Origin of the sequence: Nocardia nova NBRC 15556 (assembly GCF_001613005.1) — a bacterium.
GTDB lineage: Bacteria > Actinomycetota > Actinomycetes > Mycobacteriales > Mycobacteriaceae > Nocardia > Nocardia nova.
The window spans coordinates 1-43,865 of the sequence record NZ_BDBN01000082.1 but is presented as its reverse complement, the minus strand read 5'-3'; the positions used below and the strand labels follow the sequence as shown (position 1 = coordinate 43,865).

At 68.2% G+C, this 43,865-nt stretch carries 39 protein-coding genes and 2 pseudogenes; 27 read left to right on the top strand and 14 right to left on the bottom strand.

The annotated features are described in order from the left end of the window. Together NN2_RS28020 and NN2_RS37875 are read right to left on the bottom strand one after the other, a co-directional pair. The coding region (locus NN2_RS28020) for a hypothetical protein (protein ID WP_156511491.1) at positions 1-409 on the bottom strand (409 nt) is incomplete at its 3' end. 123 nt (positions 410-532) lie between these two features. Then, positions 533-1,033 carry a hypothetical protein gene (locus NN2_RS37875; RefSeq protein WP_169812455.1) on the bottom strand — a complete coding sequence of 167 codons (501 nt, stop codon included), beginning with the start codon at positions 1,031-1,033 and terminating at the stop codon, positions 533-535. Here NN2_RS37875 and NN2_RS28010 point away from each other — a divergent pair. The 5 genes from NN2_RS28010 to NN2_RS27990 all read left to right on the top strand — a co-directional run bounded on the left by NN2_RS28010 (position 1,004) and on the right by NN2_RS27990 (position 7,403). Further along, positions 1,004-1,888 (top strand): hypothetical protein, encoded by an 885-nt coding sequence (locus NN2_RS28010; RefSeq protein ID WP_169812454.1) that lies wholly within the window; start codon positions 1,004-1,006, stop codon positions 1,886-1,888. The two genes, NN2_RS37875 and NN2_RS28010, sit on opposite strands and share 30 nt — an antisense overlap. Positions 1,889-1,939: 51 nt before the next feature. After that, on the top strand, positions 1,940-3,808 hold the full coding sequence (locus tag NN2_RS28005; protein WP_063017348.1) for a dynamin family protein: 1,869 nt from the start codon (positions 1,940-1,942) through the stop codon (positions 3,806-3,808). 88 nt (positions 3,809-3,896) lie between these two features. Continuing rightward, entirely contained in the window at positions 3,897-5,492 is a 1,596-nt protein-coding gene (locus NN2_RS28000; RefSeq protein WP_245658896.1) for a dynamin family protein, read from the top strand. A gap of 121 nt (positions 5,493-5,613) precedes the next feature. Beyond that, positions 5,614-6,501: a haloalkane dehalogenase gene (locus tag NN2_RS27995; RefSeq protein WP_063017347.1), complete on the top strand. Its 888-nt coding sequence runs from the start codon at positions 5,614-5,616 to the stop codon at positions 6,499-6,501. Between the two features lie 44 nt (positions 6,502-6,545). Next, positions 6,546-7,403, top strand: a complete 858-nt coding sequence (locus NN2_RS27990) for an RNA polymerase sigma factor (protein ID WP_063017364.1) — start codon at positions 6,546-6,548, stop codon at positions 7,401-7,403. 4 nt (positions 7,404-7,407) lie between these two features. Here the strand turns inward: NN2_RS27990 and NN2_RS27985 are convergent, their stop codons facing one another. Continuing rightward, positions 7,408-8,568, bottom strand: coding sequence for a zinc-binding dehydrogenase (locus NN2_RS27985; protein ID WP_063017362.1), 1,161 nt, complete (start codon positions 8,566-8,568; stop codon positions 7,408-7,410). Positions 8,569-8,599: 31 nt separating this feature from the next. After that, the gene (locus NN2_RS27980) at positions 8,600-8,836 is read right to left on the bottom strand and encodes a hypothetical protein (protein ID WP_146098834.1); all 237 of its coding nucleotides are present in this window, start codon (positions 8,834-8,836) and stop codon (positions 8,600-8,602) included. Between the two features lie 149 nt (positions 8,837-8,985). On the opposite strand from NN2_RS27980, the gene NN2_RS27975 reads away from it, so the two are divergent. The 8 genes from NN2_RS27975 to NN2_RS27940 all read left to right on the top strand — a co-directional run bounded on the left by NN2_RS27975 (position 8,986) and on the right by NN2_RS27940 (position 17,620). Continuing rightward, a complete protein-coding gene (locus tag NN2_RS27975; RefSeq protein ID WP_169812453.1) occupies positions 8,986-10,059 on the top strand; it encodes a DUF1707 SHOCT-like domain-containing protein in 1,074 nt (357 codons plus the stop codon). A gap of 9 nt (positions 10,060-10,068) precedes the next feature. Continuing rightward, positions 10,069-10,890 (top strand): DUF1707 domain-containing protein, encoded by an 822-nt coding sequence (locus NN2_RS27970; RefSeq protein ID WP_063910898.1) that lies wholly within the window; start codon positions 10,069-10,071, stop codon positions 10,888-10,890. Between the two features lie 99 nt (positions 10,891-10,989). Further along, positions 10,990-11,640 (top strand): HhH-GDP family DNA glycosylase, encoded by a 651-nt coding sequence (locus NN2_RS27965; RefSeq protein ID WP_063017360.1) that lies wholly within the window; start codon positions 10,990-10,992, stop codon positions 11,638-11,640. 338 nt (positions 11,641-11,978) lie between these two features. Next, on the top strand, positions 11,979-13,820 hold the full coding sequence (gene dnaK, locus NN2_RS27960; protein ID WP_036506545.1) for a molecular chaperone DnaK: 1,842 nt from the start codon (positions 11,979-11,981) through the stop codon (positions 13,818-13,820). Continuing rightward, a complete protein-coding gene (grpE, locus tag NN2_RS27955) occupies positions 13,817-14,461 on the top strand; it encodes a nucleotide exchange factor GrpE (RefSeq protein ID WP_063017338.1) in 645 nt (214 codons plus the stop codon). The genes dnaK and grpE overlap by 4 nt, the downstream gene beginning before the upstream one ends. 39 nt (positions 14,462-14,500) lie before the next feature. After that, on the top strand, positions 14,501-15,673 hold the full coding sequence (gene dnaJ, locus NN2_RS27950) for a molecular chaperone DnaJ (protein ID WP_063017336.1): 1,173 nt from the start codon (positions 14,501-14,503) through the stop codon (positions 15,671-15,673). Further along, positions 15,673-16,068, top strand: a complete 396-nt coding sequence (locus NN2_RS27945) for a heat shock protein transcriptional repressor HspR (RefSeq protein WP_063017334.1) — start codon at positions 15,673-15,675, stop codon at positions 16,066-16,068. The genes dnaJ and NN2_RS27945 overlap by 1 nt, the downstream gene beginning before the upstream one ends. Positions 16,069-16,450: 382 nt before the next feature. After that, a complete protein-coding gene (locus NN2_RS27940; RefSeq protein WP_063017332.1) occupies positions 16,451-17,620 on the top strand; it encodes a globin domain-containing protein in 1,170 nt (389 codons plus the stop codon). A gap of 10 nt (positions 17,621-17,630) precedes the next feature. Here the strand turns inward: NN2_RS27940 and NN2_RS27935 are convergent, their stop codons facing one another. Further along, a complete protein-coding gene (locus NN2_RS27935) occupies positions 17,631-18,416 on the bottom strand; it encodes an FAD-binding oxidoreductase (RefSeq protein ID WP_081879635.1) in 786 nt (261 codons plus the stop codon). 125 nt (positions 18,417-18,541) lie between these two features. After that, on the bottom strand, positions 18,542-19,699 hold the full coding sequence (locus tag NN2_RS27930) for an FAD-binding oxidoreductase (RefSeq protein ID WP_030516672.1): 1,158 nt from the start codon (positions 19,697-19,699) through the stop codon (positions 18,542-18,544). A 273-nt stretch (positions 19,700-19,972) separates the two neighbouring features. Here NN2_RS27930 and clpB point away from each other — a divergent pair, with 273 nt between their 5' ends. Continuing rightward, positions 19,973-22,540: an ATP-dependent chaperone ClpB gene (clpB, locus tag NN2_RS27925; RefSeq protein ID WP_063017358.1), complete on the top strand. Its 2,568-nt coding sequence runs from the start codon at positions 19,973-19,975 to the stop codon at positions 22,538-22,540. Positions 22,541-22,714: 174 nt separating this feature from the next. Then, positions 22,715-23,599, top strand: a complete 885-nt coding sequence (locus NN2_RS27920) for a DUF5666 domain-containing protein (RefSeq protein ID WP_063017330.1) — start codon at positions 22,715-22,717, stop codon at positions 23,597-23,599. A 32-nt stretch (positions 23,600-23,631) separates the two neighbouring features. Here NN2_RS27920 and NN2_RS36635 read toward each other — a convergent pair whose 3' ends face one another. Further along, a complete protein-coding gene (locus tag NN2_RS36635) occupies positions 23,632-24,459 on the bottom strand; it encodes an AraC family transcriptional regulator (RefSeq protein WP_169812452.1) in 828 nt (275 codons plus the stop codon). Between the two features lie 75 nt (positions 24,460-24,534). Between NN2_RS36635 and NN2_RS27905 the strand changes: the two genes are divergently transcribed. The 6 genes from NN2_RS27905 (at position 24,535) to NN2_RS27880 (ending at position 30,257) form a co-directional block, all read left to right on the top strand. After that, complete coding sequence (locus tag NN2_RS27905; protein WP_063017324.1) at positions 24,535-25,356, top strand: alpha/beta fold hydrolase; 822 nt, start codon at positions 24,535-24,537, stop codon at positions 25,354-25,356. A 125-nt stretch (positions 25,357-25,481) separates the two neighbouring features. Then, positions 25,482-26,828 carry a TtfA family protein gene (locus tag NN2_RS38765; protein WP_245658895.1) on the top strand — a complete coding sequence of 449 codons (1,347 nt, stop codon included), beginning with the start codon at positions 25,482-25,484 and terminating at the stop codon, positions 26,826-26,828. Positions 26,829-26,897: 69 nt separating this feature from the next. Next, positions 26,898-27,719: an SDR family NAD(P)-dependent oxidoreductase gene (locus NN2_RS27895; protein WP_063017322.1), complete on the top strand. Its 822-nt coding sequence runs from the start codon at positions 26,898-26,900 to the stop codon at positions 27,717-27,719. Positions 27,720-27,725: 6 nt separating this feature from the next. Then, on the top strand, positions 27,726-28,271 hold the full coding sequence (pyrE, locus tag NN2_RS27890; protein ID WP_030516665.1) for an orotate phosphoribosyltransferase: 546 nt from the start codon (positions 27,726-27,728) through the stop codon (positions 28,269-28,271). A 69-nt stretch (positions 28,272-28,340) separates the two neighbouring features. Further along, a complete protein-coding gene (locus NN2_RS27885; RefSeq protein WP_063017320.1) occupies positions 28,341-29,399 on the top strand; it encodes a beta-ketoacyl-ACP synthase III in 1,059 nt (352 codons plus the stop codon). A 57-nt stretch (positions 29,400-29,456) separates the two neighbouring features. Beyond that, positions 29,457-30,257 carry a lysoplasmalogenase family protein gene (locus NN2_RS27880; RefSeq protein ID WP_082857324.1) on the top strand — a complete coding sequence of 267 codons (801 nt, stop codon included), beginning with the start codon at positions 29,457-29,459 and terminating at the stop codon, positions 30,255-30,257. 35 nt (positions 30,258-30,292) lie between these two features. Here NN2_RS27880 and NN2_RS27875 read toward each other — a convergent pair whose 3' ends face one another. The 4 genes from NN2_RS27875 to NN2_RS27860 all read right to left on the bottom strand — a co-directional run bounded on the left by NN2_RS27875 (position 30,293) and on the right by NN2_RS27860 (position 33,666). Next, positions 30,293-30,739, bottom strand: coding sequence for a hypothetical protein (locus NN2_RS27875; RefSeq protein ID WP_063017316.1), 447 nt, complete (start codon positions 30,737-30,739; stop codon positions 30,293-30,295). 170 nt (positions 30,740-30,909) lie between these two features. After that, on the bottom strand, positions 30,910-31,470 hold the full coding sequence (locus NN2_RS27870; RefSeq protein WP_063017314.1) for a Uma2 family endonuclease: 561 nt from the start codon (positions 31,468-31,470) through the stop codon (positions 30,910-30,912). A 118-nt stretch (positions 31,471-31,588) separates the two neighbouring features. Beyond that, on the bottom strand, positions 31,589-32,266 hold the full coding sequence (locus tag NN2_RS27865; RefSeq protein ID WP_174555025.1) for a LuxR C-terminal-related transcriptional regulator: 678 nt from the start codon (positions 32,264-32,266) through the stop codon (positions 31,589-31,591). Continuing rightward, on the bottom strand, positions 32,263-33,666 hold the full coding sequence (locus NN2_RS27860; RefSeq protein WP_245658894.1) for a sensor histidine kinase: 1,404 nt from the start codon (positions 33,664-33,666) through the stop codon (positions 32,263-32,265). Before NN2_RS27860 ends, NN2_RS27865 begins: the two co-directional genes overlap by 4 nt. 107 nt (positions 33,667-33,773) lie before the next feature. On the opposite strand from NN2_RS27860, the gene NN2_RS27855 reads away from it, so the two are divergent. Then, complete coding sequence (locus NN2_RS27855; protein WP_063017312.1) at positions 33,774-34,478, top strand: TrmH family RNA methyltransferase; 705 nt, start codon at positions 33,774-33,776, stop codon at positions 34,476-34,478. On the opposite strand, the gene NN2_RS27850 is transcribed toward NN2_RS27855, so the two are convergent. Beyond that, positions 34,479-36,707, bottom strand: coding sequence for an ATP-binding cassette domain-containing protein (locus tag NN2_RS27850; protein WP_063017310.1), 2,229 nt, complete (start codon positions 36,705-36,707; stop codon positions 34,479-34,481). Between the two features lie 60 nt (positions 36,708-36,767). On the opposite strand from NN2_RS27850, the gene NN2_RS27845 reads away from it, so the two are divergent. Beyond that, positions 36,768-37,757 (top strand): helix-turn-helix transcriptional regulator, encoded by a 990-nt coding sequence (locus tag NN2_RS27845; RefSeq protein ID WP_063017308.1) that lies wholly within the window; start codon positions 36,768-36,770, stop codon positions 37,755-37,757. Positions 37,758-37,857: 100 nt separating this feature from the next. Beyond that, positions 37,858-39,054, top strand: coding sequence for a glycoside hydrolase family 76 protein (locus NN2_RS27840; protein ID WP_082857323.1), 1,197 nt, complete (start codon positions 37,858-37,860; stop codon positions 39,052-39,054). Between the two features lie 250 nt (positions 39,055-39,304). On the opposite strand, the pseudogene NN2_RS27835 reads toward NN2_RS27840, so the two are convergent. Next, positions 39,305-39,976 (bottom strand): annotated as a pseudogene (locus NN2_RS27835) (DedA family protein); the annotation flags it as partial. Continuing rightward, positions 39,973-40,626, bottom strand: a complete 654-nt coding sequence (locus NN2_RS27830) for a DedA family protein (RefSeq protein ID WP_051756587.1) — start codon at positions 40,624-40,626, stop codon at positions 39,973-39,975. The pseudogene NN2_RS27835 and the gene NN2_RS27830, both read right to left, overlap by 4 nt. Before the next feature lie 309 nt (positions 40,627-40,935). Here NN2_RS27830 and fbaA point away from each other — a divergent pair, with 309 nt between their 5' ends. The 3 genes and pseudogenes from fbaA to NN2_RS27815 form a co-directional block, all read left to right on the top strand. After that, positions 40,936-41,973, top strand: a complete 1,038-nt coding sequence (fbaA, locus tag NN2_RS27825; RefSeq protein ID WP_030516652.1) for a class II fructose-bisphosphate aldolase — start codon at positions 40,936-40,938, stop codon at positions 41,971-41,973. Positions 41,974-42,148: 175 nt separating this feature from the next. After that, entirely contained in the window at positions 42,149-43,306 is a 1,158-nt protein-coding gene (locus tag NN2_RS27820; RefSeq protein ID WP_245658893.1) for a BTAD domain-containing putative transcriptional regulator, read from the top strand. Positions 43,307-43,437: 131 nt separating this feature from the next. Then, a pseudogene (locus NN2_RS27815) lies at positions 43,438-43,865 on the top strand (DUF4185 domain-containing protein); the annotation flags it as partial.

Genomic DNA, 43,865 nt, shown 5'->3' with positions numbered 1-43,865 from the left:
GCTGGGTGGCGCGTTGGGCGGCGCGGCGAATGCCGGTGCAGGACTGGGAGGCGCGCTGGGCGGTGTTGCCGATGCGGGTGCCGGCCTTGGTGGTGCGCTGAATGCGGCGGGTGACTTGGGGGCGGGGTTGTCCGGTGCGGCGGGTGCTGCGACCGGGGTGGGGTCCGAGTTGGGTGGTGCTTTGGGTGGTACGGCCGACGCGGGCGCTGGTCTCGGTGGTGCGCTGGGTGGTGTGGCGGACGCCGGTGCCGGACTGGGCGATGCCTTGGGTGGTGCCGCCAATGCTGGTGCGGGGCTGGAAGGTTCGTTCGGGAATTCGGTCCATACGGGTGGCGATCTGGGTGGTGCGCTCGGCGGCGCGACGCAGGTCGGAGCCGACCTCGGTGGTGCTCTCGGGGGTGCGGCCCACGCGGGTGCCGGACTCGGTGGAGAACTCGCGGGCGGCGCTGGGCTCGGTGGCGCACTCGCGGGCGGCGCTGGGCTCGGTGGCGCACTCGGGGGAGCGGCGAATGCGGCTGCGGGCCTTGGGGGTTCACTCAGCGGGGCGGCCGATGCCGGTGCCGGGATCGGGGGCGATCTGTCGGATGCGACACAGGCGGCCGGAGATTTGGGCGGGGCGCTGAGCGGTGCTGCGCAGGGTGGTATCGGTGGTGCACTGAACGGTGCCGCGAATGCCGGAGCAGGACTGGGCGGCGCTGCGAATGCCGGTGCGGGGCTCGGTGGTGCCTTGGGTGGTGCGGCGAATGCCGGTGCCGGACTGGGCGGTGCCCTGAACGGTGCGGCGAACGCCGGTGCCGGACTGGGCGGTGCCCTGAACGGTGCGGCGAACGCCGGTGCCGGTCTCGGTGGTGCCCTGGGCGGCGCCGCGAATGCCGGTCTCGGTGGGGCGCTCGGCGGTGCTGCGAATGCCGCCGCGGGACTCGGGGGTGCCGCCGGTATCGGAGCGGGGCTCGGCGGGGCGGTGGCTTCGGGGGCGCAGGGTGCGACCGGGTTGGAGACCGGGTTGTCCGGTGGTCTCGGCAGCGGTGTGCACACCGGGGCGGATCTGTCCGGGGCCGCGGTCTCGGGTGCGCATGCGGCCGGGGATCTGTCGTCCTCGCTGTCGGGTGCGGCGACGTCCGGTGTGAACAGCGCGACCGGCCTCGGAACCTCCCTGTCCGGATCAGCGGATGCGGGCGTCCACGGTGCCGGCGACTTGGCGACCTCGCTCTCGGGAGCGGGCGCCAGTGCCGTGCACAGTGCCGGCGACCTGGGCACGTCGTTGTCCGGCGCCGGTGCCGGGGCTGTGCACAGTGCGGGCGACTTGGGCACGTCGTTGTCCGGCGCGGGCGCGGGGGCTGTGCACAGTGCGGGCGACCTGGGGACATCGCTGTCCGGGACCGCCGCGTCGGGTGTGCACAGTGCCGGTGACCTCGGAACCTCGTTGTCGGGGACCGCGGAGTCCGGTCTCCACGGTGCGGGCGATCTGTCGACCTCGCTGTCGGGCGCGGCGGATTCGGGGTTGCACGCGGGCGCCGATGCGAGCTCGGGTCTGACGGGTTCGGTCGACTCGGGGCTGCACGCGGGCACGGATGCATCCTCGGCACTCTCGGGTACGGCCGCCGGCACCTGGTCCGGTGTCGATGTGTCGCACGCGTTCGGCAGTGGTGTCGGCACCGATATCTCCGGCGTCGGCGCCTCGGGTATCGGCGGCGGCGTGGACAGCGCCCTCGGTGCGCACAGCGGCATCGACAGCACTCTGGCGGCGGGCGGTAACAGCTCGCTGTCGGGCGGGCTCGACACCGGCGGTCACACGGATTCGAGCCTGTTCGGTGACACCTCCGGCCACGCCTCGACCGTCACCGATACGCACGCCTCCGGCGACATCACCGGCGGACTGCTGCACTGAGGGTAGCGAAGAATCGGTTCGGTCAACGAAACAGGTTGGGGTGCAACGAAAATGAGCAGTGTGGTCGTGGCGGACACCGCCCCGGAGGTGCCTGCCTCACCGCTGTCGCGGATTCTCGCCGAAACCATCACCGCCGCGCGCACCGCCGATCGCGACGATCTGGTCGGCCGGCTGGAGGTGCTGGCCGACCGGATCCGCGACCCCCGCCGCCGCATCGTGGTGGTGGGCCTGGGCAACCAGGGCAAGAGTCAATTCGTCAACGCGCTGCTGAATCTCGACATCAGCCCGGTCGGAGACGATGCGACCACCGGGGTGCCGATCGTGCTCTCGCACGGCCCGCAGGCCCGGGCCGAGACCGTCGTCACCACGCCGTCCGGTGACGAGCGGGACAACCGGCGGATTCCGCTGCCGCTCGGCGATATTCACACCGTCACGCCGCAGTCTCCGCACGGCCGCGTGGCGCGGGTGGAGATCGAGTTGCCGAATCCGCTGCTGGCCGACGGGATCGTCGTCATCGACACCCCGCCGGTCGGCGGCCACGCAACCGCCACGGCCGCAGCGGTTCTCGCCCTGGCCCCGGCCGCCGATGCGGTGCTGCTGCTCTCGGATGCCTCCACCGAGCTGACCGAACCGGAGGTCGACTTCCTGCGGCAGGTGCGCGAACTGTGCCCGGCCGTGGCGCTGATCCTCAGCAAGATCGATCTGTATCCGCATTGGCGGCAGGTATTGCAGGCCGACCAGGCGCATCTGGAGCGCAATCGCCTGGCGCTGCCGATCATCCCGGTTTCGGCGCTGCTGCGCAGCCACGCCATGCGGCTGCAGGATCAGCAACTGGGCCGGGAATCCGGTTTCGGTGTCCTGTTCGACTTCCTGCGGGAGCAGGTGGTCGCTCGGGACAAGGCGGCGGCGCAACGCGCGGTGGCTCTCGACATCTCCTCTGCCGCAGAACATCTCGCACTGGCGCTGAGCAGTGAACTGGTCGCCCTGCGCGACCCCGAACGCGGTGCGGCCGCCATCCGCGAACTGCGCACCGCGAAGGCGCAGGCCGAGGAGCTGCATCGCCGGACCGCGACCTGGCAGCAGACGCTGGGCGACGGCGTCACCGATCTGGCCGGCGATATCGACCACGACCTGCGAGATCGGTTGCGCGCCATCGGCAGGACCGCCGAGGAGTGGATCGACGAGAACGATCCCGGCCGGCTGTGGGATCAATTGGAACAGTGGCTGATGCAAACGACCGACACCGCCATCGGCGACAATCTGCTGTGGACGCATCATCGCGCCATCCACTTGGCCGAGCGGGTGGCCGAGCACTTCCTCGAATTCGGTGCGGTGGATCTGCCTGCGGTGCGGTCGGGTTCGGAATTGGAGGAATCGCGGGTGGCGTCGGTGACGCTCGCCGATCTCGAGCCGGATCTCGGCATCGGCCACAAGTTGCTCGTCGGTATGCGCGGTTCCTACGGCGGCATGGTGATGATCGGCCTGGCCAGTACGGTCGCGGGCCTGGCGCTGATCAATCCGGTGTCGCTGGGCGCGGGTGTGCTGCTGGGCGGCAAGGCGTTTCGCGACGACAAACGAGAACGGCTGGCGCGCAAGCGCGGCGAGGCGAAGATGGCGGTGCGCCGCTACCTCGACGATGTGAGTTTCGAGGCGGGCAAGGAGTCGCGCGACCGGCTGCATCGCATCCATCGCATTCTGCGCGATCACTTCACCGGCATCGCCGACCGCAGTCTGCGTTCGATCAACGATTCGCTGCAGGCCGCGCAGGATGCCGCCGGGGTGGCCAACGCCCAGCGCACGCAGCGGGGCGCGGAACTCGAGCGGCAATTGCGAGTGGTGGCCGAGCTGCGACGTCATGCCGATGCGATGCTGCCGCCGGCGGGCCCGTCCGGACGTCATGCGCGCGGGGCACAGTCCTGACCCAAGGCACCGGGACTCCGAGCCTGCGGCCCCGGGATTCTCAGCCCACGGCACCGGGATTCACAGCCTGCTCGGGTACGGTCGACGCGTGAGTTACCAGGTCAGCGACCAGACGCCGGGCATCGTGGGGGAGGCGCGCCGGTTGGTTTCGGCGGCCCGCCACGCCTATGCGCCGCGGTCGCGCCCCGCCGCGATGCTCGGTGACTGTGCGCGCCGCCTCGACCAACCGCTGCGGGTGGCGCTGGCCGGGCAGCTCAAAGCCGGTAAATCGACGCTGCTCAATGCGCTGGTCGGACAGGACATCGCACCGACCGATGCCACCGAGTGCACGCGGATGGTGACCTGGTACCGCCACGGCCCGGCCCCGCGCGTGAGCGCCCTGGCCGCCGACGGCGCGAGCGCCGATGTGGTGGTGCGGCGCACTCCCGGCGCCGACGGCCTGCCCGGGGCGCACGGTCTGAGTTTCGACCTGTCGGCGCTGCGCTGGAACGCCGCCGGTGAGCACGAGGTCGACCATCTGGATGTGCAGTGGCCGGCCGCCACCCTGGCTCGCACCACCATCATCGACACTCCGGGCACGTCGTCGCTGTCGCGGGAGGTGTCGCTGCGCACCTCACGGCTGCTCACGCCCGACGAGAATGCGGCGGTGACCGTTCCCGAGGCCGACGCGGTCGTCTATCTGCTGCGCCGGCTGGACGCCTCCGATATCGGGTTCCTGGAACGCATCGGCGCCGGAGGTGCTGCCCGGCAGGGTGTTTCGGGTCCGCTCGGCGTGATCGGGGTGGTCTCCCGGGCCGACGAGATCGGCGCCGGCCGCATCGATGCCCTGCATTCGGCCCGCGAGGTCTCGGCCCGCTTCGCCACCGAACTGGAGCGAACCGGATTGTGCCAGGCGGTCATTCCGGTCGCCGGCCTGCTCGCCTTCGCCGGCGCGACGCTGCGGCAGCGCGAATTCGATGCCTTCGAGGCGCTGGCGCGGATCTCCGTGGAGGATCTGAGCATCGCGCTACTGTCCGCGGACCGATTCGCGCATCCGGAGTTGCCCCTGCCGGTGCCGGCGGAACTGCGGGCCCATCTCGCAGCCCGGTTCGGCCTGTTCGGCATTCGCATGGCGGTGACGCTGATCCGGCTGGGCGTGCGCGACTCCGCCACGCTGGCACGCGAACTCGGCGAGCGCAGCGGCGTGGAGGAACTGCGCACGGTGCTCGACGTGCAGTTCGCCCAGCGAGCCGATCAACTGAAGGCGCATTCGGCGTTGACCGCCGTGGCGCGGATCGTGGCCGCCCATCCGGGAACGCGCGCCGACGACCTGCTCCCCCATATCAACAGCCTGTTGGCGGATGTGCACGGATTCGCCGAGCTGCGGCTGCTCGGGCGGTTGCGCACCGATGAATTGCCCCTGCCCGCAGACGATGTCACCGAGTTGTACCGGCTGGTCGGCGGATCCGGTGTGGCACCGCATCTGCGCCTGGGATTGCCCCCGGACGCTCCGGGCGGCGAAGTGCAGGCACATGCGGTGGCGGCGGTGCGGAAGTGGCGTGGTCGGGCGCGCCACCCGCTGGCCGACCGATTCACCACCGAAGCCTGCCTGACGGCGGCGCGGAGCGCGGAGGGAATCGTCGACCAGTTGCGGGAACCGGAAACCACCCCGATGAGCCGCGTGCGTCCGCCTCGCGCCGGCTGATCCCTCGGCGCTGTGATGTGTCTCGCATCACAGCGGGGGCCGGTCACAACCTCGTCCTGCCCGTGTCGAAACCGGATGTAAGGGCCGAAAACTCGGCCGGGCACCGATCCGAGGACACATCATGCCGACCGTCGTGACTCTCGATTCCTTCGTCAACTACCGCGAGAGCGGCACCGGACCGGTTCCGGTGGTCTTCCTGCACGGCAACCCGACCTCGTCGTATCTGTGGCGCAACGTGATTCCGCACGTCGATCCGCTGACCCGGGTGCTCGCGCCGGATCTGATCGGCATGGGGGATTCGGGCAAGCCCGATATCGCCTACCGATTCGCCGATCACGCCCGCTACCTCGACGCCTGGTTCGACGCCCTGGAGCTGGACGAGGTGGTGCTCGTGGGGCACGACTGGGGCGGCGCGCTGGGTATGGACTGGGCCGCGCGCCACGCCGACCGGGTGCGCGGCGTCGCGGTGGTGGAGACATTCCTGCGACCGCTGCGCTGGTCCGAGATGCCCGAGCAGGGGGCGGAGCTGTTCCGTCGGTTCCGGTCACCGGAGGGGGAGCAGATGATTCTGCGCGACAACATGTTCATCGAATTCAATCTCCCGTTCGGCGCGCGCAGCCTGACTCCGGCCGATCTGGACGTGTACCGGGCGCCGTACCCGACGCCGGAGTCGCGGCGGCCGATGTTGGTGTGGCCGCGCGAGATCCCGTTCGACGGAGAGCCCGCCGATGTCGCCGCCGTCATGGACGACTACGGCCGCTGGATGGCTTCCACACCGGATATCCCCAAGCTGGTGATGGCTGTGGATGCCGGCGTCGGCCTCGGATCGTCGGACGCGGTGGATTGGGCGCGGCGGACCTTCGCGGCGGTCGAGGTCGTCGGGATCGGTCCGGCCGGACATCACGCCCCCGAGGACCGTCCCGACGCCATCGGCGCGGCCGTGGCGACCTGGCTGCGCGACTCGCGGCTCACCGAACCCCGCACCGCGGTCCGGACAACGCCGCGGTGACCTGCGCCGTTGCGGTGCCGCTCGCGGCACCGCACGATAGGTCGATGAGCGTTGACGGGCCCGACGAGCGGGCGGCCGAGACCGCACTGGTCGATCGCGCCGTGGCCGGCGACCGGACCGCCATCGCCGACGTGGTGCGGCTGTTGCAGGATCCGTTGTACCGCTTGGCGTTACGGATGACGGGAAATCCGCCCGATGCCGAGGACGCGGTGCAGGAAATCCTGCTGCGTGCTGTCGGAAATCTCGCGAGTTGGCGCGGCGAGGCGAAACTGACGACCTGGGCCTATCGCATCGGCGTCAACTATCTGCTGAACCAGCGCCGGCGCAGCCCGCAGGAATCGGCGCAGCTGGACCTGGACGGCTTCGCCGCCAATCTGCTCGAGGGGCTGGCCGAACAGGAGTACCGGGGGCCCGAGGCGACGGTGCTCACCCGCGAGGTGCGGCTCGTCTGCAGCCAGGCGATGCTGCAATGCCTCGCCCGTGACGAGCGGGTCGCGTTCGTGCTCGCCGATGTCTTCGAACTGAGCTCGGCCGAGGCCGCGTGGATTCTCGGCATCGGCGCCCCGGCCTATCGGAAACGGCTGGAACGGGCGAGGACTCGGCTCGGCAACTTCCTGAACGCCACCTGCGGTGTGGCGAATCCGGCAGCGCCGTGCCGCTGCGCGCGCCGCGTGCGGACCGCCGTCGACCAGGGCCGGGTGCGGCCCGGCGCACGCGGCCTGGGCGGTCATCCGGTGGCGCCCGGTGGCCGCAGCGCGGCCGATGCCGAGAAGCAGATGATCGGCCTGCACGATGCCGCGTCGATACTGCGTGCCCACCCGGACTACGCACTGCCGCCGGCGCGGCTGGACGCGATCGCGAAACTGCTCGATTCCGGACGCTTCCCGCTGCTCGACCGCTGAGCGATCACACGTCGGACGACGAACTCGACGGGTCCACAAGGATTTTCGCGTGATGTTCGGGACTGCCCAGGGCGGTGAAGGCGTTGTCGACACCCGCCAGCCCCACGGTTCCGGTGATCAGCGGAGCCGGGTCGACCTTACCGCCGGCGATCATGTGCAGGGTGTCGCGGAACTCGCCCGGATCGTAGCCGAAGGCGAAGCGCAGTTCGATCTCCTTGTTGATCGCCATCGCGGGCCGGAAACGGTCGGTCTCCATACAGACCCCGACCACCACGATGCGGGTCAGAGGCGGTGCGTCGGTGAGCAATTGGTCGATGATCCCCGGCACGCCCACACATTCGAACACCACCGGCCCGGCCGGCGCCGCGTCCAGGCTGTGCGCGAGGCGGAACAGATACCACCAGGGCAGTTTCGGGATGCTGCGCAGTCGCGTCATGGTGTCGAAACCGAGATTGAGGATATCGGTGACGCCGGAGATGCGACCCTTCGCGGGGTTGGCCGTCCACGGTGATTCCAGATTCGGATCCACCACCACGTTGGCGCCACACCGGCGCGCCAGTTCACGGCGACGCGGTGAGAAGTCGCTGGCGACAATGTTCTTCACGCCGGCGGCGCGCAGCATGCTGATGACCGCCAGGCCGATCGGCCCGCACCCCACCACGAACGCGGGCTGGTTGCGGCCCACCCGACTTTTGCGCACCGCATGCCAGGCGACGGCCATCGGTTCGGTCAGCGCCGCATGGTCGGTGGCCAGCCCGTTCGGCACCGGGAACGTCATGGATTCCTGCACCACGACCTGTTCGGCGTAGCCGCCGGGCGCCTGCTCCGACAGTCCGGTCAGTTCGGGATCGCGGCCGTTGCGCACGATCGGCAATGCCACCACGCGGGTGCCCGGCTGCCAGCGTTTGCGGCAGTCGGACCCGTATTCGACTATCTCCCCGACGAATTCGTGACCGAGCACCACACGCTGATGGGAGCGCATGAAATTCCGGTAACCGGTGGCGGCCGCGAGCTCGGCCAGTTCGTCACAGTGCAGACGGGCGTGCAGATCGGAGCCGCAGATCCCGCATCGCGACACCGCGATCACCAACTGGCCGGGCCCGGGTTTCGGCGCCGGGATATCCGCGACTTCCAGCTTGCCTTCCGAACACACCACGGCCTTCATATCCGCACGGTACCGCGCGGGATGGGCCGAATCAGCGGGATTGCGGAGGAACACCCGCGGACAAACTGTCCAAAGATCCCAGCAGGTCGACCAGCAGGAATTTCACCAGCGGCGAGGTGCAGCCCTGTTCGGTGCAGCCCACATCCGAGGACCCCAGCATCGGGCCGTCGGTGAAGCCCGGCTGCGCGGCGGCCGCGTTCCCGGCGGCGAACAATCCGCCCGTCGTGAGTGCGGCGGCCACACCGGCGGCGGCGAGACTGCGTTTCATCGATTCCTCCATAGTCGATCGGTCCCCGACCACATCGACGCGACTGTATGGGCGGCCGCCATTTGCCGGAAAGACCCCAGAGGTCGGGGGTCGCCCGAATCCCGCACCGACACGCCGTGATGCGGATGCCGAGTCGCTACCATCCAGGGGTGAGCTCTTCTGGGTCCGGAATGCCGGGTATGCCCGCACCCGGCAGCATGCGGGCCCGCGATATGGACCGAGTTCAAGCGCGCACCCTGCTCGATGCCGCATTCGACGAGGGCCAACTCGGCGCCGACGAATATCACGACCGGTCCGACCGTGCGGCCACCGCGAAGACCGTCGGCGAACTGCGGAATCTGGTCGACGACCTGCAACCGCCCGCCGGTGGTGCGCAATGGACACAGCCGCCGGGCCCGCCCCGGCGAGCGGGCCGCTATCCGGCTTATATCCGTGCCCGCGACGCCGACCGTGCCGAAACCTGCCGTGCCCTCGACACCGCACTGGCCGACGGTCAGCTCTCGGCGGAGGAACATCAGACCCTCACCGATCTGACCACGGCCGCCGAAACCCTGGGCGATCTGGCCGAACTGACCGCGGACCTGCAGCGCCCGGCCGAGGCGCCGATCGATCCGCGGGCGGGAGTACAGAGCGGGACGGCGTGGTTCGCGGGCGCCGCGGCGGTGGTCGTGCTGGCCGCCGCGGTCGGCGGGTATCTGCTGACGCATCGAGCCGCCCCCGAGCCCGCTCCGATCGCGGCCGCGGCGCCGCAGGTGATACGGCCCGTGGTGATCGAGACACCCGACCTCACCACGGTGGCCGGCTTCGAGAAGTTCCGCAGCGACTATCAGGCGAAATTCGGCGACACCACCGTCGACGACCTGACCCTGTTCCCCGATTTCGCGTCGGTCGACCGCACCTCGGCGCGGCAGCCGAATCGGGTGGCCGACTACTCCTATCGGGGCGGTTTCATGGCCTCGACCGCCGTCACCACCCGCTCGGCCGACAAGCCGATATTCGACCTCGCCGCGGTGAACACGTCCGCGCTGGGCGATCTGATCGCGCGGGCGGTACCGCTGCTGAAGGTCCCCGGCGGCGCGGTGAGTCATATCGGCATGGGTATCGACACCATCACCAAGGTGCCCACGATCAGCATCTACGTCGGGAATTCGTTCAACGAGAACGCATACCTGGAAGCCACGCCCGCGGGCGATCCGATTCGCGTCTACCCGTTCCACACATAGGTGCAGCCGATGGGAACCTTCGCCACATCCCGCCGACCTGCCGCGCCGGCCGGGGCCGCGAACAGCGGTCTGCGCGTGCGTGATTCGGATCGCGTCGACGCCTGCGCACTGCTGGACGCCGCCCGCGACGACGGTCAGCTCTCCGACTCCGAGCACGGGCGGCGCACCGCCGCGGCGATGCGGGCGCGCACCTTCGCCGACGTCGAGAAGGTCATCGGCGATCTGCAGATTCCGGCCAATATGGCCGACGCCCCCGTCGTGCGCCCGGCGCGACGACGGCGTGCCCGACGGTGGGTACTGGCGGGCGGTGCGGTGGCGGCTGCGGCCCTGATCGGCATGTTCTGCGGCTGGGTGAGCAGCGACGACGGTCCGCTCGCCGACCACACCCCGCCGGATATGACGACCGCCGCCGGTATCGAGGCGTTTCTGTCCGATTACCGTCAGCACTACGGCGATCTGCTCGCCGACGACGTGACGCTGATGCCGGAGAACGCCTCGATCGAGCGGCCCCGCACGGGGGATCGGTCGATTTCCGAAAGAGCTTCCTACAAGGGAGAATTCGATACCTGGACGACCAGCAGCCGGGATCCGAAACTCGAGCCGATCGACCTCGCCACGATCGATGTGCCGAAATTGGCGGCCCTGCTGGCCGGAGCTCCGCGAACCGTCGGGTCGCCGCAGACGAAGGTCAGCCATCTGATCATCGGTCGCGACAGCTCCGCGCCGGATCACCCGCCGACGGTCACCATCTTCACCGAAGGCGCCCGCAGCGGGCATCTGGTGGTCGCGCCGTCCGGTGAACCGCTGGTGGTCTACAAATCCCAGCCGTGAGGCAGGAGACGTCGGCCGTCCTCGCCGGCGGGTTTGACCTGCGCGTCTCGGGTTAGCCGGATAGTGAATCGCCGGGTCGACGAAAGTGGGGTGTCGCAGATGAGCGCGAACGAGGATCGGATCGCCCGGGAACTGCTCGACCGAGCGGGGACCACCTATGCGGCCGAGGCGGGAATCACTCTCGCCGACAAACCCGCTCCGCTGTTCCAGCTCCTGGTGCTGGCCCAGCTCATGAGCGCCCGGATCACCGCCGATATCGCGGTCGCCGCCGCGCGTGAACTGAGATCGAGCGGCTACCGCACCCCGCAGCGCGTCGCCGCGGCCGACTGGCAGGACCTCGTCGACGCGCTGGGGCGCGGCCACTACCGCCGCTACGACGAATCCACCGCCACCCGGCTCGGTGAGAACGCCACCATCCTGCTCGACCGCTACCACGGTGATCTGCGGAAACTGGCCGCCGAAGCGGATCGGGACCCGGACCGGCTGGCCGAATCGCTGCAGCAGTTCAAGGGCATCGGCCCGACCGGCGCCGAAATCTTCCTGCGCGAAGTTCAGGATGTCTGGACCTGGGTGCGCCCGCATTTCGACGACCGGGCCCGCAAGGGTGCCGATCTGCTGCATCTGTCGACCGATCCGAAGCGCCTCGACCGCCTCGGCCCTTCCGGCCACGACGCGGAATTGGCCGCCGCCCTGGTTCGGGTGAGTCTCGACAAGGATCTCGCCGACCGGGTACTCGCGGCCGCCGGCTGAGCATCGGATGGTCGAAATGCCTGGTCATCCGCGTATCGAGGGACCAGGCCCGGTAAGCGTCGCGTGCTCTCCGGTGGGCTGGGAAATTTTTTCGTCCGGCCGGGAATGAACCGTCCGCCCCGCTCGTTGAGCTGATCGACGCAAGGTTGAGTGAAAGCGACTCAAGTCTCTGGTTGACTCCGACGGGATCGGGGGGCAGGATTGAGCCGACCACGCTCAGTGTTGCTGAGGACCGTGCTCCGTGCGGTGTCAGGGGCGAGGTCCGGCCGGCACGAACAGTGCCACGCGCAGGGTCGCCCCTGCACCACACACAGTTACATCACCTAGGAGGAACCACTATGGCTCGTGCGGTCGGTATCGACCTCGGGACCACGAACTCGGTCATCGCTGTTCTCGAAGGCGGTGAGCCGGTCGTCGTCGCCAACTCGGAAGGTTCGCGCACCACCCCGTCGGTCGTCGCGTTCGCCAAGAACGGAGAGGTTCTCGTCGGGCAGCCGGCGAAGAACCAGGCGGTGACCAACGTCGATCGCACCATCAAGTCCGTCAAGCGCCACATGGGCGAGGACTGGACCGTGGAGATCGACGACAAGAAGTACACGGCGCAGGAGATCAGCGCCCGTACCCTCATGAAGCTCAAGCGCGACGCCGAGTCCTACCTGGGCGAGGAGATCACCGACGCGGTGATCACCGTGCCCGCCTACTTCGAGGACGCGCAGCGCCAGGCCACCAAGGAGGCCGGCCAGATCGCGGGGCTGAACGTCCTGCGCATCGTCAACGAGCCGACCGCCGCCGCGCTGGCCTACGGCCTGGACAAGGGCGACAAAGAGCAGACCATCCTGGTCTTCGACCTCGGTGGCGGCACCTTCGACGTCTCGCTGCTGGAAATCGGCGAGGGCGTCGTCGAGGTTCGCGCCACCTCCGGCGACAACCACCTCGGTGGCGACGACTGGGACAACCGGATCGTCACCTGGCTGGTCGACAAGTTCAAGGCCAGCTCGGGCATCGACCTGACCAAGGACAAGATGGCCCTGCAGCGTCTGCGTGAGGCCGCGGAGAAGGCCAAGATCGAACTGAGCTCCTCGCAGAGCACCTCGATCAACCTGCCCTACATCACCGTGGACGCGGAGAAGAACCCGCTGTTCCTCGACGAGCAGCTGACCCGCGCCGAGTTCCAGAAGATCACCTCCGATCTGCTGGACCGCACCCGCGCGCCGTTCCAGTCGGTGATCAAGGACGCCGGTATCTCGGTCAAGGACATCGACCACGTCGTGCTCGTCGGTGGCTCCACCCGTATGCCCGCGGTCTCCGAGCTGGTCAAGGAACTGACCGGCGGCAAGGAGCCCAACAAGGGCGTGAACCCGGACGAGGTCGTCGCCGTCGGCGCCGCCCTGCAGGCCGGTGTGCTCAAGGGTGAGGTCAAGGACGTCCTGCTGCTCGACGTCACCCCGCTGTCGCTGGGTATCGAGACCAAGGGTGGCGTGATGACCAAGCTCATCGAGCGCAACACCACCATCCCGACCAAGCGGTCGGAGACCTTCACCACGGCCGACGACAACCAGCCGTCGGTGCAGATCCAGGTCTTCCAGGGTGAGCGCGAAATCGCCTCGCACAACAAGCTGCTCGGCTCCTTCGAGCTGACCGGCATCCCGCCGGCCCCGCGCGGCGTGCCGCAGATCGAGGTCACCTTCGACATCGACGCCAACGGCATCGTCCACGTCACCGCGAAGGACAAGGGCACCGGTAAGGAGAACACGATCAAGATCCAGGACGGCTCCGGCCTGTCCAAGGAGGAGATCGACCGGATGATCAAGGACGCCGAGGCGCACGCGGCCGAGGACAAGTCGCGTCGCGAGGAGGCGGAGACCCGCAACCAGGCGGAGTCGCTGGTCCACCAGACCGAGAAGTTCATCGCGGACAACTCCGACAAGGTGCCGGCCGAGACCAAGGAGAAGGTCGAAGCGGCCATCGCCGAGGCCAAGCAGGCCCTGCAGGGCAGCGATATCGCCGCGGTGAAGTCCGCGGTGGAGAAGCTGGCCACCGAATCGCAGGCGCTGGGTCAGGCGATCTACGAGGCTTCGGCTGCCGAGGGTGGCGCCGCCGCCGACGGTGCGGGCAACGCGTCCGCCGGTGACGACACCGTGGTCGACGCAGAGGTCGTGGAAGAGCCGGAGAAGAAGTGACGGAACAGAACCCGAAAGAGGAGCCGGTCACCATCGTCGACAACCGAAAGATCGACCAGGACGGGAAACCGTCCGCTCCGCAGGGTGATGTGAGCGAGGCCGTAGCCGGAAACGACACGGCTTCGGCCTCCGCTTCGGCCGGCGAGGGCGACGCCCTCGCCGACAGCATCAGCGCCGAATTGTCCGAGCGCACTGCGGATCTGCAGCGGCTGACCGCGGAGTACGCGAACTACCGCCGCCGCGTCGACCGCGACCGCAAGGCCGCCATCGACTCGGCCAAGGCCGCGGTGGTCACCGAATTGCTCGGTGTGCTCGACGATCTGGATCGTGCCCGTGCCCACGGAGATCTCGAGTCCGGACCGCTGAAGTCGGTCGCGGACAAGCTCGCCGACGCGCTGCAGAAGCAGGGCCTCGAGGAATTCGGTGTCGAGGGTGAATCTTTCGACCCGACCCTGCACGAGGCCGTGCAGCACGAGGGTGAGGGACACAACCCGGTGATCGGGGTGGTCATGCGTAAGGGTTACCGCTTCGGCGACCGCGTCCTGCGCCATGCGCTGGTCGGAGTCACCGATGGGGTAGCGGATCTGTCCGATTCGTCGGACACTGCGAATGCCGGCCGAGATGCCGACGGTGCCGAGTAACACACAGTCGCGCAATGTGACGGAAGGAGGAGATGCCCGGTGAATCGGGAGTGGCTGGAAAAGGACTTCTACAAAGAGCTGGGTATTTCCTCCAGCGCGACCCAGGACGAGATCAAGAAGGCCTACCGGAAACTGGCCCGGGATCTGCATCCGGACAAGAATCCGGGAGATACCAAGGCCGAGGAGCGCTTCAAAGCGGTCAGCGAGGCGCATGCCGTGCTGGCCGATCCGGAGAAGCGCAAGGAGTACGACGAGGCCCGGCGGTTGTTCGCCAGCGGCGGCTTCGGCCGCGGCGGCTACGCCCCGGGCGGCGGCTACACCGGCGGTGGCGGCTTCTCCAACGAATTCAACCTGGGTGACATCTTCGGCGGTGCGGCCGCCGGCGCGGGTGACGGCGGTCTGGGGGATATCCTCGGCGGCCTGTTCAACCGCGGTGGCACACGGACCACGTCGCGCCCGCGACGGGGCAGCGACGTGGAGACCGAGACGACTCTCGGGTTCCGCGAGGCGGCCCAGGGCGTGACCGTTCCGCTGCGGATGACCAGTCCGTCGCCGTGTACGACCTGTCACGGCAGCGGCGCCAAGCCGGGCACCAGCCCGCGAGTGTGCCCGCACTGCAACGGAACCGGCGTGATCAGCCGCAACCAGGGCGCGTTCGGGTTCAGCGAACCCTGCGACGACTGCCGTGGCACCGGCTCGATCATCGACGACCCGTGCACCGACTGTCACGGCACCGGCATCCAGAACCGGACCCGCACCATCACCGTGCGTATCCCGCCCGGGGTGCGCGACGGGCAGCGGATTCGGCTGGCGGGCCAGGGCGAGGCAGGTCTGCGGGGCGCGCCCGCAGGTGACCTGTACGTCACCGTGCACGTCAGCCAGGACAAGGTCTTCGGCCGCAACGGCGACGATCTGACCCTGGTGCTGCCGGTCAGCTACAGCGAATTGGTGCTGGGTACAACGGTTTCCGTGCCTACACTGGAAGGCAGAGTCGGAGTGAAGGTGCCACCCGGCACCGCCGACGGCCGGACGCTGCGAGTGCGCGGGCGCGGTGTGCCCAAGCGCGGCGGCGGCGCCGGTGACCTGCTGGTCACGGTGAAGGTCGCGGTACCGCAGAAGCTGGACGACGAAGCCACCGAGGCGCTGCGGCGCTACGCGGAGGCGGAGAAGGCCGGCGGGTTCGACCCGCGCGCAGGTTGGGCAGGTGCTTAATGAACGGTGATCCGAAGAATCGGGCAACCGGCACCGAGTACTTCATGATCTCGGTGGCGGCTCAGCTGGCGGGAATGCACGCGCAGACGCTGCGGACCTACGACAGGCTGGGATTGGTTACGCCGCAACGCACTTCCGGCGGCGGCCGACGTTATTCGTCCCGGGATGTGGAACTGCTCCGCGAGGTGCAGCGCCTGTCCCAGGACGAGGGCGTCAACCTGGCCGGGATCAAGCGGATCATCGAACTCACCAATCAGGTCGAGGCGTTGCAGCAGCGGGTGGGTGAATTGACCGCCGAGGTCGAACGCCTGCGCGCCGGGCATCGACCCGATATGGCTCCGCCGCAACGCAGTACCGCACTGGTGGTGTGGCAGCCACGCAACAAACGGCGGTAGGCGGTTTCGGCTCTGTGCCGTTCCGCGACCGAACACACCGTGCGACAGCGCCCCCGGATCGGGGGCGCTGTTCGTGTGTCCCGGCCTCACCCCGCGCTCAGCATGCCCCCGGCAAATGTGAAAATCGCATATCGAGTCGTGCACAACCGCTCTCGAACACGCCGAAATACATGGCGTGTCACGGTCTTTGAGTCGGTTTCCAGGGGCCTACACACTACTGGACCTCGGTTCTGCCGAATTACCTCCCTGTTGTTCCTTCAGTGCGTCCCGCGCCCGGCAAACCTCGCCTACACTCGGTCTCCATCGGCTGCGCCGCGTGTCCGGCGGCACCGCGCTCACCGGACCGGCCCGAGTTCGACGTGCGAAATGGGGTTGTGGACAGATGGATTCGCGGACCGTCGCGCTGATCAGAACCACGTTCAAGGCGGTGGCCGCGGAGGAAGGCGGCCCCGAACAGCTCGCCCGATCCTTCTACGCCCTGCTGTTCACCGAATATCCGCAGCTCCGGGATTTCTTCCCCGCCGCTCTGGAGGTGCAGCGCGACCGGCTGGTCAAGGCCATCGGGTATGCCGTGGACCGGCTGGAGGAGCCCGAGCAACTGCTGCCCTTCCTGGCGCAGCTCGGCCGCGACCATCGCAAATACGGTGTGGTGGCCGAACACTATGCGGCCGTGGGTAATTCGCTCAAGAGCGCCCTGCGCGCACATGCCGGCACCGAATTGTGGACCGATGAGGTGGAACAGGCCTGGGACGCCGGCCTCGCGTTGATCACCCAGACGATGATCGGCGCCGCCGACCAGGAGACGACGCCGCCGGTCTGGACCGGAACCGTCGTCGAACATCGCGAGGTGCTGTGCAATCTGGCCGTCGTCCGGCTGCAGCTCGACCAGCCCATGACCTATGCGGCCGGACAATATGTGAGTGTGCAGATCCCGGCCCGCCCGCGGATGTGGCGGTACCTGTCCCCGGCGATTCCGGCGAATCCCCAGGGCGAGATCGAATTCCATATTCGCAGTGTCAGTGGCGGCTGGGTCAGTCCGGCGATGGTCGGCCATACCGCGATCGGCGACCAGTGGCTGCTGGGGGCGCCGCTCGGCGGGCTGGGGGTGCCGCGCAACACGCGCCGCAAGATGCTGATGGTCGGCTGCGGCACCGGCATCGCTCCGCTGCGCGCGCAATTGCTGGCGATGTCCCAACGCCGGTCCAATCCGAAGGTCGACCTGTTCGTCGGCGGACACCATCCGTGCGATCTCTACGATCTGCCGACGTTGAGTGAACTGGCCGTCGCGAACAAATGGCTCACCGTCGTTCCGGTCACCGAAAGCGACGAAAACCCCTGGTGGTATTACCATCCGGAACGTGTCGAGCCCGATCTTCCGGGCATAGCGCCGCGCGAAACGGGACAGATCGGAGCGGTCGTGGCCCGCGGCGGCGACTGGTCGGACTGCGATGTCCAGATCGTCGGATCACCGAGTACGGTGCAGACCACCAAATTCCGGTTGATGGCGGCGGGCACGCCCACCGAGAACATTCGCCACGATCCGCTGTTCTAGCCGGCGCGGATCAGAGCCCGTCGAAGCGGATCGCCTCCGGCGGCGTACCCGTATTGACCAGCACTTCCAGTGTGGCCTGGGTCATTCCGGGCGAACCGCACACCAGGACCTGGTGGTGCAGCAGCGGGCCCATATCGCCCACCACATCGGCCAGCGTGCCCTCCATCATCTCGTCGACATCGAATCCGACATCCACGCGGCAGCTCTCGTACCACTGGTCGACCCAATTCGGGTCCTCGGCCCTCTCGACCACGGGAATCACCGTGAGCCAGGGCATTTCGCCGGCGAGCAGGTAGAGCATGTCGGAGGCGTAGAGGTCGCGCGGGCTGCGTCCGCCGATGAACAGATGCGTGCGCGGCGGCTCCGGGCGACGGGACAGATCCAGCAGGAGCGAGCGCATCGGCGCCAGACCCGTTCCGCCGGCGATCATCACGAGGTCGGTGGTGCCGGGGTCGACGCTCAGCCACCCGGCGGGAGCGCTGATCCGCCACTCGTCGCCGGGAGCCGTTTCGGTGACGATCGATCCGCTGCACCATCCGCCCGGCACGGTGCGGACGTGGAATTCGAGTTTGCCGTCCAGTGACGGCGGCAGCGCGGGCGACAGCCGGCGGCGCATACCGGGATGCTGCGGAATCTGGACCTCGACCGATTGGCCCGCCTCGAACGGGACGAATTCGCCGATCAACCGGACCACCGCGAGATCGTGGCGCAGCCGATGATGTCCGACGACGGTCGACGACCATTCCGTCGGCGCGTCCAGCCGAATCTCCCCGGTCTCATCCGGACCCAACGTCACCGTTCCTCCTGTGATCCGAGGGACAGCTCCCGCCCCCGAAAAGTCTTGTGCCGGGCGCAGTCCCGTTCGCTCGCGCCCGCCCACCAAGGTACGCCGCGGACGCCGGGTCGCCTACCGATTGCCGCTCACACCGGGTCGGCGCTGATGATGTGTTCGGGGGTGCCGACCGCCAGCAGCGCCCGCTTGGTGTCGGCGATCATCCGCGCCGATCCGGCGATCTGGATCTGCCGATCCGACCACGAGCCGAAGCTGGCCACGACCGCGCCCAGATTCCCGATCAGCCGCCGATGCATGCCGTACGGCGGGTCCGCGGGCGGATGCGGATGCCACCACGGATTCGTGTCGCTCTCACAGACCGGCACCACCGTCAGCCACGGATTGCTCAGCGACAGCTGCCACATGTTCTCCACGTCGTACAGATCGCACGGATAGCGGCCGCCGATGAAGAAGTGCACACGCGGGTTCACGCCGCGCCGGCCCATCTCGATCAACTGCGCGCGCAGCGGCGCGATTCCGGTCCCGGAGCCGATCATCAGCACGTCGCGCTGGGATTCGGTGTCGATGTGCAGGCCGCCCAGCGGCCCGGCGATCAACCAGGTGTCGCCGACCTCGGTTTCGCCGACGATCGCGGGACTGACCCAGCCGGTGCGGATCTTGCGGACGTGGAATTCGATCTCGCCGTACGGGTTCGTGGGAATGGCCGGGGACAGATACCGCCACATCTTCGGCCGCTGCGGGATCGAGACCGGTACGTACTGCCCGGCCTGGTAGGGGATCGGCTCGTCGGACTGCAGGCGCACGATCGCCAGGTCGTCGAGTACGCGCCGATGGCCGACCACCGTCGCTTCCCAATACGGTCGCGAGGTGTCGGAATTGGCGCCGATGGCCATCGAGGCCGAGATCAGGATGGCGATATCGCGCCAGCCGTCCTCCAGATCGGGTGTCCAGAGCGGACCGTTGTAGGTGACGAAGGCAGCGAGCAACGCGCGTCCGGCGGCATCGTAATGTGCCGCCGCGACACCGTATTTGCGGTGGTCGAGGGCCAACTGTTCCAGGAACCGCTGCGCGCGGTCCCAGTTCTCCAGATGATCCAGCACGAACTGGATGGCGGTGACAACCCGCTTGGGCTGCATATCCATCGTGTGCGGGAACAATTCGCGCAGGCCGGGAGCCTCCGCGAACAGATGCCTGTAAAACGCGCCGATCAATCGTTCGGGCCCTTGCGGCGCCTCGACGATCGACCGGAAGTTGGCGCGGACCAGCGCTGCCGAACGCGCATCCACGACGTCGAGCTTCCTTTCCTTCAATGTGTCCGACTACAGCTGCCGTGTCGTCGGCCCCCGCGGACCAGTATCCCCGAAAAAACCGTGGTCGTGCGGTGATGAGCGGATCACTTTACCCAGATCCACCAAGGGTGAAACGATTGGCCACAGGTTCCTGAAATATGTCAAACTTGAGCGGAACAGACTCAACTCCTACCGCGTTGGACTACTCAGAAGAGTCGGACCGCCCGGACCCGACCGACCACAACGCGAGACGACCGTAGGAAGGTGATCGTGGACTCGTTCAACCCCACCACCAAGACTCAGGCTGCCCTGACGGCTGCCCTGCAGGCGGCTTCGGCCGCCGGAAATCCGGAGATTCGTCCGGCTCACTTGCTGGTGGCGCTGCTGGATCAAACCGACGGCATCGCCGCCCCCCTGCTCAAGGCTGTCGCTGTCGACCCGGCAACGGTGCGACGCGAGGCACAGGACATCGTCGACCGGCTGCCCCGCGCGACCGGCGCCACCACGCAGCCGCAGCTCGGCCGGGAAGCGCTCGCCGCGCTCACCGCCGGCCAGCGCCTCGCCACCGAACTCGGTGACGAGTACGTCTCCACCGAGCATGTCGTGGTGGGTCTCGCCGAAGGCGACTCCGATGTCTCGCAGCTGCTGCTGAAGTACGGCGCCACCGCGGACGCGCTGCGCGAGGCGTTCACCGCCGTGCGTGGCAACACCCGCGTGACCAGCGCGGACCCCGAGGGCACCTATCAGGCGCTGGAGAAGTACTCCACGGACCTCACCGCCGCCGCGCGCGAGGGCAAACTCGATCCGGTCATCGGCCGCGACACCGAGATCCGGCGCGTGGTGCAGGTGCTGAGCCGGCGCACGAAGAACAACCCGGTCCTCATCGGCGAGCCCGGTGTCGGTAAGACCGCCATCGTCGAGGGGCTGGCCCAGCGCATCGTCGCCGGGGACGTTCCGGAATCGCTGCGCGGGAAGACGCTGGTCTCGCTGGACCTCGGTGCGATGGTGGCCGGCGCGAAGTATCGCGGTGAGTTCGAGGAACGGCTCAAGGCGGTGCTGGAGGAGATCAAATCCAGTGCCGGACAGATCATTACGTTCATCGATGAGCTGCACACCATCGTCGGCGCCGGCGCGACCGGCGAATCGGCGATGGACGCCGGCAACATGATCAAGCCGATGCTGGCGCGCGGTGAACTGCGCCTGGTCGGTGCGACCACGCTCGACGAATACCGTCAGCACATCGAGAAGGACGCCGCCCTCGAGCGCCGCTTCCAGCAGGTGCTGGTCGGCGAGCCGTCGGTGGAGGACACCATCGGCATTCTGCGCGGACTCAAGGAGCGCTACGAGGTACACCACGGCGTGCGGATCACCGACTCCGCGCTGGTGGCGGCCGCGACCCTCAGCGATCGCTACATCACCTCGCGGTTCCTGCCCGACAAGGCGATCGACCTGGTCGACGAGTCGGCCTCGCGGCTGCGCATGGAGATCGACTCGCGGCCGGTCGAGATCGACGAGGTCGAACGGGCGGTGCGCCGCCTCGAGATCGAGGAGGTCGCCCTCGCCAAGGAAACCGACGAGGCCTCCAAGCAGCGACTCGACAAGTTGCGCCAGGAACTGGCCGACGACCGCGAGAAGCTGAACCAGCTGATGGCGCGCTGGCAGAACGAGAAGCAGGCCATCGACTCGGTCCGCACCATCAAGGAGCAGCTGGAATCGCTGCGCGGTGAATCCGAGCGCGCCGAACGCGACGGTGATCTCGGCAAGGCCGCCGAACTGCGGTACGGCCGTATCCCGCAGCTGGAGAAGCAGCTCGCGGAGGCCGAGAAGAACGCGGGCAAGGCCGGCAGCGGCAGCCTCGAGGACGAGATGATGCTCAAGGAGGAGGTCGGTCCGGACGACATCGCCGAAGTGGTCTCCTCGTGGACCGGCATCCCGGTCGGCCGCATGCTCGAGGGTGAAACCCAGAAGCTGCTGCGGATGGAGGAGGAACTCGGGCATCGAGTGGTCGGACAGGCCGAGGCCGTCACCGCGGTCTCCGACGCGGTGCGCCGCGCCCGGGCCGGGGTCGCCGACCCCAACCGGCCGACGGGCTCGTTCATGTTCGTCGGACCCACCGGTGTCGGTAAGACCGAGCTGGCGAAGGCCCTCGCGGACTTCCTGTTCGACGACGAGCGCGCGATGACCCGCATCGATATGAGCGAGTACTCCGAGAAGCATTCGGTGGCTCGCCTCGTCGGCGCCCCGCCCGGATATGTCGGCTACGACCAGGGCGGTCAGCTCACCGAGGCGGTCCGGCGACGGCCGTACACGGTGGTGCTGTTCGACGAGATCGAGAAGGCGCACCCCGACGTCTTCGACATCCTGCTGCAGGTACTGGATGAGGGGCGGCTCACCGACGGCCAAGGCCGCACGGTGGACTTCCGCAACACCATCCTCATCCTCACCTCCAACCTGGGTGCCGGTGGCGACAAGGAGTTCGTGATGAACGCCGTGCGCTCGGCGTTCAAACCGGAATTCCTCAACCGCCTCGACGACGTGGTGATGTTCTCCGCGCTCAACGAGGAACAGCTCGAGAACATCGTCGACATCCAGTTGGCGCAGCTGCAGAAGCGGCTCTCGCAGCGGCGGCTGAAGCTGGACGTCAGCGATTCGGCGCGGTTCTGGCTGGCCGTGCGCGGCTACGACCCGGTCTACGGCGCCCGGCCGCTGCGCCGGCTGATCCAGCAGGCCATCGGCGATTCGCTCGCCAAGGAGCTGCTGGCCGGTGAGGTCACCGACGGCGACCTGGTGAAGGTCAACGTCGCACCCGACGGCGACGGGCTGATCGTCGGACGGTGACGACCGAGCCGTCCGGGATTCGATGAAAGGGGCGCGGTGTGTGAGTGAATCGCACACCGCGCCCCGCGTATCCGCCGGATTCCGCCCGCGCAGGTTTCGGATTCCGCCCGCGCAGGTTTCCGAGGTTGTCGCACTTCGCTGAAGCAACGCCGATCTGCACCTACCCTGGTGAGCATGACGAATCCGAGCGACCCGTGGGCGCAGCGTCCGGATTCACCCGATACGCCGACCGAGAAGCTCGGCGCATCGGGCCGGCATCCGGACGACGGCGCTGACCACACGACGGAATACTCGGAAGCGTACGGTCGGAGCCCCGGGCCGTACGAGAGCACTCGCCCCTACGGACATCCCGGGCCCTACGAACAGACCGCGCCCTACGAATTCCCGTCCCATCCCGAATATGAGGGCCGGTACTTCGAACAATCGCCCGGCCCGAACGCGACCCGCGAACTTCCGCCCTACGACAGCCAATGGGGCGCCTACGAATCCGGGTACAGCGAACCGGGTGAATACCCCCCTTACGGTTCCGGCGCCCCCGGCCCCACCGGCCCCCAGGGAGCAGTCGGCCCGACCGGACTGCCCGTCGAACCGCCGCGGCGCCACCGCACCGGCCTGTGGATCGCGCTGACCGCGGCCGTCTTCGTTCTCGTGGTCCTCGGCGGCATCGCCGCGGGCCTGCTGCTCGCCGGCAACGACTCCTCGTCCTCCGATGCGGCCGCCACCGGCCGGCCCGCGCCGACGCGCGTACCGGTCGTCCCGCCGAACCCGTCCGGCGGTGCGCAACCCAGCCTCCCGCAGCTACCGGGCCTCGGCGACATCGACGGTCTCGGGGCGACCATGGGGACCGTGAACAGCAACGACGGAACGACCATCATGCTGCAGTCGATGCTGGGCAACTCGGTCACCGTGCACACGGACGCGCAGACCCAGGTGATCTCGATGGGATCCGGAAAGGTCTCCGATCTGAAACAGGGCGACATGGTGGTCGTGCAGGGCGACAAGAACCCGGACGGGTCCATCAAGGCGAAGATCATCATCAGCACCCAGTTGCCGAGGTAATCCGCCTCCGCATCGCTGCGGCGGGATCGTCGTCACTGCCGCACGGAGGCGGGGGTCGTGCCGGTCATGCGGCGGTAGAACTTCACGAAGTTGGTGGCCTCGGAGAAACCGAGTTCGCGCGCCAGCGCTGCGACGGTGACGTCGGTGGTGGCCAGGCGGCGGCGGGCTTCCAGCGCCAGTCGTTCGTCGAGATACCGCTTCGCGCTGATACCCCGGGCCCGGCGCACCGACCGGTCGATGGTCTTGGTGCCGGCGTGCACGGCTCGCTCGTAGTCGCCGACCCGATGCCGTCGGGGAAATTCGGCTTCGACCGCCGCCGCGAAACGCGCGAAGACCGCGGACACCGGCCCGTTGTCCGCCGCAGCCCCCGGCGCCGCGGCCACCAGTGGGGTGAGCGCCAGGCGAAGTGCGTCGGCGATATCGCGAGCGCACGACGGCGCGGCGAGCACCAATTCCAGATGTCGCAGTGCCGTCGTGACGTGCGGATCTCGCGGATCCACCGCCCATCGGCTCGGCCGGACCGCATCGTCGGCGAACGTCGCGATCCGATTGCCGGGGGCGAGGGCGTCGGGGGTGAACAGGATCGCCGTTCCGTGCAGCCGGTCGGCATCGAGCACCTGATGAACCTGTCCGGGCCGCAACCAGAACACCGCGCCCGCGGCCAGATCGTCCGGCCGAAAGTCGACGGCATGGCGGCCCGCGCCACCGGTGATCACACCGACGACGTGGAAATCCGGGCGAACCGGCCGGTGCCGCACCACGCCCCGGAAAACATCCGGGAGGCGCCGCAGCTCGACCGCACGGCCCGCAGCAGCGGGTGCGTAGCCGACGCCGAGTACGTGTTGACCTGTTTCGACCATGACTGGTCGTAAAACTACCTCGTCATGGCGTCCTGAGCGGAGTGGGATGGAGATATCCGACCAGAACGGAGCACGATGAACACCCTCGCCACCCTCGCCCGGAGCTTCCATCTCCGCGACTCCGGCGGCACCGGCCCGGCCGTACTCTTCTTGCACGGCAACCTCATGGACTCGACCATGTGGGACGGCGTCGTCTCGAACCTCTCCGGCTACCGCAGCATCCGCTTCGACTTCCGGCTGCACGGTGATACCGAGGACGACGGTCTGCCCTTCACCTATTGGGACGCCGCGCGCGACGCCCTGAGCGTCCTGGACGCGCTCGACGTGCCGGCCGCTCACATCGTCGGTCACTCGCAGGGCGGATTCACCGCGCTGCGGGCGGCCCTGCTGGCCCCGGCACGTATTCGGAGCTTGACACTCATCGATACCGCCGCGGATCCGTTCCCCGGCCCGGCGCTGGAACAAATGGCTCGCATCCGGGACGGTTTCGCCGCCGGTGCGGTCGAGGCGACCGGGTGCGCGGTTCTCGATCTGCTGCTGGGTGACGCCGCGGCGGTCGAGCATTGGCTGGCCCGGATACGACGGCAGCCTGCCGATCGACTCGCTCGCGCGGTCGGTGTGCTGATGGGCGCCGACGGAATCGCCGGCCGCCTCGCCGAGATCACCGCCCCGGCGTTGGTCGTCCACGGCGGCGCCGACCTGCCCATTCCCGCTGCGTCCGGCGCCGCCCTCGCCGCCGCGCTACCCGGCGCGGAACCGCTGGAATTGCTGGACGGTGTCGCGCACACCCCGCCCGTGACCCACCCCGCCGCGGTCGCCGCGCTGCTGCGCACCTTCCTCGAGGCGGCGGCCGACGATGCCCCACAACGAGTTTCGGCAACCGCACCCGCGCCGTGAGTGCGACGCCGCGGGTGCGGCGCCTCCGCCGTGCCCGCTCGGGGGTGTGACGTCGGAAGGCAGGCGCGAACCGCGGGACGAACGGGCGCGAGCAATTGCACCCGAACCCACTAGACTCAGGTGCGATGACAGCAGCAATCTGGTTCGGCCTCGCGGCGATCGCACTGGTAGGTGCGATCGTACTGCTGTATTTCGATCGCGTGCAGCGGCAGCGGACCGGACACGTACGGCAGGTCTGGGCCAAATCCCAGGGATACACCTACGTTTCGGTCGAACCTTCGCTGGCATCGACATGGCGGCGGGGCGCGATGGCCAAACTGGGGTATCTGTCCGCGATCGATGTGGTTTCCGGTAATCGCAAGGGCGAGAAGTTCGTTCTGTTCGATCTGGAGGACGCCGCGACGCTGGTCGCCGTGCGCCGCCAGATCGGCTCGGACATCGATATCGACCTGCGCCTGAAAACCGCCGCCCCGCCCAAGGACGCCGATCTGGAACTGCTCGGCGCGATCGGCGACCGCGTGGTCTTCGCCACCAATCCGGACGTCGCCCGCCACGCCGTCGACCAGCGGATGGTCCACTTCATCGAAACACTGCCGCATACCGTGCAGCAGTTGTGGAGTGAGGGCAACTGGACGCTGGGCATGTTGCCGGTCGGCACCGCGTCCAAGGATTGGGAGGCCGCGATCGATGCCGTGCTGCGGCTCTCGGGTCTGCTGCACGTGCTGCCGCCGGTGGCCGGCGGCGACCGCGGCCGCCTGGAATCCGATCAGCACGATCCCGGTCGTCCGCGCCCGAATGCCGAGGAACCCGGTGAAGCCGACCAGGGCTACCGCGAGCAGGGCTATGCCGACCAGAGCTACCGGGATCAGAGCTACGACGACCGGGCCGACCGCGACTTCCGCGATCAGGATTACGGCGACCGGTTCGAGCGCTATGAAGACGACGAGTTCGACGACGAGCAAGGTCCAGGCGACCGGTTCGACGACGACCGCGATTTCCGTGACGAGCGCGCATCCGGGCCCCGGGACGGCGACGCACACGGCGGCCGGAGCCGGTTCGCGCACGAGAACGTGGACGGCATCGACCGCGGGAACATCGCACGTGGCGGCACCGACGCACCGGCCGGCCCCCGCCCCGGCGACGCTCGCCCCGGCGACACTCGTAACTCCGGTGAGCGCCCGGCATCCGATTCGGCGGACCGCGAGTCCGGTGTGATCGCCGCGCCGGTCGGCGATCTCGCGGGCGAGGCCGAGCAGCAGCCGCCGCGCCGCCCGGCGCTCGCGGTGGTGCCGGATCCCCGCAACCGGGTCCGCCGTAACTGGCCGCCCGCCGAGGAATTCCTCGAGGACGAGGAAAACGATTCGGCCGCAGCGGATTCCGATGAACCGCAGGCCGAGGACGAGCTGCCGCAGCGGCCGGGCGGTCCGTTCCATCCGGGGTTCCGTCCCTATCAGGGCCCCGCACCGCGGTGACCGGTCCGGTTCGCGAACCGGTGTCCGGGCACCGGGATTATCCGCCCGACACTAGGTGGTTGACGACCCATGACCGATAGCCCCGCAGATCCGGGCGCCGCACGCCTCCCCGGTGCCACCCGTCCGGTCGCCCTGGTGACCGGACCGACCTCCGGTATCGGCCAGGGCTACGCCACCCGCCTGGCTTCCCTCGGCTACGACCTGGTGCTGGTGGCGCGCGACGAGCAACGCTTGACCGCCCTCGCCGCGGAATTGCAGCACCGCTTCGATACCCGCAGCGAGATCCTGGCCGCGGATCTGGCGCGCGAGCAGGACCGAAACACCGTCGCCGAACGGCTCGGCGAGGGCGTGGACTTCCTGGTCAACAATGCCGGATTCGGTATCTCGGGTGAGTTCTGGACCGTGGATCCGCGGGAATTGCAGGCCCAACTGGATGTCAATGTCACCGCGGTGCTGCAATTGACGCGTGCCGCACTGCCGCCGATGATCGCCGCCGCCAAGGGTTCGGTGGTCAATGTCGCCAGTGTGGCCGGGCTGGTACCGGGCCGCGGCTCGACCTATTCGGCCTCCAAGGCCTACGTCATATCCTTGACTGAGGGCCTGGCCGGCGGACTGGCCGGGACCGGGGTCCGGGTGCAGGCGCTGTGCCCGGGATTCGTGCACACGGAATTTCACGAGCGTGCCGGAATCGAGATGTCGTCGCTACCGAAGCCGATGTGGCTCGACGTCGATCAGGTGGTGTCCGGTTCGCTGCAGGATTTGGAGAAGGACCGGGTGATCAGTGTGCCCGGGGTGCAGTACAAGGTGCTCACCACCGTCGCCGGGCTGATCCCGCGGAATCTGGTGACCCGGCTCAACCGAGGCATGTTCAACGCACGGGGAAGGACATAAACCCACATGATCGAATCCACCACCGACCGCGACAGATTGGCCGAGCTGGTCCGGGAGCTCGCCGTCGTGCACGGCCGGGTGACCCTGTCCTCCGGTAAGGAGGCCGACTACTACGTCGATCTGCGCCGGGCGACCCTGCATCATCAGGCGGCGCCGCTGATCGGCACCCTGCTGCGAGAGCTGGTGTCGGACTGGGAATTCGACGCCGTCGGCGGGCTCACCATGGGCGCGGATCCGGTGGCGCTGGCGATGCTGCACGCCCCCGGCCGCCCGCTGAACGCGTTCGTGGTGCGCAAGGCCGCCAAGACGCACGGCATGCAGCGCCAGATCGAGGGGCCGGAAATCTCCGGTAAGCGTGTGCTGGTCGTCGAGGACACCACGACCACCGGCAATTCGCCGCTGACCGCCGTCCGGGCACTGCGCGAGGCCGGTGCGACCGTGGTCGGCGTCGCCACCGTGGTCGATCGCGAGACCGGCGCCGACCAGGTGATTGCCGAGGAGGGACTGGAGTACCGCTCCATTCTGGGCCTGAAGGATCTGGCTCTGGGGTGATATTTGGGCCTGGGTTAGCCTGGACGCTGGTCTTATGTACGACAGCGTGAAGGGTCGAGTGAGTCTCCTGTGGTGAGCATTGCAATCAACGAGGGTCGCAAGAATGTTGCGATGCTCGGCATCGGGGCATACCGGCCGAAGCGTGTCGTCAGCAACGCCGACGTCTGCGAGGTTCTCGATTCCACCCCGGAGTGGATCTTCGAGCGCACCGGCATCCGCAATCGTCGCTGGATCAGCGGTGACGAGACCCTGCGCTCCATGTCGGCGGCCGCCGGGGAGCGGGCCGTCATCAACAGCGGTATCGATCGCAGCAAGATCAGCGCGCTGATTCTGGCTACCTCCAGCTGGCTCAAGCTCACCCCGCACGGCGCGCCCTCGGTGGCCTTCGATCTCGGGATGAACGGCATCCCGGCCTTCGACCTCACTTCCGGTTGCGGCGGATTCGGCTATGCCCTCGGTGTGGCGGCCGATCTGATCCGGGCCGGTTCCGCCGAATACGTGCTGGTGATCGGCGCGGAAACCATGACGGTCGGCCTGGACCCGACCGACCGCGGCACCGCCATGATCTTCGGCGACGGCGCCGGTGCGGTCGTGGTCGGCCCCAGCGACGTCAACGGCATCTCCCCGACGGTGTGGGGCAGCGACGGGGAGAGCGCCGAGGCGATCTCCCAGGACGTCAACTTCTTCGACTACATGGACCGGGCGGAGCGACTGCAGGGCACCGATCCCGAGGTGGAGCCGGTGGGCCGGATGGCGCTGCGGATGGAGGGGCCGCGCGTATTCCGTTGGGCCGCAGTCACTCTGCCCCGCGCCCTGTCGACCGCACTGGAGGTGTCGGGCGTGGCCAAGGAGGATATCGAGGTCTTCGTGCCGCATCAGGCCAACGCGCGCATCAACGAGCTGATGAAGAAGAATCTCGGCCTCGCCGACGACATCCCGATGGCCAACGACATCGAGAACACCGGCAACACTTCCGCCGCGTCCATCCCGCTGGCCATGGAGGAGATGCTGGTGACCGGTAAGGCCAAGGGCGGACAGCTGGCCCTGCTGCTCGGCTTCGGCGCCGGGCTGAGCTATGCCGGGCAGGTGGTCACCCTCCCGCCCAAGCCGATCGAACCCAGTTTCTGACCGGCCGCGACCGTCGCACCGGTCCACCGTCGTCGTGGATTGATGAGGAGATTCCGAATGGCGCGACCGTTCCGTGCTGCGTACGTGGGTGCCGCGCTGATCACCGTCCTCGGCGCGGCCACCGGGCGGGACCGGTGGCAGTGGGCGACGAAGCCGCTGCTCATGCCCCTGCTGGCGGCCGATGCGATCCAGGCCGGCCGCGCGTCGAGCGCTGGTGAAATCTCCGCTGGTGAGGCGGACCGGCGAGGGGGCGAGCATGCCTCCGAGGCGGCCGGCCATGGCGATGCCGAGCCTGCTCGCCCGACGGGTGACCGGGGATCGCCGCAGTCCGATCGGGCTCTTCTGCTCGGGTCGCTGGCGGCGGCCACCGTCGGCGACGTACTCCTGATAGATCCCGACGACGACCGCCGTCTGGTCGCGGGCGCTTCGGCCTTCGCGGTCATGCAGTGCGGATACTCGGCGCTGTGGTGGCGGCGCGGTGCGCGGCCGCAGCCGATGGTCGCGGCGCCCCGGGTTTTCGCGTGGCTGGGCGCCGCCATGCTGTTGCGGGCGCGCGCGCCCCGCATCGCCGCGCCGCTGACCGCCTACGGTGCGACACTGGGCACGGCGGCGACTCTCGCCTCCGATCCGGCCCTGGCTCCCGGCGCGAAAGTCGTTGCGGGGACCGTGGTTCCGGAAAGCGACCCGCGCAGCCGCCTGGCTCTGGGTGCGCTGTTGTTCACACTCTCCGACGGCATGATCGTGCTGCGTCGCCTCTTCGCTCGGACGACACGGTCGCGCCGCGCGAGCGAGGCCGTCATCCTCGCGACCTATGCCGGTGCGCAGTATCTGCTGACGGCGCCGACCCACTTCGACTGAACCCACCGCCATCGCGCGACCGCGCGGGCGGCTGCTCACAGGCAGAGCATGATCCGATCGCGGTCGGCCGGATCCACTCGGATCGAAATCGTCTCACCCACATGCATTCTCGGCCGGTCGATCGGTGCGACGTCGAAAACGACCGTGCCCCGATAGGTTTCCGAACCGGGAACGGTCAGCTCCAGATCGAGTTCGGTCAGTTCCGTGTGGTGATCGGTGTACTGCAGCGGATGCACCCCCTCGATGGTCGCCCACCCCTCCAGCCCGTGCCGCAACAACCGCCGATCCGACCGCGACGGCCGCTGCGCCAGCAACATTCCGATCCCCACACACGATCCGAACGCCCCCACCATCGCCATGATCTGATACGGCTCGGTCCCCGGCGGCGTGTGCTGATGCACCCACCCCAGCCAGACCCCGAGCACGATCACATACCCGACCGTCACCCCGAGCACGGTCCGAAGAATGCGTACGTGGTCCATAACCGCCTCCACCACCCCGCGGATACCTCAAGAATAAGCCCCACCCCTCCCACCCCGCCCGGATAGCACATAACGGACAGACACGTTTCGGCCAACCGGCCGAGACGGTGGTCCCCGCCGATCGCCCGACTTCGCCAGCCGCAGCCAGGCCCTTCGCCGCCGGGGACCGGCTATTCGGACCGTGATCCGGTCAGCGCGGTCAGATCGATTGTGACGGGAGTGCCGGACAAGTCGATCCGAACCGTCGATTGATTGTCGGCAATCAATTCGTAGTAGTCGCCGACCAACCGATATCCGGTCAATGTTGTCGGGGCGTCGAGGTCGACGAGCCAATAGTGCTCGATTCCGGCCTCGGCGTATTCGGCGAACTTGGCGACCCGGTCGGTGCGCCGCGACCCGGGGGAGAGAATCTCTACCGCCAGCAAGACCTCGTCCGCATTCCAACGCGGGTTGGTCTCGATTCCAGCGTCGGGGACGACGATGAGATCGGGAACTCGGACAGTCGGGGGAGCTACCGGGTCGATGACAACCTCGGTCTCGGTCAGGACACCGAGCGTCGGCGGCAGTTGTGGCTCCAGTTGGGCCGCAAGGCGCCACATCGCTCGTTGGTGCTTCGACACCGGCCTCGGTGACACGATGAGTACCCCCTCCACGAGCTCGTAGCTACGGCTGTTGTCCTCCGGCAGCGCCTCCCAGTCCGCCATCGTCAGTAGACGATCGGGCCAATGCATAACCACGTGCTCACCTCCTCTCGTATGCCCTGGTCCACTCAGTGTTCCACAGGTGACCGACAACCCCAGGCAGTCCAGCGGCGAGCCGCTGTCGACGCGCTATCCGCGCGGGCGCGCGCTATCCCCGCAGGCGCAGCACGGCCATGACCCGGCGGTGGTGGGTGTCCGACGGGGGCAGATCCAACTTCAGGAAGATGTTGCCGATGTGTTTTTCCACCGCGCGTTCGGTCACGGTGAGGGTGGTGGCGATGGAGGCGTTGGTGAGGCCCTGGGCCATCAGCTCCAGGACTTCGCGTTCGCGCGGGGTGAGGCGGGCGAGCGAATCCTGTTGCCGGGCAGCGCCGAACAGCTGGCTCACCACCTCGGGGTCGAGAGCCGTACCGCCGGTGGCGACGCGCTGCAGGGCGTCGACGAATTCGCGGACGTCTGCTACCCGGTCCTTGAGCAGGTAGCCGACACCGCCCGCACCGCCGGCGAGAAGTTCGGTGGCATAACGGGTTTCGACCCATTGGGAGAATACGAGCACTCCGGTGGCGGGAAATTTCCGGCGCAGTTCGATGGCGGCGAGCAGACCTTCGTCGGTGAACGAGGGCGGCATCCGCACGTCGACTACGGCGACGTCGGGACGGGTTTCGGCCACGATCTCGCTCAGCCGGATCCCGTCGCCGACCATGGCCACGATCTCGTGACCGCGGTCGGTGAGCAGGCCGGCCAGACCGTCCCGCAGGATCGCGCTGTCCTCGGCGATCACGATCCGCAGGGCGTCGGCGGTGCGGCCGGCCTCGGCCGTACTCATTGCGGGCCCGCGATCGGCAGGGTGACGGTGATATTGGTGGGCCCCCCGACCGGGCTGTCGACGGTCAGGTTGCCGTCGACGGAACGCGCCCGTGCGGCGAGACCGGCCAGACCACCGCCGACCAGCCGCTCGGTCGGCGCATCGGCCCCGGCCTCGGATTCACCACCCATCGGACCGGGCTGTCGCACCCCACCGTGACCGTTGTCGCGCACGCTCACCATCATCGTCGCGGCGCCCGCCGGCGCGACCGACACCCACGCCGCGGTCGCCCCCGAATGCTTCACCACGTTGGTGAGCAGTTCCGCGACCGAGAAATACGCGATCGCCTCGATCGCCGGACTGGGCCGCTGCGGCAGGTGGACGCGCAGTTCGACCGGTATCGCACAGCGCGCGGTCAGCGTCTCCAGCGCCGGTTCCAGTCCCAGTTCGAGTGCGGGGGGATGGATGCCGCGCACCAGTTCCCGCAGCTCGGCGATGGCGTCCTTCGAGCTCGCCCGGGCATCGGCGATCAGCGCGGCCGGGTCGGCGCCCGCGGCGAGTCGCTCCTCGGCACGCCCCAGCGTCATCGCGATACTCACCAGCCGTGCCTGGGTGCCGTCGTGCAGATCGCGTTCCAGCCGCCGCAGCGTCGCCGCGGAATCCTCGACCGCGACGCGCCGGCTCTCCTGCAGTTCGACCATCCGCCGATCGCCCGCGGTGGGTGTCAGCAGCACCAGCATCAGCCCGCGATGCGCCCAGCACACCGCGCGCACGAGCCACGGCAGCAGGAAGCAGCCGATGACGCCCAGTGCCGCCAGACCGAGTACGCGCGGCCAAGTGTCGATGTAGTAGTCACCGAATTGCGCCATCGAATGATGTTCGCGCCCTTGCGGATCCACGTTGACGGGGTGGAAAACCGCCCACGGGACGGGGGAGATCGCGGTGAAGACGGTCACCGCGATCACGGTCAGCACCACGTATCCGACGAACACCCCGAGGACCGCCTCGGCGACCAGGAAGGCCAGTGCCCGCCATGCGGTGCGATCGGTGAAGACGCTGCGGAACCAGCCCACCAGTCCCGGCCGGGCGGCGAAATTCGGCGGCGCCGGCAGATCGGCAGACAGTAGCGCGGCACCCACGGCCCGGTAGACCCGTCCCCAGATCCGGCCGCCCAGCAGCACCCCGGCCAGCAGCGGAGCGCCGATGATCAGGATCGAACTGTAGAGCCCGACGCCGTAGCCGACGAACAGATAGGCCAGCACCAGACAGCCCAGAATCGCGGCGACGACCAGGTAGGCCAGCTCTTTCCAGGTGCGTGCCTGGAACGGGGCGCGCAGGATCGCCCGCAGCACCGACCCGGCGGTCGGGCGCGAGTCCGGACGGTCGAGTACGAGCGTCGGTTCGGCGAGTGTTTCGGTCATAGCTTCCATGCTGGTCGGAGCCGATCCGCGCAGCGAGGGAGCAGACCGGCGAATCGACGGTGTGGACAGCACCACCATCGGATCCGACGGTACCGGGCGCGGCTACGATGACCGGCGTGAATCACCCGCTCCAGCCGCTGCCCGACCCATCGGACGGCGATGTGCCGGGCCCGACCGAATGGGGCGAGCATCCGCACGGCGTGGGCCCGTGGCGCGACGAATTCGGCACCGAACCGCCGGACGATCCGCGTCTGGACCCGGAACTGCTCGCGCACGGCGACCGGCGCAACGTGGTCGACGCCTACCGGTACTGGTCGCGCGCGGCGATCGTCGCCGATATCGATAGCCGTCGCCATCCGTTCCACATCGCGATCGAGAATTTCGGGCACGACGCCAATATCGGCACGGTGGTTCGCACCGCGAATGCCTTCGCCGCGGCGGCGGTCCATATCGTCGGACGACGGCGCTGGAATCGGCGCGGCGCCATGGTGACCGACCGGTATCAGCACATCGTGCACCACAGCGATATCGCCGAACTGCTGGAGTTCGCCGAGCGCGAGAATCTCACCGTGGTGGCCGTCGACAACGTGCCGGGTTCGGTGCCGCTGGAAACCGCTGCGCTGCCGCGTGATTGCCTGCTTCTGTTCGGTCAGGAGGGTCCGGGCGTCACCGAGGCCGCCAAACGGGCCGCGGTCATGACGGTATCGATCGCGCAGTTCGGCTCGACCCGCAGTATCAACGCGGGTGTCGCCGCCGGAATCGCCATGCACGCGTGGATAACTCAGCACGCGGACCTCGAACGTTCTTGGTGATCATCGGGAATCACGCAGTGCCGCGGCCGTCGCGGATTCGCGGCAGCGCAGCAGTTCTTCCGGAGTGCCCTGGAAGATGATCCGGCCGCCGTGCCGGCCGGGGCCCGGCCCGAGGTCGATAATCCGGTCGGCCGCGCGGACGACGTCGAGATTGTGTTCGATGACGACCACGGTATTGCCCCGGTCGATCAGATGGTCGAACAGCTGGATCAGCGTATCGATATCGCGCAGGTGCAGCCCCGTTGTCGGCTCGTCGAGGACATAGAGGGTGTGCCGGTCGCCGCGCGCGAGTTCCCTGGCGATCTTCAGCCGCTGACATTCCCCGCCGGACAGCGTGGTCAGCGACTGTCCGAGCCGCAGATATCCGAGTCCGACCTCGTCGAGATGCCGCAGACCCCGCGCGACCGCGGGCAGTCGCCGCATCGCCTCGGCGATGGTCAGATCGTCGATATCGGCGATGGTCAGGCCGTCGACGGTGTAACCGAGCACCCGATCGGTGAACCGGCGTCCGCCGCACGCCGAGCACACCGTTTCCTGACCGTCCATGAACGCCAGGTCGGTGTAGATCACACCGGCGCCCTCGCACACCGGGCAGGCTCCCTCGGAATTCGCGCTGAACAGGGCGGCACTCACCCCGTTGCGCTTCGCGAACATGGTGCGCACCGCGCCGGCGATCCCGGCGTAGGTGAGCGGCGTCGACCGCCGGTTGGTGCCGACCGGACGCTGATCGACCACGGTGGCCGGATGCCGCTGCACCAGTTCCGCGGCCAGACTGGATTTACCCGAACCCGCGACGCCGGTGAGCACGGTCAGCACACCGGTCGCGATGTCGACCGAGATGTCGCGCAGATTGTTGCGAGTCGCGTTGTCGATCCGCAGTTTTCCGGTCGGCACCCGCGGGGTGCGGCCGGTCCGCCGGATCCGCAACGCCTGCCCGGTAGGTGTGTCCACGGTCGCCAACCGCTCGAAGTCGCCCGTGAACACGATCCGCCCGCCCTCGGCCCCGGCCCCCGGACCGACCTCGACGATATGGTCGGCCACCCGCATCACATCCGGATCGTGTTCGACCACCAGAACGCTGTTGCCCTTGTCCCGCAACGATTTCAGCAGTTCGGTCATCGGCCGCACATCGTGCGGATGCAATCCGACGGTGGGTTCGTCGAAGACGTAGAGCATTTCGGTGAGACTGCTGCCGAGATGGCGAACGGTCTTGATGCGCTGCGATTCTCCGCCGGACAGTGTCGTCGTCGGACGTGACAGCGACAGGTAACCGAGGCCGATGTGCGCGAGGGCGCGGAGCCGCTCGTGCAGCGCGGACACCACCGAAACCATTTCGGGGTCGCGCACCTCGGTGATCAGCTCGGCGAGTTCGCCGATCTCCATCCGGCTCATCTCGACGATGGTGTGGTCGAGTACCCGCGCCGAGCGGGCCGCCGGATTCAACCGTTGCCCGTCGCATTCCGGACACGGTCCCGAGTGGGTGAACCGCTGCAGCACAGCCTGTTTGCGTTCGGACAGGTTGTCGGAGGTGTGCAGATACACCCGCTCGAACAGCTCGATCACGCCTTCGTAATCCTTCGGCGGACTCGGCCGCAGGGCCGCGGCGGCGGGCCCGCCGTGCAGCAGTGCGTCGCGTTCGGCGGGCGACCATTCCCGCAGCGGCACGGTCGCATCGAAGGCTCCGAGTTCGGCGTAGCGGCGGTACCAGTACTGACCGGCGGCGAAGCCCGGCAATCGGATCGCGCCCTGCTCCAGCGAGAGATCCGGGTCGAGCACCTGCTCCAGATCGGGAACCAGCGTTTCGCCGAGACCGGAACAGGCCGGGCACATTCCGGCCGGATCGTTGAACGAGAAGTGATTGGATTCCCCGACGTACGGTTGCCCGATACGCGAGAACAACAGCCGCAGATAGGTGTACGCATCGGTGATGGTGCCGACCGTCGAACGGGCGTTGCCGCCGAGCCGCTTCTGATCGATCACCACCACCGGCGAGAGGCCGTCGATCAGGTCCACCTCCGGACGCGTCCACCGCGGCAGCCGATTGCGCACGAACGGCGGGTAGGTCTCGTTGACCTGATATCCCGCCTCGGCCGCGATGGTGTCGAAAACCAGCGACGATTTGCCCGAACCGGACACCCCGGCGAACACCACCAGCCGGCCCCGCGGCACATCGATATCCACACTTTTCAGGTTGTTGGTACGCGCTGCGCGAATGCGGATCGAAGTCATATCTCGACGCTAGGGACAGATGTGGCCGGCTTCTGACCGCAATTGCCGGAGGATGGAGTCATGAGCGCCACTCGCCGCCTGCTCGATCTGCTCGCTTATCTGCAGACCGGCCGCCGCTACACCGGCGCCGAACTGGCCGCCCGCCTGGAGACCAGCCCGCGCACCGTGCGCCGCGATGTCGAGCGGCTGCGCGAATACGGCTATCCGGTCGCCACCCAGCCCGGCCCGGGCGGCTTCTACCAACTCACTGCCGGCCGCATCCTCCCGCCGCTGGTCTTCGACGACGACGAGGCGATCGCCACCGTCGTCGCCCTCGGCATGCTCGCGGCGACGTCGGAACCGCACAGCCAGGGGGAGCGCCAGGGCTCGTCGGATATCGGCGCCGCTGCCCTGCGCGCCTTCGGCAAGATCGACCAGTTGCTGCCGAAGCGGTTGCGGGGCCGGGCGAACGCGGTGCGGGCGACGGTGGAGACGGCGGCGGTCGTGGCGCCCGCGGTCGACGCGGCGGTGCTGGCGCTGGTGGCCAGGGCCGCGGCCGGACACGAACACCTCGTCTTCGACTACCGCACCCGCACCGGCGGGCTCGCCCGGCGCCGGGTCGAACCGTATCGGCAGGTGTATCAGCATCTGCGCTGGTATCTGCTCGCCTGGGACCGCGATCGTGGCGATTGGCGCACCTTCCGCCTGGATCGGATCGCCGATATCGCCGCTACCGGAACCTTTTTCGAGCCGCGCCCGCTACCGGCCGAGACGGCCGCGGGCTACCTCCGGCGCGAACTCACCGCCGGGCGGCATCGCGCGGTCGTCACCGTGGAGGCTGCGGCCACGGCGGTCGCCGACATCCTGAAATTCCAGGACTGCGATATCGAGTCGCGCGGACCGCAGCGCTGCCGGATCACCACATGGGTGGATTCGTTCGAATGGCTGGTGCTCAATCTCGCCTTCCTCGACGCCGATTTCGTGATCGAGGAGCCGCCCATGTTCCGCGACCGCTGTCGCGCTCTCGCAGCACGTATGGAACGCGCGTCCGTCGCCGTGGAACCGGGCTGACACGCCGCGCGTACCGGGCCGACTCGGCACGTCGCGGACACGAGTCGATCGCGTAACAAATCGGGCGCGAAATCGGGGCTCGGACTGGCACGATGTACCCATGAATTCGCGGAGCGACGACGTGCAACCGCGTCCGCATCTGCGGCGGGGGCGCGCACGAGTCGATTCCGCTGCCGAGCCGGGCGCCGATATCTGGGCACAGCGAGCCGATGCGGCCGAATCGGCCATCGTGTCCCGGCATCTGCGGCGGCTGTGGCTGCTGCCGGGGGCCGAGCTGGGCGTGGTGGGCTGGCCCGCGACCACCGCGGAACGATTGTTCATCAGCTGGAACTACTGGTGGCAGGCTCATCTCGTCGACTGCGCGATCGATGCCGCCGACCGGGAGGCCACCCCGGCCCGCACCGGACGTATCGCCGCCATCGCGCATGCCCACCGGCTGCGCAACATCACCGGCTGGACCAACAACTACTACGACGATATGGCTTGGCTCGCACTCGCTTTGGAGCGCGCCGAACGCACCCGGGGCATCACCGAGGTGCGCGGCGGGCTGATCGCGCTCGAGCAGCAGCTCATGGCGGGATGGCAGCCGGAGATCGGCGCGGTGCCGTGGCGTAAGGGCTCCGACTACTTCAACGCTCCCGCCAACGGTCCGGTCGCCATCGCACTCGCGCGCCTGGGGCATCACGAGCGCGCCGCGCAGATCGCCGACTGGATCGACGCCACCCTGCGCGATCCGGAAACGGGACTGATCCTCGACGGCATCCACCTACCCTCGGGCCGGATCGAACGGCCGACGTTCAGCTACTGCCAGGGCGTGGTCCTCGGGCTGGAAACCGAACTGGCGGTCCGAACCGGAGACGTTCGTCACCTCGAGCGCGTGCAGCGATTGCTCCGCGCGGTCGAGGACCGGATGACGGAACGGAATGTCGTCACCGGCGGGGGCGGCGGGGACGGTGGTCTGTTCAACGGGATCCTGGCCCGCTATCTCGCGTTGGTGGCGGTCATGCTGCCCGGAGACGAGGTTGCGCACCGCTCGGCCCGGCGCTCGGCCGCCGCGATCGTGAAGGCCTCGGCCCGCGCCGCCTGGGACCATCGGCTCGAGGTCGAGGGCGATCCGCTGTTCGGCCACGACTGGAACGAACCGGCACGGCTGCCGGGCGGCACCGCCGGGGCGGCCCGGTCTACCCCGGGTGGTTCGGTCACCTCGTCGCGGACACCGGAACGAGATCTGTCGGTGCAGCTGTCGGGCTGGATGTTGATGGAGGCCGCGCACGTGGTGACGGCCGCCGGACTCTAGCGGGAGCCGGCGGCCCCAGGGCAGATCAGTGCCGGGGATCGGTCCACACGATGCGCGCGGGCGCCGCGGTGGCCGCGCGCTCGGGGCGCACGGTGCGCAGCGGCACGGTGTCCGGATAGTCGGCGGTCCGGATCTCGAGAGGCAGCGTGTCGAGGGCGTCCGAATCGAAAGCCGCCCGGTCGAAGCCCTGGGCGTCGAAGCTCTGGCCGTCAAAGGTCTGGCCGTCAAAGGTCTGGCCGTCGGATTCGAGTTCGACATCGAAGTCCTCGGCCGGACGCGACATCTCCGCGCGGTACTGCCGCAGGCCGATGATCGTGCCGATGATCAGCACCACGACCAGCGAGCCGCTCACGGTCGGCATCAGCCAGGACACCTTGTTCAGATAGCCGCCGGTGTAGTAGCCGAGCAGCAGCAGAATCGGCGCCCAGATCACCGCGCCGATCGAACTGGCCACGGTGTAGCGGCGGTGGTCCATCCCGGCTGCCCCGGCGACCAGCGGGCACAGCGTGCGCACCCACGGAATCCAGCGGGCGATGAGAACCGCCACGAACCCGTGCCGGTGCAGCAGATCCGATACCCGGGCCAGATTCTCGGCGTTGACGTATTTGCCGTTCTTACGGGCGATCAGGCGATGGCCGGTGCGCGTGCCGATCACGTACCCCACCTGGTTACCTGCGATAGCGGCGAGCATGGTCGCCACCACCAGCGCCCACACCTGCGTATGCCCGGTCTCGTGTGAGGCGAAGATGATGCCGGCGGTCAGCAGCATCGAATCGCCGGGCAGGAACAGGCCGATGATCACCGCGCACTCGAGGAAGACGAAGACCAGGACGACGGTCCAGACGAGTGCCGGCCCGGCGGACTGCAGCGGATCGAATCCGCCCAGTGCAAGGGGTAACGGCGTAGCAGGCAATGGTGTCAGTGCGTGGGTTCGTTCGTCGGTACGGACATCGTGGGCTCCTCGATCTCGAGCACCGGCTCGTGGTTACGCAGCTTCTTCGCCACGGAGATGATGGCGGGCAGGATCGAGACGAACACGATCAGCAGGAAGATGGCCTCGACGTGATCGCGAATGAACCCGACGTTCCCCAGGAAGTACCCGAGGACCGTGATGCCGCCAGCCCACAGAATGCCACCGATGATGTCGAACGTGAGGAATTTGCGGTAATCCATCTTCGACACGCCCGCGAGTACCGGCATGAAGGTCCGCACGATCGGCACGAAGCGCGCCAGGATGATCGTCTTCGGACCGTACTTCTCGAAGAAGGCGTGCGTCTCGGTGATGTAGCGCTGTTTGAAGAAGCGCCCATCCTCCTTGTGGAACAGCGCCGGCCCGATGGCCCGGCCGATCCAGTAGGCGCACTGATCGCCCGCGATCGCGGTCACCGCCACCGCCGGAACGAGCACCCAGATCGACACCGGCGGATGTTCGAGCGCCGCGAGCAGGCCGCCGGTGAACAGCAGCGAATCGCCCGGCAGGATCGGGAACAGCAGCCCTGTCTCGATGAAGACGATGACCAGGATGGCCGGCAGCACCGCATTCGACATCCAGGTATCCGTCAGCAGATACATGGGGTCGAGCAGCTTGTGGACGGAGAATCCGTCGGCGAGAGTGTTCGTGATGGCCAGCGTGGTCACGGGCCCCACAGTACCGGTCACCGTGCGATCTCACCGAACCTCACGGGAACCTCTCAGGCGTTGGCGAATTTCGGTCAACCGAGTTTCGGACCGCTCCCGGCGGTCGACGTGGGTGCGCGCCCGGCCCGGCAAGTCCGCCGCAAGCACTCCCGATCCCGGGCCGCCTTTCGCGACAACGGGCCATGAACTTAGGGTATGGGCTGACAGAATTGTTGTTCGCAGCACACATACGGAGGTCACTCAGTGCCCATCGCGACTCCGGAGGTCTACGCCGAGATGCTCGGTCGGGCCAAAGAGAACTCCTTCGCCTTCCCCGCGATCAACTGCACCTCCTCGGAGACCATCAACGCGGCCATCCGCGGGTTCGCCGAGGCCGGCAGTGACGGCATCATCCAGTTCTCCACCGGCGGCGCCGAATTCGGTTCCGGCCAGGGTGTGAAGGACATGGTCACCGGTGCGGTCGCGCTGGCGGAGTTCGCTCATGTGGTGGCAGCCAAGTACGACGTGACGATCGCGCTGCACACCGACCACTGCCCCAAGGACAAGCTGGACGGCTTCGTCCGTCCGCTGCTGGCCATCTCGCAGGAGCGGGTCAAGGCCGGGCAGAACCCGCTGTTCCAGTCCCACATGTGGGACGGCTCGGCCATCCCGATCGACGAGAACCTCGAGATCGCCAAGGAACTGCTGAAGCAGGCCGCCGCGGCGAACATCATTCTCGAGGTCGAGATCGGTGTCGTCGGCGGTGAAGAGGACGGTGTCGAGGCCGAGATCAACGAGAAGCTCTACACCTCGTCCGAGGACTTCGCCAAGACCATCGACGCCCTGGGCGCCGGTGAGAACGGCAAGTATCTGCTCGCGGCCACCTTCGGCAACGTGCACGGCGTCTACAAGCCGGGCAACGTGGTGCTCAAGCCCGAGGTGCTGGCCGAGGGCCAGCGCGTGGCCGCGGCCAAGCTCGGCCTGGGCGACGGCGCGAAGCCGTTCGACTTCGTCTTCCACGGCGGCTCGGGCTCGCTGAAGTCGGAGATCGACGACTCGCTGAAGTACGGCGTGGTGAAGATGAACGTCGACACCGACACCCAGTACGCCTTCACCCGTCCGATCGCGGCGCACATGTTCACCAACTACGACGGTGTGCTGAAGATCGACGGCGAGGTCGGCAACAAGAAGACCTACGACCCGCGCAGCTACCTCAAGAAGGCCGAGACCTCGATGGCCGAGCGGGTCATCGAGGCCTGCAACGACCTGCGGTCGGCCGGCAAGTCGGTCAGCGCGAAGTAGTAGTTCCCGCAGCGGAACGGATCGAGGGTGCGTCGTCCGATGGGCGGCGCACCCTCGGCGTTCGCGGCCGCCACCGTGACGGCGGGTTGTCCCAGCCGGAAGGGCACGAGATGATCTTCTCCGTGAGCAGATGGACACTGTGCCGAGAATCCGGACGACACGAGGCGCTGGACCGGTGAGCAATCCGACCGGCCCCCAATCCATTCCGCCCACCGGGCTCGACGTCCGCGTGCTCGGGCCCGTGCAACTCTCGGTCGGCGGAACGGCCGTACCCGTGGGCGGACCCAAGCCGCGAGCGCTGCTGGCCGCGCTGGCGGTGAACCGGCGGCGTGCCGTCTCGTCACAGGCGCTGGCCGATATCGTCTGGAACGAGGAGCCGCCGGATTCCTATCAGGCGAGTCTGCAGGTATTCGTCTCCAATATTCGTAAGGCGCTGCGTAATTCGGGAGTCGACCCGGCAACGGTGCTGCGCACCGAATCCTCCGGCTACCGGCTCGACATCACCGACGACGAATGCGATCTGGGCCGCTTCGAGGCCACCCACAAGGCCGCGATCGAGGCCGGCGCGGCGGGCGACCACGAGAGCGCGTCGCGGCTGTACGGTGCGGCACTGGAACAGTGGAGCGGTAGAGCGCTCGACGATCTGTCCGGCACCCGCTTCGCCGACACCTTCGCCACCGCGATGGACGAGGAACGCCTGCTCGTCGCCTCCGCCCGCATCGATGCCGAAATCGCCTGCGGCCGCGCCTCTTCGGTGGTCGGCGAACTGGTGGCGATGACGAACGAGCATCCGATGCGGGAACCGCTGTGGGTGCAGCTCATCACCGCGCTGTATCTGTCCGGCCGCCAGGCCGACGCGCTGGAGGCCTGCCGCCGGGTCCGGGCTGTTCTCGCCGACGAACTCGGGATCGATCCCGGGCCGGCGCTGGCCGAACTGGAGAAGCGCGTCCTGCGGCAGGAACCGCTCAATACGATGGCCATCGCCCAGGTCGAGCGAATGGCCAAGGCGATGACCGAAACCGTCACCGAAACCCCGCGCAGCGCCCGCGCCGGACGGCTGCGGCTGGCGGACGGCCGGGTTTTTCCGATTGCCAAGGGCGGCTTGAAGATCGGCCGCATGACCGACAACGATCTGATCCTCGACGATCCGAAGGTCAGCCGCTATCACGCGCACGTCCTGCCCAGCCGGGCCGGAATGCTGATCAAGGATCTGGCCTCGGCCAACGGCATCTACGTCGACGACGAGGTCGTCGACAGCGGCACCATGCTGTTCGGCGGGGAACTCATCCGGATCGGTTCGACAGTGCTGAGTTTCGAGGCGGATACCGAGTAGGTCGCGCCGAACACACCCGCGGTTGCGCGATAACCGCCGTTCCAGGGCGTTTCCCGGGTAGGGTCGGCGCGGGTGCCGTCCGCGGGATGAGGTCGCGGGTAGGGGAAATCGATCGGTCCGAGGGGTTGCTGATGCGTGTGCGCGTGCCGGCTTCGGCCGCAGTGGTGTTGCTGAGTGCCGGACTGCTGGTCGGGCTGCCCGGATCTGCCGTCGCCGAACCCGGGACAGGTTCGGCGGCAACGGTTCCCGGCACGGGGCCGTGTGCCACCGACCCCGTCCCCGTGCACGAGCCGGTGGTGCCGAAGACCCTCGAGGTGCCGATCCCGTATCCGGTGGTGACCGTCGATCAACCCCCGCCACCCGCGATACCGAAGCGCACGAGCGTGCAGCTGCCGGTCGATCCGTGCGTCAGCCCGTGCCCGGATCTCACCGACGGTCCGCCGCCCGCGCCCGGTCTGCTGAACCGGCTCGGCGTGCCGGAGGTGCTGCTGAAGCCGAAGCCGTTCTATTTCGCGCTGCCGCCCGGACCCTCGCCCGAACCCGGGCCGCCTCCGCCGCC

Bases quoted from the DNA above. Each gene is read 5' to 3' on its own strand.
- NN2_RS27850 (WP_063017310.1), bottom strand. From the start codon at position 36,707: ATGACTTCGATCCGCATTCGCGCAGCGCGTACCAACAACCTGAAAAGT.
- NN2_RS27855 (WP_063017312.1), top strand. From the start codon at position 33,774: ATGACCGGCGTGAATCACCCGCTCCAGCCGCTGCCCGACCCATCGGAC.
- NN2_RS27905 (WP_063017324.1), top strand. From the start codon at position 24,535: ATGAACACCCTCGCCACCCTCGCCCGGAGCTTCCATCTCCGCGACTCC.
- NN2_RS27875 (WP_063017316.1), bottom strand. From the start codon at position 30,739: ATGGACCACGTACGCATTCTTCGGACCGTGCTCGGGGTGACGGTCGGG.
- NN2_RS27990 (WP_063017364.1), top strand. From the start codon at position 6,546: ATGAGCGTTGACGGGCCCGACGAGCGGGCGGCCGAGACCGCACTGGTC.
- NN2_RS27845 (WP_063017308.1), top strand. From the start codon at position 36,768: ATGAGCGCCACTCGCCGCCTGCTCGATCTGCTCGCTTATCTGCAGACC.
- NN2_RS27965 (WP_063017360.1), top strand. From the start codon at position 10,990: ATGAGCGCGAACGAGGATCGGATCGCCCGGGAACTGCTCGACCGAGCG.
- NN2_RS27985 (WP_063017362.1), bottom strand. From the start codon at position 8,568: ATGAAGGCCGTGGTGTGTTCGGAAGGCAAGCTGGAAGTCGCGGATATC.
- NN2_RS27980 (WP_146098834.1), bottom strand. From the start codon at position 8,836: ATGAAACGCAGTCTCGCCGCCGCCGGTGTGGCCGCCGCACTCACGACG.
- NN2_RS27940 (WP_063017332.1), top strand. From the start codon at position 16,451: ATGGATTCGCGGACCGTCGCGCTGATCAGAACCACGTTCAAGGCGGTG.
- NN2_RS27830 (WP_051756587.1), bottom strand. From the start codon at position 40,626: ATGTATCTGCTGACGGATACCTGGATGTCGAATGCGGTGCTGCCGGCC.
- NN2_RS27840 (WP_082857323.1), top strand. From the start codon at position 37,858: ATGAATTCGCGGAGCGACGACGTGCAACCGCGTCCGCATCTGCGGCGG.
- NN2_RS27970 (WP_063910898.1), top strand. From the start codon at position 10,069: ATGGGAACCTTCGCCACATCCCGCCGACCTGCCGCGCCGGCCGGGGCC.
- NN2_RS27920 (WP_063017330.1), top strand. From the start codon at position 22,715: ATGACGAATCCGAGCGACCCGTGGGCGCAGCGTCCGGATTCACCCGAT.
- NN2_RS27865 (WP_174555025.1), bottom strand. From the start codon at position 32,266: ATGAGTACGGCCGAGGCCGGCCGCACCGCCGACGCCCTGCGGATCGTG.
- NN2_RS27870 (WP_063017314.1), bottom strand. From the start codon at position 31,470: ATGCATTGGCCCGATCGTCTACTGACGATGGCGGACTGGGAGGCGCTG.
- dnaK (WP_036506545.1), top strand. From the start codon at position 11,979: ATGGCTCGTGCGGTCGGTATCGACCTCGGGACCACGAACTCGGTCATC.
- NN2_RS28005 (WP_063017348.1), top strand. From the start codon at position 1,940: ATGAGCAGTGTGGTCGTGGCGGACACCGCCCCGGAGGTGCCTGCCTCA.
- NN2_RS27860 (WP_245658894.1), bottom strand. From the start codon at position 33,666: ATGACCGAAACACTCGCCGAACCGACGCTCGTACTCGACCGTCCGGAC.
- NN2_RS27995 (WP_063017347.1), top strand. From the start codon at position 5,614: ATGCCGACCGTCGTGACTCTCGATTCCTTCGTCAACTACCGCGAGAGC.
- NN2_RS27945 (WP_063017334.1), top strand. From the start codon at position 15,673: ATGAACGGTGATCCGAAGAATCGGGCAACCGGCACCGAGTACTTCATG.
- NN2_RS27880 (WP_082857324.1), top strand. From the start codon at position 29,457: ATGGCGCGACCGTTCCGTGCTGCGTACGTGGGTGCCGCGCTGATCACC.
- NN2_RS38765 (WP_245658895.1), top strand. From the start codon at position 25,482: ATGACAGCAGCAATCTGGTTCGGCCTCGCGGCGATCGCACTGGTAGGT.
- NN2_RS27895 (WP_063017322.1), top strand. From the start codon at position 26,898: ATGACCGATAGCCCCGCAGATCCGGGCGCCGCACGCCTCCCCGGTGCC.
- NN2_RS36635 (WP_169812452.1), bottom strand. From the start codon at position 24,459: ATGGTCGAAACAGGTCAACACGTACTCGGCGTCGGCTACGCACCCGCT.
- pyrE (WP_030516665.1), top strand. From the start codon at position 27,726: ATGATCGAATCCACCACCGACCGCGACAGATTGGCCGAGCTGGTCCGG.